We start from the raw sequence: 57,671 nt of genomic DNA, 5'->3' as shown, positions 1-57,671 counted from the left end.
AGTAGGTTTTTAAAATCGGAATAAGGTAAGGTAAGCAAAAAAGTGAACATTAAATAGGCTGGGAAAATCGTTGCGAAGAATGCCAACCCTGTCACGGTCCTGAACCCTCCAAAAACAACGTAGATGGCTAAACCACAAAAAGCCAGGGCATACCAAAAGGTACTAATATCCTGAAATATCCATACTTGAATAACCTCAATATAAGTTCTAAGTGTGGCGATCATGATAAGGATAAAATAGACAACGAATGGGAGAGTCATCAGTTTGCCTATTTTCTTTCCAAATACGAGAGTATGGGCTGCCATAATATCTCCATTAGCCATTTCAGCAATTTTGTATATTACCCAAACCATGACATGGATACTTAAACCGGCAATAAGAACAGCGATCCATCCATCATATCCTGCAGATTGAGCGATTATGCGCTGAAAACCAAGGACGCCTACACCAAACTGCATTTGGTGAATGATAAAAAAAGCTAAAAAGGGCGATACTTTTGCTTTTTCAGGTACAGTGTGTTCCATAGCGCTTCCTCCGGTTTCCTATTCGTCTATGCTTTTCTTTCTTGGTTTACTACGAATAGGGGGCGTGTCCCTATAGCTTCGTAATTTATTTTTTCCTTGTATGGAAGAATTATCAATAAAGATTAAATGTGCAGAAGTGAAAAAGGAAAAAGGAGAAATGCTTATCAGAAAAGTGTACTTAAACTAAAGAGGGATTTAATAAAAAATTCTGCCAAAGAAATCGGGCAGATTTTTATTATTTGCGGTTTTCTTTTGGGCACACCTTTGACATATAGTGAGATAATGGTCTAATTCCTCGTTGGTTGCGATACCCAAAGCACCCGTTCGTAAGAACTTATCTTTTAGTTTTGCTTCTTAATTGTTTTAGCAGTTCAATTACCACAAAAACAAAAATAATTACTCCAAATGTACCGTATACATATCTGTGGTCTGTAAAATTTAATATTGATACTACCAAAGATATTATTGCTGCAATCATTAACCTTATTTGCCCCATACTTTTACCTCTTTGTACTGCATTTGTTAAATTTCTCATTAAGGTTCCCAACTTCTTCTTCAGCTATCCTGATCCGTTAGCTGAAGAAGATTCAATAATATTGGTACTTAGAACGGCACTGAAGTCAACACCCTACATAATTGTGCACCAATTGTCGGAAGGATCCATTCAGTTTCTGCTATTCTTTGGAAGAAGGGAGGTCAGATGATGGATTTATTGAAGAACATGAATGAAGCATTACAGTATATTGAAGAAAACCTTACTCAAGATATTGACTTTAAAGAAGTGGCAAAATTAGCTTTCTGTTCCGAATATCATTTTAAAAGAATGTTTTCTTTTCTTGCGGGGATTACGCTATCCGAATACGTTCGAAGAAGACGACTTACTCTTGCAGCGTTTGAACTGAATAATAGTAACTCAAGGATTATTGATGTTGCTATTAAATACGGGTATTGTTCATCAGATTCTTTTGCCAGAGCTTTTCAAGTTTTGCATGGTGTAACACCATCAGAAGCTAGAAATAATGGCCAGTTATTAAAAGCCTATCCAAGAATGACCTTCCAATTATCCATTAAGGGAGGAAATGTAATGAATTACCGTATTGAAGAAAAAGCGGCATTTAACATAGTGGGTATCATGAAAAGGGTACCGATTGTTTTCCAAGGCGAGAACCCGGATATCACTTCTATGTGGAAGACATTGAATACAGAGATTATTAATAAACTTAAGGAATTATCTAATGTTGAACCGAAAGGGATCATTCAGGCATCTACTAACTTTTCAGAGGGTCGTATGGAGGAAAAAGGTGGTCTGGATCATTATATAGGGGTTGCGACAACGAAAGAGTGTCCAGATAATCTTTCTAAACTAAAAGTTCCTGCCTTAACTTGGGCTGTATTCGAGTCAATAGGTCCTTTTCCCGCTACACTGCAGGAAACATGGGGACGTATTTATTCTGAATGGTTTCCGTCTTCAAACTATCAACAAACAGAAGGACCAGAAATTTTGTCGGTTAAAGACAAAGATTTAACTTCCCCAACTGTAAAAAGCGAAATATGGATTCCAGTTTTGAAAAAATTCGAAGCCAAAAAATAAAAAACCACTTAAAGTGGTTTTTTTTAATCACGCATGGCTCCTGCCTCTCGGGAAGTCATGGCACCTTGCCCTTGGCTTACATCTGTTTGAATTTCTTGTTTTACCTTTTGCGCATCAGTTCCAGCAGATGCTGTTGCTGGCTTCATATTAGAACCCATATTGCTTGCTTGTTGATTCTGTTGCATACTAGTCCCCCTCAATTTATGATTTAACAATCTTAGTATTTACAAAAAGACACGAGGTATATGCCGAGAATTTGAGCGAGACCGGATGACATAAGAATTATATTCCTATTCAAAGGCAAAACTAAGGGCTAGTATGTGCATTTTTAATAGGGGAATGTAAGTATGGTCGTATTTTCTTTTTCAATTGTACTTTTTAATTGCGTTGTCTATAAAATGAAAAAACATATATTCAGCTATTCTTGATCCCATTTTGCTAATCATTTTACTGGGTTACTACAAATGGATCTGTAGAATTGAAAAAGGTTAATGACGACAAAAAGGACTGCCCCATTATAGGCAGTCCTTCAATTGGTATCTGTTAAGCTCTTTTCGTAAAGCGTCCTACTAGAGGTACTACAATGATACCTGCTACTGCGACCTGCAAAATGTTGCCGGGGACGGAACCGAATGGCTGTACCCAGTTACCGTAAAGGATTACTTCGGCAAAATAGTAGCCAACAACTTTAATGATCAGTGCAGTTGCAACAGCTAGCGTGTGAACAACGACTCTTTTGCCAGGTACTTTTTCGGAAATAAGTCCGACTACGAAGCCCATTGCACCTACGATGACAAACGTAAAAGGTGACCAGATGGCCCAACCCGAGATAATATCAAATAAGCCCATCCCGAAGGCGCCTGCGATGGCTCCTGTTTTTTTGCCGTAAACCATGGCTGCTATAAAAAGAGGCACGTTACCCAAATGGATTAAACCCCCGTTACCCATTATTGGAAGCCTTATATTGATGAACATCGTGGCTACCAAGGTTAACGCGATGAAAAGTGCATTGATGACAATGGCTCTAGTTTTAGATGATTGTGTTGGTGATAATGTAGTATTCATATGATGACCCCTCTTTTTTTAAAAATAATATCATACAAACAGACATTTAATAAATAGAATATTTTTTATTACAGAAGGAGCTAAGCGAATGAAAGTATCTTATATCCTTGATGTTCTCATTGGAATCACACACCCTTTGTATGAATGGAGAAGCATTGATACAAGGAGAATTGATACCCATATCCATGAATTGAAAAAAATGCCTTGGTTTCAAGCATTATATCAGGAAGAAAAGTATCGAAAATTAATTGTGATGAACTATAGAACACGACGATATTTAGATAGCCCGTTTCGGGTTAAGAGATTAATGAACAGCTCCAAAGCGCAGTTACATTTTCTAAAGTTGCTTAACAAACAAATAGAGAAAAAAGCTAAACAGCCTAAAGATAATTTCTTATTTTAAACGGGTGCAGGAGGTGGGGAGTGTCCTTGAGGACATTTTTACTTGCTCCGAAGCGAGTTTTGTCCTTAAGAGGAGTTCTTAAGGACATTTTGTTTGCTCCTGAAGTAAGTTTTGTCCTTAAGAACCGTTATTAAGGAATTGAGTTTATTGGAAATTTTTCAATTTGCGATGGAGGAGAGGGGTAGTGTAAGAAGGACTTTTCCAACTTTTAAAGAACTACCTATAATAATCTTTATAAAGATTGGGTGGTAATTATAGGAAGACAGCTGAAAGCAGACATTGATGACCAAATTAAAAAAAGTATAACCGAGAGACTTCGTGCCGCAGGTTGTGTTTTTGCAGAAGAAGAGGCTCGGCTTCTTATATCTGAGGCACAAACATTGGATGCCCTCACTACAATGGTCAGTCTTCGAACCACAGGTACCCCGCTTGAACATGTCCTCGGTTGGGCGGAGTTCTGTAGCAATAGGATAGCAGTTGGCCCAGGAGTTTTCGTACCCCGACGCCGTACTGAGTTTCTCGTCCAAAAGGCAGTAGCCCTTTCTGAACCTGATGCCATCGTCGTTGACCTTTGCTGTGGTTCTGGAGCAGTGGGTGTCGCGATTGCAAAAGCCCTGGGGGCGATTGAGTTGTATTCAGTCGACATCGATCCAACCGCTGTAAGCTGTGCCCTTCGCAATGTTACAAACGTAGGTGGCCTTGTTTATGAAGGCGATCTCTATGAACCGCTACCTGCCGAACTACGCGGAAAAGTTAATATCCTAGTAGCAAATGCCCCTTACGTTCCTACCGAGGCAATTCAGCTGCTTCCCCAGGATGCGCGTCTATATGAACCAAGGGCAGCGCTTGACGGAGGAAATGACGGACTTGATATTCAGCGAAGAGTAACGAAAGAAGCATCCCTCTGGCTGGCTCCTGGAGGTCATCTTTTAGTAGAGACGAGCGAAAGGCAGGCGCCTCAGACCGTTGAAATCTTCATCCAAAACGGGCTATTACCACAATTGGCTCACTATGTTGAAATGGACGCTACTATTGTAATTGGAACCAAACCAGCCAATTTAGAATAACTGAGTAATCCCCGTGACAATGTCAGGGGATTTTATTTGGAAAAAGAGCTGCCCAAAAAAGGACAGCTCTCAAACGAAATAATACTAGTACTTGCATAGGAGTTTAGCAAGTTACATTAATAGTAACGACAAACGACCAATAATAGTTTAGCCTTTTTTGTAAAAAAGATTATATTTTTTTCGTGTTTCGTGTCATTAACAATCAGGCCCAAACGCTTCATTCCTTCGACATTTTTCTATCGTATTTTGATGGAAAAAACCAGTAGTGATACGGGTGGAAGCCATATTTAATTAAACGTTTGATTAAAGGCGAAAAATTGGGAATCTTAATGAATTCTGTTAGAATTTAAGAAATTAGTCATTTTTACTAGGATGTTGTTGGTTTTACTGGTATTCCTTCAAACAAAATTCGCAAGCCTTTCATCACATAAAACTATAAATAGCTCTGTTATTAGCAAATTTAATCAAACGATTGTTTAGTATAGCACATACCAAATTTCATCGAATATGCTCGATGGGTGAAGAAAAACCAATGCTTTACTATTTTAAGTTTATTTTTCAACAAATTTTTTGCTAGTTCAGACACAGAAAGCTTCATTTAACCGTGTTCTCAGCAATTTTAATCAATCGTCTGATTAAAATCGAATCCGGTAGAAATGAATCGGATTATGTCAGTTTTAGGAAGTTTTAACAGTTCAGAAAGGATAGTTAATATGCTAAAAGAAGTTTGTGTAGAGAATTTTACATGGGTTCCTCAAGCTATTGAAAAAGGGGGCCAGCGGATTGAGCTTTGTGACAACCTTGCTGTAGGAGGAACTACCGTCAGTCACGGGATAGCAGCCAAAACGATTTCCTACTGTCACTCGAAAAATATACAGGTAATGTCCATAGTCAGACCCAGAGGCGGAAACTTTATTTATTCGAAAGAAGAAATAGAGATCATGCAAAATGATATCGTCCATTTGAAACAGTTAGGGACTGATGGGGTGGTGATAGGCTGTTTAAATGATGCAGGCTGGATTGATGAGGATGCCATGCTCAAGCTGCTAGAATCTGCGGAAGGACTGGATGTCACCTTTCATATGGCGTTTGATCAGATTAAACATGAATACCAGTATAAAGCGATTGATTGGCTTGTGAACCATCGGGTGAACCGAATTTTAACACATGGAGGGCCAAGCTCAACACCAATTGAAGATAACCTAAGCCGTTTGAAGGAATTCGTGGATTATGCGGCTGACAGAATCATTATTCTGCCTGGCGGGGGAATTACCGACAAAAACCTAGATCATATTGCAGGCGTGTTAAATGTAAGTGAAGTACACGGAACAAAAATTGTGGGGGAGCTTTGATTGATGGAAAAACCCGACCTTCCTCTAAAGGGAAATCGGGTTTATTCTTCATACGGATTAAAGCTACTTTCCCCCAATTCGAAAAAGCATACTCAACTGCTTGGCAAGATATTGCGGTGTATAAGGCATATCGTTACGCAGCCAAGACACAATTGTACCGATAAGGGCGGAGGAACCATACCAGATGGCCACATCCCTTTGAATTCCGGTAGCATCGCGAAAGGAACTGCTCTCTGTTCTCTTTGTTATGGCTTCCGTAAGAATTTTTAATAACCTCTCTGTAAAAATGGGTGTCCTTCTGGTACCAAGAACCACTTTATAGAATTTAGCATTCTCGGCTATATGCTCAAGCAGGCTTTCGAGCATCAACGAATCGGTTTCACGGCTGGATTCCTTATTAGTTGAACTCCTCATAATTTCTTCAATATCCTCGGCCATTTCCTGCGCCATTTTCTCCAGCATGTCTTGAATGTCACGATAATGCAGATAAAACGTAACACGGTTGATCGTTGCACGTTCCGCAATCCGATTAACCGTTATTTTATTTAGCTCCATCTTCTGAAGCAAATCGATTAAAGCCTCCTTAATTAATTGGCGCGTCCGAAGTATCCGAGGATCGACGCGTGTATTTTCATCCGTCATGTCTAATCACCTTTCCCTCTAATTGGAAATTTACAATTATTCCAGTTGTGTCTATTATCTTCCGTATTAACAACATAACTCACAAAAGTGATAACTAATATACACTTCGTCAGGAATTGTCTGTTGTCATTACCAACTATCTAACTATAATATAATTTATACAATGTTAATTATTCAACACGTTGTAAAAAAGTTCACATAAATGTTAGAAAGGAAGGAAAATGGATTGAGCAAAAATTCTATTACAGACACCAATTCCATAAAAAAAGGTCCTATCATGTTTATCTTGATTTTGGGGGCTTTCATAGCAACATTAAACCAAACACTCATGAGCGTCGCCGTTCCTGAACTGATGGTCGACTTTAACATAACCGCCGCAACTGCCCAATGGTTAACAACAGGTTACATGCTGGTAAATGGTATCTTAATTCCGATTACGGCCTATTTAATGCAGCGATTTACTACCCGTGAGCTTTTTCAAGCTTCCATGTTTATATTTTTAGCAGGAACAATCGTTTCGGCCCTAGCAACCGGATTTCCGGTCTTGTTAACCGGACGTTTGATTCAGGCTGCAGGTGCTGGAATCATTATGCCGCTGCTTACGAATGTCATTCTGACACTCTTCCCTGCTGAAAAAAGAGGAGCAGCCATGGGGATGGTCGGACTTGCGATCATATTTGCCCCAGCAATTGGGCCGACACTTGCCGGCTACATTATGGAAAATTACAAATGGGAAACGATGTTTTACGGGATGATTCCCTTTGCTGTCCTTGTCATAATATTGGGCTTCATTTATCTGCGAAATGTATCAGATCGAATTAAGACAAAATTTAATATTCTGGCTGTAACACTCTCAACGATCGGTTTCGGGTCATTGCTTTATGGTTTCAGCCGGGCCGGAAGCCTTGGTTGGTCCAACTCGGAGGTGCTGATTACCATTGCAGTTGGCGTCTTGGCCCTTGTCCTTTTTTCATGGAGGGAGCTGAAGTCAAAAAATCCACTGCTGGATTTGCGGGCGTTTAAGTACAATATGTTCACTTTAACAACCATCATCAATGTCGCCGTGACAATGGTGATGTATGCCGATATGATGCTGCTGCCGCTATACCTTCAGAATGTCCGTGGATACACACCGATCGAATCAGGTCTTCTCCTTCTTCCTGGAGCATTAATCATGGGATTCCTGATGCCGGTTACCGGCAAGCTGTTCGATCGCTTTGGCGCGAAATGGCTGGCCGTTATCGGAATGATCATTACTATTGCTACAACACTTGGCTTTACAAACTTGACTGACTCAACAAGTTTTACCTATTTAGTTCTCATGTCAACAGGGCGCCGAATTGGGATGGCCTTAATGATGATGCCTATACAGACCGCTGGTTTAAATCAACTGCCACAGCAGTTAAATGCACACGGAACGGCCATATCCAATACCATTCGGCAGGTTGCCGGTGCAGTAGGTACTTCACTTCTGGTTACGGTTATGACGGACCGTACGAAATCACATCTGCAGGATATGATTCCAACTGCAGCAGCGAAAGGCTTGACCCAAGTGCAGATGATTAAGGAAGCCTCTATACAAGGTATTAATGATGCCTATCTTGTCATTGTCGGGATCGGCATCATCGGATTACTTCTTTCCTTCTTTATCAAGAAAGTTAAACAGGCATCCAAAGTGGAGTCCAAGGCTCAGTTAAAAAAAGCAATAGCAAACGAAGCTTAGGGAAAAAATGATTTTAATGGGAGGAATAGATATGAGACTTGAAAATAAGGTAGCGATAGTAACGGGTGCTGCATCTGGGATGGGTAAAGCGATTGCTATTCTTTATGCGAAAGAAGGAGCGAAAGTAGTCGTTTCTGATATAAACATAGAAGCAGCCAATCAAACAGTGGAAGAAATTAAGTTAAATGGCGGGGAAGCCATAGCGGTGATGGCCAATGTTGGGAAAGAAGAAGATATTCAAAACCTGATTGACACTGCCGTTGATACTTTCGGAACCTTAGACATCTTAGTCAATAATGCTGGCATCATGGATAACTTTGAACCTGCCGGTGATATAGAAGATGAGAAATGGGAGCGTATTTTTGCGATAAATACGACAAGTGTTATGCGTGCAACTCGCAAAGCTTTGCCGGTCTTTTTAGAAAAACAATCCGGCGTGATTATTAATGTTGCTTCGGCTGGTGGACTTCAAGGTGCGAGAGCTGGGGCCGCCTATACAGCTTCCAAGCATGCCGTGGTTGGTTTTACAAAAAATACAGGATTCATGTACGCAACACAAGGTGTACGTTGTAACGCGATTGCTCCAGGCGGAGTGGAAACAAACATAGGTGCTTCCATGACGGGTATTAACGAGTTCGGCATGGGACGCATTCAGGCTGGATTAGGAATAAATCCACGTGTAGGTAAACCAGTAGAAATTGCCAATATCGCTCTTTTTCTTGCTTCTGATGAATCAAGCTTTGTGAATGGAACCGTTATTACCGGGGATGCAGGCTGGACAGCTTATTAATTTTTATAAAGACCGTCGGGGATTTTGGATTTTGCCCTGACGGTTTTTTCATGTAGGGGATTCGGGTTTCCATTTTTTGTCTAATTGTCCAAAAGGTTCGAGAAAATGTCCAAAGAGGCCCCAAAAAAGTCCAATGTACTTAAAAAAATGTCCAAAGTGCCCTCAAAAATGTCCAATACATCACAAAAAATGTCCAAAGCATATGTGTAGGGATTAAACTTGTGGATTCATTTCCCCTTTTTTTCCTGTAGAAGTCAAGTGCCGTCCGCTACAATCAACTCAGATTTTTTAAGTTAAATTACGCTAAAAAAGCAAAAACTTTATGAAAACAGCCAAATAAAAAATGAGCTTGAGACAATCTAGCTCATTTTGATATCCGTTTAATTTTCGTAAAGTTGAATTTTATATATTGCTGTATATGTCAACCGTAATTATAAAGCAGTCATGATAGCGAAGGCCTCTTAAATTCACATTTACTATCCTAAAGATTTTCTAGTCAATTATTTTTGTAAGAATTAAATTTAAGAAAATAATGCGTTTGTTCCCGAAAATGAACGAGGAAAGTGTCACGATTCGGGGATTTATGTCTCTTCGTTTACTTAATTGGATAGTAATTTTGCTCTTAATCTTGACATTTCCTTATCCATTAAGGAAGAAGCTTTAGCAAGCTCTATGAGCTGCTTTTTAGCATCCTCAGGTATAGTCTCGCCTTGATATTTATAGTTTAGTTTATGTTCCGTGGATGCCCAAAAATCCATAGCGGATGTACGAATTTGTATTTCTGCAGGAACCCATAATATTTCGTTGGACAGGATGACTTGAGTTTCTACAATCAGGTGCAGACTTTTATATCCACTCATTTTTGGGTCCTGAATATAATCCTTTACGCGTATCATTCGAATGTCTTCACGTTGCTCAATATGCTCCTTCAGCATATACACGTCTTCAATAAAACTTGTAACAATTCTAACACCCGCAATATCTCTTATTTCATTCTTTACTGCTTCTTGTGATAAGCGAATTTCTTTTTTTTGAATTTTCTCCACCAAAGATTTTATTGTTTTCATACGTGTTTTCATATGTTCAATAGGGGAATATCCATGTCGTGTTTTCCACTCTAAGTCAATAATCTTGAAATCACTTTCTAATTCGTATAATGCCATTTGGTAGGGCAGAAAGAATCCCCTCCAATTGTCTATTACTTTTTGAATAACCTCGATCTTAATCTTTTCTTTCAGCATGTCCACAACCCTCCAGTTATTATTCTGTTATAATAACACAGATGATTCGAAGTAAAAAAATATGTTCGGATAGGAAATTTTTTACTTTCTTTTGTTATTTTGATCCTACGTCTGAAACCCCAAAACCATTGTACCTAAAGGCTCTTTTCACATGTTTATTTCCGGTCCAGGCACTTGCTTTCCGCGGGGAGGGATGAAGCTCCACGCGTTACCGCCTGTGGGGTCTCCCACTTCCCTCTTTTTCCCGCAGGAGTCAAGTGCCCTCAAAGATGAACAAAACACCCCAAAAAATAGACAAAGCCCCCAAAAAAGTAGACAAAGCTTCGGCAAAGGGTCAGTAGATTAATCATTTGCCTCAACTAATGCCAGTCGGAGGCTATTCATATGAGTTTTTGATCCCATGGCGGCTATCTAAGTAATTAACCATTAAAAAAATCGCCAATACTCTAGTGATTTTAGAAGAAAGATATGACTACGGTTTGAATTATTCTTGATGCTAAATCTATAATAAAAAGGAAATCACCTTGCTTACCATATTAAAGTTGTTGAAGCTACATACTTTCTGAAAAATGAATTTAAAAGAAATGGTGAACCATGAACATTCTAACTAAGAAAAAGAAGAAAAAACTAAGACCTGCCCAAATCATCGTGATGTATTACCTACTAGCAGTGGGTGTCTCGACCATATTATTAATGCTGCCCATAACCCTACAGCCCAATGCTAAAATAACGTTTATTGATGCCCTATTTACTGCGGTAAGTGCCGTTAGTGTAACAGGGTTATCTACCATTCCAATCAATGAGGTTCTCAGTGTACCAGGAACCATTATTTTTGCACTCATTTTGCAATTTGGCGGAATCGGCCTTATGTTTCTTGGAACCATGATTTGGCTTTTAATGGGGAGAAGAATAGGAATAAGAGACAGAATGCTAATTATGACGGATCAAAACCTTTCAACGTTTTCTGGAATCATTAAACTTATCAGAAACATTCTGTTCCTATTTATCATCATGGAAGTAACAGGGGGCATTATTTTTGGCATTTATTTTTTAAAATACTTTCCTACCTGGCAGGAAGCTTTTTTACAAGGTTTCTTTGCAGCAGTGAGTGCGGCAACGAATGCAGGATTTGATATTACAGGAGAATCATTGATTCCATTTGCCAACGATTATTTTGTGTTAATGCTGACGATGGTACTGCTAATCGTAGGAGCGATTGGTTTCCCTGTGCTAATGGAAGTGATTCATTTCTTTAAACATAGAGGGAAAACGCCATATAAGTTTTCCTTATTTACAAAAATCACGACCCTGACATTTTTTGTATTGATCGTAATAGGCGCTATTCTGATCTATCTATGTGAATATAATCATTACTTTGCCGATAAAACTTGGCATGAAGCTTTTTTCCATTCCCTCTTTTATTCTGTGTCTTCTCGAAATGGCGGGCTAAGTACAATGGAAATTAGTGAATACTCCACCTCTACCCTTTTTATTTTGAGCATTCTTATGTTTATCGGGACCTCTCCAAGCAGTGCAGGAGGAGGAATAAGAACGACTACTTTTGCGATTATGTTATTGAGTATCTATTATTTCGCAAATGGAACGACGACGATAAAAATTTTTAAAAGAGAAATTGCCACGGAGGACATCATCAAGTCTTATATCGTCATTGCTACAGCTATGATGCTCTGTTGTGTCAGCACCGTCATCCTTACGATCCTAGAACCGAAGTTTTCATTAATGGAAATCATCTTTGAAGTGGCATCTGCTTTTGGAACTGTCGGACTTTCCATGGGAATCACAGCAAAATTAAGCATTTTTAGTAAAATTATCATTATGATGTTAATGTTCATTGGGAGAATCGGGATCTTTACATTTTTATTAATCATGGGAGGTAAACCGCTTAAAGCGAATTATCAATATCCAAAAGAGCGAATCATTATTGGATAATAGTTGCCTTCGACATTTTTCTACCCCATTTTAAAAGAAGAAGCCAGTATTGATGAGGGTAGGAGACCACTTTAATTAAACGTTTGATTAAAGGCGAAGATTTGGGAAGCCTATTGAATTCTGACGGATTAGTGAAAAATAGTCATTTTTACTAGGTTGTTGTTGATTTTTCTGGTAATCCTTCAAGCAATTTTCGATAGGCTTTCATCACATAAAGCCTTTAATAGCGCGGTTATTAAGAGTTTTAATCAAACGTTTGAATAGTAAAACACATAAAGAATTTCCCCGAAAATAATCGATTGGTGTAGAAAAATAAATTCTTAAATTGGATTTATGGTAAAATATGTTATAAAGAAGAAGGCCTATTTATTTAAAAGGAGGAGGGGCTTTTGAAAAAGGGATTTTTTTTATGGAATGTAATACCTTCGATAATTATGATCCTCGTATGCTTATTCTTTCAAAAGGAGCCGCTAAGTTTCACAGAAATATTAAGTGTTGTGTTGTTAGGATTTTTAGTCGGTTCCATTATTGCAGTAATTCATAAATACCTTTATGTAAGAAATAAAAAACAGTATTTGTAAACATGATATGACGAGGGAGCATCCGTACCGCATCCCTTTTTTTGTTTGTACGGTTATAGTCCTGAAGTGGCTAAATTTCAGTCTTGGGAGAATTATCAGCATCATGAGGCGGAAGTTTTTGTTGAAAAGCAATCGAAGTGCGTGCCAAATCAACCTGGCACGTGGTTTCAGTTTGCGATTGCCTTAGCGGAGACGAATCAATTAATTGGAGATTGTGCGCTTCACACACTCTTGGCTGAGCCGCGGATGGTCGAAATTGGCTACACCCTTGCCGAAGAGCATCAGGGAAAGGGCTATGCCAGTGAAGCGGTAAGAACGTTATTGAGATATGTTTTCAATGATCTTGGAAAGCACAAGGTCATAGCCTTTACAGATGTTAGAAACGAAACCTCCATCAAGTTGCTTGAACGTGTAGGGATGAGAAGAGAAGGACATTTGTTGGAAAACTACATGTCAAAGGGACAGTGGGTGGACGAGTATCAATATGCAATGCTGCGGTCAGAGTGGGAGCAACAGTTTAAAGGCCTTCCTAATTAAAGTTCCGGGTGCAAGTTGAAACCTAAATATGAAAATTTCAATACTGCCTACGGGCAAAACGAAACCCCACTTTACCGGATAGAAAAGAGGGGCAAGGTTAGCCGCGGAGCGTGAAGCTTGAGCGGTTTTTTTGTATCGAAAATAATGACTTACTTTAGGATTGGGAAAACACCGAAATATTCTTCTAATGTCAAATTCTTTCTTTTCATTTCCTTCGCAACGGCGGTGCCGACGTAGCGGATGTGCCAAGGTTCGTATTTGTAGCCAGTCACGTACTCTTTTCCTTTTGGATAACGGATGATGTAGCCGAAATTGGCGCTGTTCTTATCCAGCCATTTCGCTTCTTTTGTAGTGGCGAAACAAGAGGCCGCCGCACATTTGCCGCTGCTTCCGCTAACGTCGATGGCGAGCCCCGTCTGGTGTTCACTGGTACCGGGAATGGCGCTGTAAGTTCTGGCCTTTTCATACCCGTCTTTTTTGACGTAACGGTCAAAGACGGCTGCCTGCGTGGCATAAGAACGGTATGCCGAGACCCCGCTTAAATAAACCTTGTCTTTTTTTGCCGCTGCAAACATCTTTTCGAGTGCCGCCGCGGCCTCCTTGCGCAACTTCCGTTTCTCTATTTTTTCTTTAAAAAGAAAGGAGGTCGAAGGATAAACTAGATTCTTCGGCACATATGTTTTAGGCAGATAAACTTTCTTGTTCACGATAACTCCCAGGGATGCGGGGTATTTCGTGGTATAGATTACCTTTCCATCAATACTCTTTGTCTGATTCACATACGACACGTTTGTCCCTATGTTGTTTGGGTTCGAATGGGACCGGTTGATCTTTGGGGTCAAGGACTGACTTGTGCCGTTTTCGGTATTTTTGGGTGAAGTGGAATGATCCGAATCTCGGTTACAGCCCATGAGGGTGAAGAAGGTGATGAGAGCTACCCATGCACTGACCCATTTTTTTGCCATATTATCTGACTCCTCTATATCAAAATTGAATCTATCCACCGTTTTTTTAGACCGATGTTACAAATAGGGTTTGAAATCCCATTACAATGTATGCGCAAAATGTTCCTCGACCGAGCGTTGCTTTTTCATACACAGACGTGCCGTTTGACCAGAACGTGGACAAAATTGAATCATGTAAAATATGAATTATTTTAAGTTTTACTTAATTGATCGTTAAGATTTCTGGAATTATCTAAACCAAAAAGCCATGATAAAATTTTTCTTGGAAATTTAAGATCCAGATGGAATTTTTATTGTGGATGTGTTCAATTTGGATAAATTATTAATCAGAGACTGCATCATCATATTTGCAGTGATCATAACTGGTTATACAGAAATTTTTCACGATACCCAAAGCAAACCTGGAGCAACAGCGCTTCATGCAAAAAATCATGATAATACGATCCATGCAGACACTGACCCAGAGAGCATTTCAGTTCTCGTAAATAATCGATATAAACTGCCAGAAGGTTATACTCCCCCTGATCTTATTAATGCTGATATTCCCTTTATTTTCAAAGAGAAAACTGAAAAGCGAGAGATGCGTGCAGAGGCCGCAGATGCGATTCATGAATTATTTGCGGATGCAAAAGCACAGGGTATTTCATTCTTAGGTGTTTCGGCTTATCGAGCATATTCAACTCAAACGACATTATTTAACTCTTATGTAAGTAGAGATGGATATGAAGAGGCTAGTAGATACAGTGCTTTGCCTGGCACGAGTGAACATGAAACAGGTCTTGCCATTGATGTTACTGGTGGAGATGGCAGGTGTGCTGCAGAAGACTGCTTCGGAGGATCAAAAGAGGCGATTTGGCTTGAGGGGAATGCAGCAAGGTATGGCTTTATTATTCGATATCCGAAAGGCAAAGAGGCCGTTACCGGTTATCAATATGAGCCTTGGCACCTTCGTTATGTTGGCAAATCGATTGCTCTTAAAATTATGAACAAAGGAATTACTCTGGAAGAATATTTTAATGCAGAACCAGTTAATAAGAAACAAAAGCCGTCAAGCTCCAAAGGGAATTGACGGCTTTTGTTGTTATGGTAAATATTAGAGAAAATGAAGTGAAGCTTAATAACTCGTTCCGACATCAGAAATACATTAATAACATCGAACAAACTAAAATAAAAGTGTTGTTAGGTAGATAATAAATTTATTGGATGTGATATTAATGGAAAGAATTCCTGTTATATATCAAGGTGAAAATTATCTATTGCTTTATCAATTCGCATAAGAAGCGGTCATTTTTTTTGAAACAGTATTGGAGACTCATCTATGGTCTTTTTTCGATAGCAAGTTTTATACGTAGATACTTTTGCTTGACTAAGATTGGTTATGACTTCAAGTAATTCCAATATTTTTCAAAATATAGGTTGACAATTTCTCTACCGGGCATTATATTTGTGTTTATAAAGAAAAAAACCGAGTAAACTAGTAGGTTAAGTAAGGATAATAGATTTCGAGAAGCATATTATTCTGCACTTCACTATTAGTCTATATTTTTTTCATAGAATACCTGTAAAAACAAATTATTTAGCCGGTCGGACTACCGAAGGCTCCTATCTCAATTAAATGAGATTAGGAGCCTTTTTTGTTAGTTTTTCCAGAATAGAAAGAAAAAAATGATGAAATATGCTGATTGGACCGCCAAAGGCTTTTCAAACAAATAGGCGCCTTTTTTTATTAAAATCACGTCCAGTGATGTGGAAAGTATTTGACTCATTGGTGGGAGGTGACATGTAGAGAACATATTTACATTAGGAGGACTTGCAGTTTTTATTGGTCATTTTTTCAAGAGGGTATTAAACAACTCTATTTAGCCAGTCATTCAAGGAGAATGACTGACTAAAAGGTTGTTTAAAAGACAAAAACAGGGGTGAAATAAGTGAAAAAGAGTTTTAAAAGTTTCCTAAGTATCATTTTTCTAGCGATGATTCTTTCAGCTTGTGCTTTAGACTCATCAAGTTCAAAACAATCTGCTGTACCAGAAAAGAAAGTAAATACGCCTGCAAAGGACACAGGAGTGAAAGAATTTAAGGCAACAAATCTTTCTGCATTACCAGAAAAGGCCAAATCCCGAAAGGATTTATTTATTGCAGGAATATCAGCCCCCGGCGGTGTTTTTTTACCGTATTTCTATGAAAATGGGTGGGATGGGAATGCCACGGATCCCATTTTTGCCCCATTGGTTAACCTGGATAAAGAAGGCAAGCCTGTTGGAATTCTAGCTGATAAGTGGGACGTATCCAGTGACCAGCTTACATATTCATTTCATTTAAGAAAAGGATTAACATTTAGTGATGGCTCTCCTTTAACAGCGGATGATGTTGCCTTTACCTTGACATTGCTCCATGACCCAGCATATGAAGGATACCAAGATATATCTCTTGCTGCGATTAAAGGCGGTAAGGAATACAAAGAAGGAAAAGCGAAAACAATTGAAGGTATCAAAGTAAAAGATAAGCAGACGATTGAAATCACAACCACGGAAGTAAACGCGAAGGCGCTGCTCCTATTAGGCGGTCAAGTGTTATCAAAAGCCTATTATGGCAAAGACTATGAATATGGAAAACTTGATTATTTAAAGGATCTTTATTCAAAACCGCTTGGAGCAGGTCCATACAAATTTATCAAATATGTCCCAGGTCAAGAAATCCGTTATGAAGGAAACGAACATTATTATGCAGGGAAACCAAAGACAAAAAATTTAATCTTTAAAGTCATCGATACTTCGACCTCACTTCAATTATTTGAAACAGGAGAGCTTGATTATGCTAGCTTCTCTGCAGATGACGATACAGTAGGACAATTGCAAAGCTTAGGATTTGCTAATGTCCGAGTAGGTCCAGTTAACGACTTCGGCCTTATTTATGTAAATAATTCTCGACCACAATTTAAGGATAAGGAAGTTCGGCAGGCGCTTATTTATGGTTTGGACCGTCAAAAGATTGTAGATGTCAAATTTAAAAGTTATGGTGAAGTAGCTAATGTACCAGTTTCAAAGGTTTCATGGGCTTATAACGATGAGGGTATTAATAAATATGAGTTTAATGCTAGCAAAGCAAAAGAATTACTAGATCAAGCAGGTTGGAAGGTAGGAAAAGATGGAATTCGTGAAAAAGACGGAAAACCATTTGTTATTCACTACCTAACGAGAACGGCGGAAGACCCTATCATCCCAATTGCTAAGGAAAACTATGAAGATATTGGTATTAAATTTGAACCTGAGATTATGGACTTTAATGCATTAATAGCAAAATTAAACAAAAAAGATTATGACTTTGCGTCCGTATCGACTTCACAAATTTTAGATCCAAGTGACCCTGTAGAAGAATTTGCTACGGATAACCCGAATAATGCTGCCGGTTATTCGAATCCAAAGGTAGATGAGCTAATCAAAAAAGGGCTAAATACATTAGATATAGAAAAACGTAAAGAAATCTACCATGAGTTATATAAAGAATTGAATGAAGATCCGCCTGTCATTTTGGTTCATTACCGTCAAAGTGCAAGAGCCATTAGTGGCCAAATACAAGGTTTAATTCCTGATAATTACACAGGTATCGGTGCTAGCTTACCAAACATTTCGATTAAAAAGTAATGATGGAGTGCCTGGCCAAAAGCTAGGCACTTTCAATGTTAGGAGAGTTCAAATGAAACAGTATGTATTACAGCGATTTTTACAAATGATCGTGATATTATTTGGAACATCTTTTATTATCTTCTTCTTGTTTGCTATTCTTCCAGGCGACTTCATTGATTCTAATATTAGTTTGACACCGCAAAGGGCTCAAGAATTAAAGTCTCTTTACGGCCTGGACCAACCTATTTTACACAGGTATTTAAACTGGCTTGGAAATGCTCTTCATGGTGATTTCGGCTACTCTTTGAAACATCAGGAAAAAGTCCTATCACTTTTAAATAAATATGTCTGGAATTCTTTTTTTGTTGCCATTTTTGCTCTCATATTAACGTGGTCCATTGCTTTATTAACGGGTGTATTATCTGCGATCAAGCAATACTCTTGGTTTGATGGTGCCGTAACATTTTTGGTGTTTGCAGCGATGTCGTTTCCATCCTTCTTCATTAGTTTGCTCTTTATTAAATGGTTTGGAGTGGACCTTCAGATATTGCCAATTGGAGGAATGATTGATACGGGCAGTGATAATACAGGATTTTCCTATTTAGTTGAAGTGGGAAAACATATGATTCTTCCAGTAACCATCTTAACCCTTTTAAGTGTCGGATCTTTGACTCGATATTTTAGAACAGGAATGCTTGAAGTGATTCGCCTGGATTATATTAGGACAGCTAGGGCAAAAGGCTTGAAAGAACGTGTCGTTATTTTTAAACATGCTTTAAAAAATGCGATACTTCCAGCGATTACACTACTTGCATTTGAACTACCCGGTCTTTTTTCTGGAGCGATTATCATGGAGCAAATCTTCAATTGGCCGGGGGTTGGAAGAATTCAACTAGAATCTGTTAGTTTCCGCGACTATCCCGTTTTAATGGCATTTACAATGTTTTTATCTTGTCTGACTATCATTGGAAACTTTTTGGCAGATGTTACCTATGCAGCGGTTGATCCAAGAATTCGGTTGAGATAGGAGGAAATGAAATGGAAACACAAAGCTTACTTGTAAAACAACAAGTTTCGAAGTCAAAAGTTAAATCGCCATCTTTATGGAAGCAGACTTATCATCGCTTAAAGAAGAATAAAATGGCGATGGTCAGCCTTTTTTTTCTGGTATTTATGTTTTTGCTTAGCTTTATCGGGCCGTACTTCTCTCCATACATACTTGACAGAACCGACGTCGCCAATATGAACCAGCCGCCTAGTGCATCACATTGGCTAGGGACGGATAGTTATGGGAGGGATGTTCTGACAAGATTAATGATGGCAGGACAAATATCGTTAACGATTGGGATTGCCGCCATGTTCTTATCTATTATAATTGGCAGTTTTTTAGGTGCCATTTCAGGTTTTTATCGTGGAATTGTCGATCTAGTGATTATGAGATTAGCTGATATATTGATGTCCATTCCTGGTTTACCACTCCTGTTGATGATGGGAGCCATACTATCTGAATGGAAGGTACCGGCTGAATATCGACTTTATCTCATCATGATTATGCTCAGCTTCGTTGGGTGGCCAGGTCTAGCCCGCCTAGTGAGGGGGCAAATTTTATCTTTAAAGGAGCAGCCTTTTATGCAAGCAACAGAGGTACTCGGTTTAAGTGACCGTCGTAAAATATTCCATCATCTTATACCAAACACGGTCCCTATCCTCCTAGTGGTAGCGACCTTAAATGTTGCAGGTTCGATACTAAGCGAATCGGTTCTTAGTTATCTCGGGCTAGGTGTTGTTCCCCCCACACCGTCTTGGGGAAATATGATGGATGCAGCCAATAATTTTATGGATTTCAGAAAACGGCCTTGGCTTTGGATTCCACCAGGGACAGCCATATTCCTAACAGTGGTTTCGATCAATCTGCTTGGAGACGGACTAAGAGACGCTCTTGATCCAAAATTAAGAAGGTAGGTGAGGAGTTATGAATGAAATCTTGTTAGAAGTAAATCATCTTGTCACGAACTTTCACACAGAAAACGGCATTGTTCAAGCAGTGAATGACGTTAGCTTCTCCATCCGTGAAGGTGAAACCGTTTGTATCGTTGGCGAGTCGGGCTGTGGTAAGAGTATAACCGCATTATCTTTGATGCAGCTCATTACTGAGAATGGAAATGTAGAAGGTGGAGAAATTCATTTTGCTGGTAATAATTTATTGCAATTAACGAAAAAGGAGATCCGCCGTCTCAGAGGGAATGAAATTGGCATGATTTTTCAAGAGCCAATGACTTCTTTAAATCCCGTTTTTACGATTGGGGAACAAATGATTGAGCCGATTATGGAACATCTATTACTCAGTAAAAAGGATGCATATAAAAAAGCAAAAGAGCTAATTACGATGTTGGGAATTCCCAATGCAGAAAAAATCATTCAGCTTTATCCTCATGAATTAAGTGGGGGGATGCTGCAGCGGATTATGATTGCTATTGCCCTTAGTTGTAACCCGAAACTAATTATTGCGGATGAACCAACAACTGCATTGGATGTTACGATTCAAGCTCAAATTTTGGATTTACTAAGAGACGTTAAAAAAGAGTTTAACACATCTATATTATTAATAACTCATGATTTAGGGGTCGTGGCCGAAATGGCAGATTATGTGATTGTTATGTATGCAGGAAAAGTAGTCGAAGAAGGTCCTGTTCTTGAACTTTTCGCCAACCCGAAGCACCCTTACACAAAAGGTTTACTCAAAGCTAAACCTGTCATAGGCGAACGAAAGGAACGACTATATACAATAGCAGGTCAAGTACCTAATTTAACAGATTTAAAAGATGAATGCTATTTCGCTGATCGATGTGAGCATGTCAAGGAAATTTGCCGTAGGAAACAGCCAGTTTTAACGGATGTAGGTCAATATCAAAAGACGGCGTGCTGGCTGTATAAGGAAGGTGCAAGATGAGTGATACATTACTAGAGGTTAATAATCTAAAAAAATATTATACTTCTTCAAAGGGTCTGTTTAAAAAATTTAGCGATTCAGTTAAAGCAGTTGATGGAGTAAGTTTTACGATTAAAAAAGGGGAAGTCTTCGGCCTGGTCGGTGAATCAGGAAGCGGTAAGTCTACCATAGGCAAAACCATATTACGCATTCAAGATAAAACAGCAGGAGAAGTAAAATATAAGGGAAAGGACATTTTTGAGCTTTCAAAAAAAGAACTACGCCATTTACGTGTCCAAACACAACTGGTTTTCCAAGATCCATTTAGTTCCTTAAATCCAAGAATTAGGGTAGGTGATGCCATTGGTGAAGCCGTAGTGGAACACGGGATTGTTTCAAAACAAGAGGTCCGCGAGCATGTGTTAGAGGTTATGGAAAAGTGTGGTTTATCCCCTTTCCATATTGATCGGTACCCACATGAATTTTCTGGAGGTCAAAGGCAGCGAATTGTCATTGCTCGTGCTATGGCCTTAAATCCCGAATTCATTGTGATGGATGAACCTGTTGCATCCCTTGATGTATCTATTCAAGCTCAAATCATTAATCTTTTTAGTGACCTCCAAAGGGAAAATAGGCTTTCATACTTGTTTATTTCCCATGATTTAAGTGTGGTCGAACATTTATGTACGAAAATTGCCATTATGTATTTGGGTAATATTGTGGAATTAGCATCAAAAGAAGACCTATTTAATCACCCACTACACCCTTATACTAAAGCACTCCTTTCAGCTGTTCCAATTCCAGATCCATCGGCTAAAAGAGAACGTATTCTATTAAAAGGGGATATTCCAAGTCCCATTAATCCGCCTTCCGGTTGTAAATTTCGAACAAGATGTCCAGCAGCAACTAATTTGTGTTCAGAAAAAATACCTGAATATCGTGAAGTCAACAGAGACCATTTTGTTGCATGTCATTATGTATAACGATGTTTAAAACGGAAGAATTGAGACATGGAAGGGGCTGAGATTCTGAAGTGTTGATGATTAAATCGAATTGGATTAGTTGGAACGCCGTATGAGGTGAAAGTCTTATGTACGGTGTGAACGGGGGGAAAAGGGAGCGATAACTTCAAACCCTTACCTATCTGTATCAAGAAAATTTTATGTAAGTTACTTGTATAATAGTTAGAAATTATTAATTTTTTGGAGGTGAAAAATTTGAAATATAAGTCAAAGAAAGACTGGTGGTTAACCATAATCGTTTGGGGGGCAATGCTTTTTATAGGGAATCACTATTTCCATTACGACAGCAGTATAAGATATTAATCAAGCTCTTCCAAGAAATGACCGCTGTGGCGGTCATTTCTTTTGTTTGACTAACGAGGCATTTTTAGACAATATGATTTTTCACCGTATTCATAGTAAATAACGAAACAAAAGCAGCCTCTTTTCTAACTTTGTTAACATATTATCTCCTTTCAGTTTTGTTTGGAATGATGTGGTATTCATTTAAATATGGTTTGACTTTTATTTAAGTATGTTTTATATTTAATCACGAAATATATTTAAGTCGCATTAAATATTAATGCATATAATAATTTTATGTATATTGAATATTAAGGGGGATTAGATAATGAAAGGGGTAAATTCATATTTTGATCGGATACAAGCATCTCTTCAAATCGTTATCCATAAAATGCAGCCCAAATTATTGGAAAGCATGAATGCACTTGGAGTGACACCAACGCAGCTTTTTGTTCTTGGTTTTTTAAAAAAACAAGGAAGCTGCAAGGTTACCCAAATGGCGGAAATGATGGATGTGAAACCAAGTGCTGTTACACTTTTAGTGGATAGGCTTGAGCAAAATGGCTTTGTTAAGCGTGAACATGATAAAAAAGATAGAAGGGTTGTTAATATCAGTCTCACCGAACATGGAGATGAACAATTGAAGAAAGTTATGGAAGAAAGAAAAGCGATCCTAGAACGATATCTTTCTCATCTGACCGAAGAAGAACTTTCGGTTATGGCAACACTTACTGAAAAACTCGCACAGGGTGTAAATGTGGAAAATTAAAAAGCATATTGAAGCGAATAATATAAATAACTCTTGGCAAACTCTATTCGAATGTTTGTTAAAAGTAAATAGAAGGAGAATACGATATGAATACAACAACGAATACAAACAATAATCGTACGATCATATTGATTGGGCTTATCATTGCCATGTTCTTTTCAGCACTTGACGGTACGATTGTAGGAACAGCGATGCCCAAAATAGTAGGAGATCTTGGCGGATTAAGCATGATGACATGGCTGACTACAGCGTATTTGCTCACATCGACTGCAGTTGTTCCGATTGCTGGAAAGTTGGCTGACTTATTAGGCCGCAAATCTGTTTATGTTACTGGACTTATTATTTTTATGGCTGCTTCTGCACTATGCGGAATGGCAAATAATATGACAGAGTTAATTATTTATCGTGGTATACAAGGAATTGGCGGCGGTATAATGATGCCGATGACGATGATTGTTATCGGGGATTTATTTACTGGTAAGGAACGTGCCAAATTCCAAGGTGTATTCGGAGCCATTTACGGGCTTGCTTCAGTAATTGGTCCACAAATTGGCGGCTGGATTGTAGACACCTTGAACTGGAAATGGGTATTTTACATTAACCTTCCTGTTGGTATTTTGGCTACCATCTTCATTGCAATTGGGCTACAAGGCCGTAAGAATGCAGGACCTATTTATTTTGATATTGCAGGAATGTTTACGATGATTGTAGGAGTAGTAAGCTTACTTCTTGGTCTTAGCTTTGGCGGTAAAGACTATGCTTGGGATTCATGGCAAATTCTTGGATTATTCGCGCTAGCTGTTATTGGTTTAGTGAGTTTCGTAATTGTCGAAACCAAAGCAAAAGAGCCGATTTTGCCGATGTATTTATTTAAAAATAGAACCTTCTTGTTCTTGAATTTAGTTGGATTCTTCATGACCATTGGAATGTTTGGTGCCATTACATTTGTTCCATTCTTTATGCAAGGGATTTTAGGGGTTAGTGCAACCCAATCAGGAACCATAATGACACCCATGATGATTGCCATGATTATCACCAGCATTATTGGAGGTCAGGTTGTCTACAAAGTTGGGATCAAACCGCAAATTATGACAGGAATGTTAATCATGGCTGGCGGGCTCTTTTTATTAACAACCCTAGATATGCATTCGAGTAAATTAGTCGCCACATCTTTTATGGCCGTTATTGGGGTAGGATTAGGATTGGTTATGCCAACAGTTACATTAGCTCTACAAGAAAGCTTTTCAAAACAAGAACTAAGTGTCGTTACCTCTTCGAACCAATTCTTCCGTTCGATTGGGGGAACATTGGGGATTACGATTTTAGGTGCTGTAATGAACAGCAAATCAGGAACGCTTCTAACTGACAAACTTGTTCCATTCTTGAATACATTGCCGGCACAAGCTGGAACTATGGTAACACAACTTAAAGATATGATTGCAACCAATCCTCAAGGTCTGTATCAAATGCTGTTTAGCGCTGAAACAATGAAAAAAATGCCATCTTTTTTAACAGACAAAATGGTACCTATTTTAAAAACGTCTTTAATGGATTCTTTACACAGTGTATTTTTCGTTGGATTAGGATTTGCGGTGACTGGAGCTGTTTGTACATTGTTCATAAAGCAAATCAAATTATCCGGCAAAAAAGCAGCTGGAAAGCCAGATGAAGGCGAACAAGGAAATATAAAAATGGTTGCCTCCCCGTCCAAATAGCCTGCAATGAAGAGTAAAATAAATAACCCAATTTCTCCTTTTAATTGTGAGAAATTGGGTTATTAAATAAAGAAAAAATTTACTTTGTAAATTTACACTAATTATAAGCTACGCAATCTGAGAACTACATCTTGTACCAACTTGTTCTGATTTTAATAAATCATTTAAGGCTTGCTGATTAATCACTTCATATAAATCAGAAGGTTGGTCTAAGAAAATTCCTCTCCGATTAGCAACAGAAATAATTATACCTATTTCATAATACATATTTTTCGTAAGAATACCTTTTTCAATATTATTAATAATTTCATTGTAAAAACGAATTAATAACTCATCAGGTAACTTTTCATAGAAAACCATGTTTTATTCACCTCAAACTCCAGCAATTGTATGCCTTTTCAATAAGTATACTATTATTCGTATATAATTTATGTTAAAGTTATGTAAAAATTAAAAACATTATGATTTTGTTATAATTAAATATGGAATGCTTGATAATCGACTTCACCCTATAACCTAACAGTCCACATAAAAAAGAGCTAGCAAAAATTCCGCTAACTCTCAATAAATGGCCTAATTACAATCTTTGAATCAACCAATAAAATGCTAAAACAAAAATAAGGCAAGACGTTGTGATCATCATTTTACGATACCATGGGAACCTTCGCAGCCATATCAAGAGGGGCAGTAATAGGCATAAGATCAATAGTTGGCCTGTTTCCACACCTAAATTAAACGTCAGGAGTGAGCCAAGCAGATTTCCTTTTGGAAGTCCTGTTTCAGCCAAAGCTCCGGCGAAGCCCATACCGTGAATCAGGCCAAATATGGCTGTCAATATCCACCGCCATTTCGCCTTTTGAACAAACATATTTTCCACTGCCACATAACAGATCGTCAGGGCAATCAAGACTTCGACCCAATGCGAACTGACCTGAATACGGTCGGTGGCCACCAAGAATAGTGTTATGCTGTGGGCGATTGTAAAAGCAGTAACAATTTTCAACGCATCCTTGAAGCGAGATGCGATTAATACTAAGGATAACAAAAACAGCAAATGATCATAACCTGTCAAAATGTGTTCGATTCCAAGCTTAAAGTATTTCCAAAAAACAGCGCCAATCTTAGGCTGGGGAACGTTGCTCAGATTATCACTATTAGTGCTATCAATATGGGGAAGGTTGATTAGAATATCTCTATTAGTGCTATCAATCATATCCTGTTTAAAATATTCCCCTGCATGGACCATGAGTACGCTGGTATGAGCAGGCGCATCGTCAAACACCAGATCATAATGAAGATTAAATTGTTCGATTTCTTCATCGGCGATAAACTTCAGTTGAAATTCCACGCCTCTTGCGGCACCCTTTTGCGCCATGTTCATCGAAACCAATTCCATCGTTAAGGGCTTCGAATCCGTATCTATGCGAAGACCTTTCTGTAGATAGGATTCGATTTTTTGCGTGGCCAGTTCATCGTTCACCAGATTATCCAAGTCAGTACCGAATTGTGGAAACAAGTCTGTTTGTTCAATAAAAAGATCATAGAGAACCTCGTTTCCTTCAATGTTTAAATCCGAGTAACTCATATCTATGGAATGCGCAAGTGAAGTTGTGGCAGTCCCAAAAAATAATAAAATCATGATGATGAACATGGACAGAAATGAACGCTGCTTCATAGCGGAACCTCTTTTCATGAAATGTTAGTATTACAATTTGGAATATAGTTTTCCGGTTACGAACGTTCATTTTGCAACCTGAACATGTTGCTCGACTTATTTCATTAATCGTCCAAATAGATGAGGGGGAGAAAATTGATCTCCCCCGTTACATTACCGATCCATCCTAAAATTCGTAAATGTGATGGCATCTGTGTTTATTCTCTTGGGTCAAGCTTTGAATTACTTTACTTTTGTTTCAATACATATTGAGCGTCTTTACCGTGAAGGTCTGTTCTATCTTTAGAGCTGGATCATAGTTTGCAGCATCTACATTCCATGTCACATTGGCATTCTTACTTCCTGCATCGGTAACCAGTTCCACGTGGAAGGCAAGCCAAGGGCTGCTGCCGTCTTTGCTGTTTCGTTGGCCAATCCTTGGATGGCTGCGGGCACTGTTATGCTCTTTAACGTCAAGGTTGAACGACTTGGAATGTCTTGCGATCCACTACCGTATAACCGTCATTGAGCATAAAGAGTACATCATAAGTGCCAGGGGCCAGTCCATTGTTTAAACTAACTCTTCCAGATCCAGAATTTAAATAACTCCATCGCAAAGATGCACCGGCACCTGGAGGAACATCTCCGGTTCTGTAGACGCCGACCCAATCTTTCCCGTTTAACGCTGCCCCAGTATATGATAGGGTAATAGCTTCCCCTTGGATGTACTGGGATTTGTCTAGTGTTATTGGGCCTGTAGCTGCTCCAACTGCTTGAACAGTTACGTTAATGCTTGTTGTCAATGGAACGCTGTTCGGGTTTTCAACTCCGGAATGCAGGGTTACGGTCCCTGGCACCGAGAAGGTCTGCACCGTCTTGATAGCCGGATCGTAGCTAACGCCGCTTAAATCCCAAGTCACACTTGCGTCCACATTTCCTCCATCGGTTGCAAGAATTACTTCTGTGGGCAATCCAAGAGCTTCCGCTGTCTTGGCCGTTCCGTTGTTCGCAGATACCGATGCAGGCGTAGTGATGCTGTTTAAATTAACATTTTGAGCCTCAATGTCAATGTCCTGCGACGAACGGTTATACATGGAATCGTCGGCGAATACTCTGAGAATATATGGAGTAGTCGGCGACAAACCTGTAAACTTATAGTGCCTGTATTCATCGAATGGCTTGTCTAGCGGCAGCGAAAGGCTGTTAAACGATTTGTCCACTTTCCCCGTAAGCTTGTTGATAAGCTGAATATTATATTCCAAAACGCGCACATTGTCATTTGCTTGCTTTATTGTAAAAGCAAGTTCGTTATTTTTGTAGGAATCGACCTTAATATCCTCTTCAAACTGCGGAGCTATGAGTTCTCTTATATCGCTCTTACTATAGGTAAAGGCCTCTTTCCCTTCACCAACGACTTTTACAGAAGGTATGCCTACATATTCATCTGTACTTAAATTATACTGTTTGATGATAATTTTTGAGCCGTAAACCTCTATGAAATTCGTGATACGAGGTGTGGTATGGTAGTTGATATACGAGCCTTCTATATATCCGCCGTACGGACCGTTGTCAATATAGCTGGAATATGAACTCGCACCGCTGTCAAGATACGTAGCCGCACCTTGATAGTGAGAACGTTCGTCGGTCGGGTCGTATTGCGTATGACCTGACATATATACCACCTGCGAAAAATTATTGTCGGCAATATATTTACCTACATTATTACTTGCCGCGCTGCTCCATCTCTCGGACCACACGGTTCCACTTATAGGGTAGTGAGAAGATACAAATATGGGTTTGGTTGGATCGTAATCCGGTTCTTTTGTAATTTGATCAAGGAAATTTTTGGCTTTTCCAGACGTATTGTTATTGTTATAATTCCCGTCAAAACCCACAAAATTATATCCTTTTACCTTTACCCGATAAGCATCGTTAAAGAAATTGTTATCGTATGAATTCGTTGAGGCGTTCCACGCGCCCGCCGAACCGACAGGTATAAATTGTTCGGCGCCGCCCATATCATGGTTGCCTCTAACCATATAAAGCTTCGTATTGTCAAACAGACCCTCATCTTTAAGTTTATTGTATATGCCTGTCAGATTTTTCATCCACACATATTCATTGGCGTTGTTACCGCCGGTAACGTCGCCAGGAATAAAGAGTACGTCGGCCTGTGGGAATAGTCTCAGTTCTGTTCTGTAATCTTTTTCAATGCGCGCGATTGTTGCGGGATTCGCACTTACTTCCGGGTCGCTGTCCACAATCATATTTAAACCGGCGGGAGTTAATGTTTTATTGCTTTTTTGATAGATGAATATGGCGTTGTTTAGTTCACGTTCGTAATAATTGATGGTTTCCTTTGTAAATAATTTTTCTTTTTGTGTTGTTGCAACCGTATTTGCCGTATTCAAAACCTTTTTCAAATAATCAAAATCGGTTTGGCTGAAGCCGTTGCCCAGACCGCCTGCTATTATTTTATTTGCTTCTGATATTTTGTCGTTAAGTGCCTTCATATCTACTTTATTTACAGCGTAACTATTATAGTTGGCTTGAACTACATCACTGCTAAATGCACCTTTCCAAACATTCAGATCAGCTATATCGAATGAATTACCGCCATGTTGGCCCAATCCGTCGCTACCTATATTTAATGGGTTCGATGTATCTAAAGCTCCGGTCCCCAGTGAAGTTTCAGTCATTTTGTAACCATCAATATACAACGATCCGAGCATTTTATCTCTGTCTACAACAAATGTCACGTAACGCCAATCGGAAGCATTAAACGTGTCGCGCCCAAATTTTACTGATGTGGTCGGGAATCCTAAATTCATATTGACCGAATTGGCTGATGTATAAATCGCCCAGCCTTCGTTAGAGCTCTTAGTAAAATCCTTGTTTGATAATATTACCTGATTATTGTTAGTGTCACCCTTATACCAGAAGGAGGTGGTAAAACTGTCATTACCAAAATTCAAGCTATGCTTCGTACCGACATAATTGCCGTCTCCGCTTTCTAAGTGCAGCGCTTTGGTCCCTGGTAATACACCGTTTACATAACTATAATTTCCGTTCCCTTCCAAGTTCTCTTGATTTGCATCGTCCTTTAAATTATTGTCGAAATTCATCGATGCCATAAGGGGGTTGGCATTTAATACTGCGTTCGTGGGTAATGAAGTTTTTCTGTCACCATTTGCTGGTAAACCAACTACCACGCGCAATTTTTTACCAATATCATTTAACGTTACGGTGTAGCTTTTGGATGTACCACCCGATTTTACATTAATATATTGATCGCTTTTACGTGATTCCTGTACTTGCCATTGAAATGTTAGATTTTTGCCCTCTGAACCATGACCTATGATTACATCGGCAGTGATCGTTTGACCGACAACCGGCTGCATATTGTCGATTTTGACGAGTTTGGCGTCCGATTCGTTTGCAAGTACTTCTGCGGTGGTCGAAAACATAACGAATATCATCGTTAATACGAGAGAAATGGATAAAATTCTTTTCATTACAGAAAGCCTCCATATTTTTAGTATTTTAAGAGCCTTTTCCAAAAGCTCGTAAAATTGAGTAAAAAACAAAACCGTAGCGAAACTCCTCGGGAAGCACCTGGGCTTTTCTTTGTTACTGCCCAATCCTTATTATGTAAATCTTGATGTGTATGAAATGTAAATATAATGACCTGAGGATAATCCTTTAAAATATTAAATAGATCGTTTGCTTGTATATATTCATTGTTGCAGTGGCAGCGTATGATGAGCGGACATAAAAATTAGCTTGTTTGAATGTTTTATGTTTTGCGAATGTACGTCCCAAAGCTGTTTTTAATTTGATTTCCACCCCCTTTATCAACTTGTAAAACACACATAAAAACAACTTTTCCCACAAAACAACTCCTTTCAACACAAATAATACACAAAAAATATTGAGATAACGTTAATTTAGTGTAAAAAATTCTTGATTTTAATATTAATTGCACAAAATATCATATTTTCACAACTTCAACCAAATAAAAAGAGGAAAAGCAAACATTCACTTTTCCTCAACGTAACATATTATGTTGTCTATTTATTTACGATCTCGATTCCCTCTTTTTCATACTTCTGCAATACTTTTTCCGACAGCTTTGAATCGGAAATAATACGGTCAATCCGATCAAACTGAGAAACCTTTAATAAGGATGCAACATCAAATTTGCTGCTGTCTGCTAAAACAGTACAATTCCGAGAATTCTCCAGCATTTTCATTTTTATTTGGCATTCACCTAGTCCGTAATCTGTCAGTCCTTCCGTCAACGAAATACCGCTAATGCTCATAAAAAATGTATCGATATGAAATCCTTTGAAAAACTCCTCCGCGGTATGACCTACGATGCACAACTCTTCATTCCGCAGCATTCCCCCTGGAATCAAAATCGTATAATGCGGCATTTCTGCAAGTTCATTCGCAATAATTAAAGAATTTGTTAATATGGTAAGTCGCTGAAATTTCTTTTTTAAAGCTTTGGCAAATTCCGTATTCGTTGTACTTACATCCAATGCAATGGATTGTCCTTCTGTGACATAGCGCGTGGCGATCTCTGCTATTTCTTTCTTTTCCTCAATATGTTTTGTTTCTCGCAATGTGAAGTTGATTTCGTTACTATTCACATCATCCAATACCGCTCCTCCCCGCACACGCCGCAAATATCCCTCTTTTTCAAGATGTTCTAAATCCCTGCGGACTGTTTCGGTGGAAACGCCAAATAGTTTTGTAACAGAAGACACTTTGATCGATTTATTTTTTCGCAGTAATTCTACTATTTTTTCATAGCGCACATGAGCTAACAATATTTTCACCTGCTTCTACAATAAGTGTTACTTATTTATAAATAACACAAATCCACATAAATTCACAACAAAATGCATATAAATTTGAAATAGGTAGTATAAACCATTTTTTACTAAAAGAAACTTACATCTTATGTAACAGAGTGCTTTAATGCTAGAAGGGGTGCTACGGCGATCCTTTTTTCTGATTATTTTCATGGTGGAGTATAGTTAACAAAAAGAAGAAATAGAACCATTTATAGAGGTACAGTTCATCAAGTTAATTTGGAGAGGACGTTTGATGGAGATTGAAAAAATATATGGTGATTTACCGATATTAGAATAGCATAAAAAGCAACGGAATTGATCCGCTGCTTATTTCTTTGCTCCAGAGTCTAAAAATATTTTCTATAAAACTATCTTCCAAGATTTCCGTAATTGAGCATAACTCTGGTGGTTTCGCACTTTTCGCGGCCAAGTAAACTTTGAATAACATCAATAGGAGCTCTTTTAAAATTATGCTAGTGTATCTATGGTCTTCTTTCTATAGCAAGTTTTATTCCAAAGCCCAAAACAACAAATCCTGAAATTCTTTCAATGGCTCGCTGAGTAGAAGGTTTTTTCATCCAAGAACTGATGTAATTAATTAAATTCACATACACGATGGACCACAAAATAGTTAAAACTGTATAAGTAAGTCCCATCATGAGAAATTGCAAAAATGGTTTCATGCCGGTAGTTAAAAATTGTGGAAAAAATGTAAGGAATAAGACCGCTACTTTCGGATTAAGAAGGTTCGTCAAAAAACCTTGGCGAAATGGAGACTTGTTCTTATATTTCGTTTGATGGTCGTCACCAGATGAGCCTTTATTTTTCCTTGAAGACCATATTGATGTTACACCAATATAAATGAGGTATACCGCACCAACGTATTTAAAAATAGAAAATAACAAGGCAGATTTTACAAAAATAGCAGAAAGACCAAAAACCGCTGCTGAAGTATGAATAATAAGTCCCGATGAAATCCCAATAACCGTTGCCATTCCACCTTTTTTTCCAGAGGTAATGGTGTTTTGGGTGATTAATCCAATATCAGGACCAGGAAGAATAACAAATAAGATCGACATTAGAACAAACAGATAAAAGTTCTCCATAACTAGCCCCCAACTTTCATAATTTCTTCTAAGATACCATACACGGGCAGCATTTGAAATATCCAATTTCTAAGTCCTTTTATAGTTTTTAAAGTTGTAATTATAGTTTATTTATAAGCGGCAAATACTACTGTGGTAATCAAAATTTAAGGAGGAATAAGTATGACGATTGTACGTGATATCATGTCAAGTAACGTTAAGGTGTGCGCACCGCACGCACCAGTTACCGAAGCAGCTAAAATTATGCGTGATGTTAACTGTGGTTCTGTTCCGGTTTGTGAGGGCAAAAAAGTTGTTGGAATGATCACTGACCGGGATATTGTCATAACTTGCGTAGCTGAAGAAAAAGATTGCAAATCAGTTCATTGTCATGATTGTATGACCAGTGATGTAATCACTTGCTCACCTGATTTGGATATCCATGAATGTGCTCGCATGATGTCTGAGCATCAAATTCGACGGATTCCAGTTGTTGAAAATGGGGAGATGGTAGGGATTTGTTCAATAGGAGATCTGGCAACAGTAAATATTCATGTTAATGAAGCAGGGGAAGCATTAAGTCATATTTCTGAACAAATCCATTAATTGTATTTTAAATGCCCTCAAGAAATAAAGGGCATTTTTTTATTCCGATAATAGAGTTTGCATTTTGATGATTGGAGGGTGCTATCCGCCAATTGACTCGCCGTAAGCTGCTGATTTTCAGCAGCTTTATTTTTAAAAATAAATATTTCTAGGTGGGATGTTAATGGAGCAGCATGTGGATTATCTTATCGAACATTTTGGCTATTTCGGAATCATTATCATGTTAATCGGAGGAATAGTCGGACTCCCTATTCCCGATGAAGTTCTTTTAACCTATGTTGGTTATAATGTGTTTCAAGGTAAATTATCTTACATACCGTCTTTGTTAAGCGCATTTGCTGGTGCAGCAGGAGGTATTTCACTTAGTTACTTTATAGGTTATAAATTTGGTTTGCCATTGTTAAAAAGGTTTGGTCCTAAAATCCACATTACCGAAGATAAAATCAATAGAACAAGGAACTTATTTAATAAAGTCGGACCCACTCTTATCTTAATAGGCTATTTTATTCCCGGGGTACGCCATCTTGCTGCTTATGTTGCAGCTATAAATAGCTTTCCTTTTAAAAAATTTGTTGTGTATGCTTATGCCGGCGCAATCCTTTGGAGTTTTGCTTTCATCACATTAGGAAGAGCGTTAGGAGAAAAATGGGGCTTGGTGGAAGTTTATATTTCAAAATATAGTATCTATTTCATTATGTTATTTGTGGTCCTTGCAATCGCCTTTTATCTATATTGGAGGAGGAGAAACCAATTAAGAAGTGGGTGAAAAAATGGTGTTAATAGAAATAACATCACTAACTAAGGGGTTGCGGCGGCGATCCTTTTTTTTGTTATTCAATTAACGTAAGCAGGGTGAGCAACAGCATATTTGTTTACAATACAGCAATACATGAATATAATTAAAATTACAAAAACGTTTGTATATACAAATGAATTCGGATCTAGCTTTTCGAATATCTATCAAAAAAGAAGAAAGGGGCAACTCGTTGAAAGAAAAAACTGTAGAGCAAATTCGAATAATGAAGGAAAAAATTCAGACTAGACAGGTTGAGGTAATGCAGACGCCCAATTCCGATTATTTGCTAAGTAACTGCCTTTATTTTACCGCTGCCCGGTTCGCAAGGCAGATGGAAAAGCTGGCTGCTGAAGCATTTTCATCATTGGATATACCCCCTTCTTACGCTTATTTGATTATTACAATCAATGATTATCCAGGTATTTCTCAAAAAGAACTATGTAAAAAGCTTTCGATTGCTCCTTCAACAAGTACAAGGTTCATTGATAAACTAGTAAAAAACAAATATGTGGAGCGAAAGCCTGAGGGTAAACATATTTTGATTTATTTAACAGAAGAGGGAACATCTTTGTGTCACGAAATATATGAGAGTTTGAATAAAATTTATTTACGACACTTAGAAATTTTGGATGAAAATCATAGCCAACAGTTGATTCACTTGCTTCATGAAGGAAGTGAATTGATGGAAAAAAATAATAGATAAGGAGCTTTAAACATGGGATTACTGACGAATCAAGTTGCTTTAGTGACTGGTGCAGGTACAGGATTAGGTCGAGCAACAGCCATTCAATTGGCGGCCGAAGGAGCAAAGGTTATATTAACAGGAAGACGTAAGGAAAAATTGGAGGACATAGCACAGGTTATTGAACAGGCAGGTGGACAATCCATTGTATTCCCACTGGATGTAACCGATTCGGAAGAGGTTAAAAGGCTGCGTGAACAATTAATCTCTCAAGTAGGTCAGATTGACGTATTAATCAATAACGTTGGTGGAACAGGAGAGTACCGCTCAGTGCATGACATGACGGTTTCGATTTGGGATCATACAATTCGTCTTAACCTATATAGCTCCTTCTTAGTAACAAATGCATTTCTCCCAATAATGAGAAAACACCAATATGGTCGAATTGTATCAATTACCTCGGCGATGGCTAACTTTGAGTACGAAGGCTTAGGAGCATATTCCGCTGCTAAAGCAGGTTTGGAAGGATTAATGCGAACAGTGGCAATCGAAGAAAAAAAACATGGTATATTAGTAAACATGTTCGATCCAGGGAATTTGAAAACGGAACAAAACCCTTATGGAGAAGGGGATCCAGTTACGGTTGTTGATGGAATTGTGAAGCTAGCAACTTTACCAGCAGATGGATTTAGCGGACAGGTTATCAGAGCGAACCAATAGAACTACATAGTATTCGTACATTACGAAAGATATTATATTATTGTCTAAAAAACTAAGGGTTGAAAAAAACAGAAAATTCTTTTTTATTTAATTCAAGGAAAGGGTGTTTATATATGGGCCGTTTAAGCGGAAAAGTGGCAATCATTACTGGAGCTGCGATGGGAATGGGTGCTTCTGAAGCAAAACTATTTGCAAAAGAAGGAGCAAAAGTGATCGCAACAGATGTTCAAGTAGAATCCTTAAATCAAGTTGTAAAGGAAATTAAAGAAAATGGCGGCGAGGCTGTCGCGATTAAACATAATGTTACATCTGAAGAGGAATGGAAATCTGTCATTGAGGAAGCAGTGAAATTGTACGGAAAAGTCGATGTTCTTGTTAATAATGCTGGCGTTTCATCTCCAAAAACAATTGCAAACATGGAGATGGATGAATGGAATAAAATTTTGGATATTAACTTAAATGGCTGCGTAATCGGAATGAAATATGTCATCCCTGAAATGAAAAAAGCAGGTGGTGGTTCGATCATCAATATTTCTTCAATCGGCGGCATTGTCGGTATGGCTGGTACCAGCCCATATACAGCAGCAAAAGGCGCACTTCGTGTCTTATCAAAATCAGCAGCTGTTGAATATGGAAAGGATAAAATTCGCGTCAATTCTTTACACCCAGGCATCGTTGTCACACCGATGACAGAATCAACGATGAAAGATGCGCTCCCTTACTATAAAACATATACACAGCTTCCATATTTCGGTGAACCAGAAGATATTGCTTATGGTTCACTTTTCCTAGCCTCTGACGAATCTCGCTTTATGACAGGATCAGAATTGGTCATTGACGGCGGCTGGACTGCTCTTTAATCTCTATTCAGGGTTCACGGTATCATTCCGGGAACCCTGAAGTTTATTTCAATGAGTGGAAAGAAATATTTGTTGAAAAAGAAATAGGTCCACATATCATCGAGAAAATAATTGAAAAAATAAATAGTTGATCAAAAAAGGTCTGCATTCGAATGACAATGCAGACCCATTTTGTCGTTTATTTTCCATGATAAATCGCTAAAATTTTTGGTTTCTAAGCTGTTGCTTGTTCTTGACCAACATCTGCTTAAAGTCCACTTCCATAAGAATAATAGATAGCATAATGAGCATTCCTCCAACAACTAACTGAACTGTAAATGATTCGAAGCCAAACATTACTGAAAAAATACTTCCAAAAGCTCCTTCAAGCATCATAATTAATCCAGCAGTTGTTGCGGAAGTATGCTTTTGAGCTACAACCTGAACAGTTTGACCAACAAACGAACAAATTATCCCCATATATAACAATGGCACTATTGCAACAGACCAATTGATATTAGTAAGCTGTCCTTCCTCTACGAAGAAGAAAAAAGCCAGACCCCCTACTGCTTGTACAACCCCAAGCATAAAAGCTACAATGCTGAAATCAGTGGTTCTGGCTCCGTAACCGAGATATACAATAGAGCCTGCATAAAACAGCGCACAAATAAAAGAATAAATGTCACCGATATTTATGGTTATTGCTTTGTTTAATATTCCAGTTAATATCGTCATTCCAAGTAAACAAAAGGCAATGGAAACAAAGCTTTTTACTGGGAGTTTCTTTTGATATATAACCCAAGCTAAGAAAGGGATAATTACTACATATGTTGAGGAAATAAAGGCGTTATTGGATGGAGTCGTATACTGAACACCAATAGTCTGTGTAATAAATCCGCCAAAATTAAGCAATCCCGCAATGAGCCCAATTTTAAAGTCCTTAAGGGTCATTTTAAATATCTTTTTATAAAAAAATATAAGTACTAAAACAACAAAGAGAAAGCCCCTGGAAAAATTTACGAATCCCGGAGACACATTTGCATCTAGAGCTATTTTTGTTACAACAAACCCAGAACCCCAAAGTGCCGCAGCAATCAATAGTAGCACGTTTGCCATTGATTTTGTCATTTTCATATGTTAATTCTCCTTTTCATAAAAAATCCCGCCTCTTAAAGTAAAGAGGCGGGAACTACTACTCTTATACAGTTTTCATTGAAAATCCAACGATAATTAGTAACGGAATTGATTTTCCGACGCACCCCAAATGGAATTTGGGGGTCTTTAAGAAGCTTTGTTCATTAATGATAAAATTAACTTTCGTCTTTCCCAAACAATTCTTCTTTATACATTTTTGATTCATCTTTAATTTACTAAATTATCCTAATGTAATCAACCCCATAGTTATCTTCAAAGGAGATTGTAAAGGTTCACACTTATCTAACAGGTGCAATAGTTACGTCCGAAATTATAAGAATTGACCATGTTTAATTACATCTTTAAGTAAAAGACCGATCCTATTGTACTGCTGATTGTAATGGGACAGCAAATTCAGGACCTCCTAGAGGAACTAATGTAGTTCCAATTGTTGTATATCCAATAGGAACGGCTCTCTTAGCTTTAGCAGCAGCCCCAGTACCAATTTGCAGAGCGCCAGCATTGACCATCGCACCAATTTTCAAATAGCGGATATCAAATGTTTGTTGAAGATGTTCATCCATTTCGATCACCTCTTATTAATATATGATCGAGAGTTTGGTCTAGTACCGATAAAAATAATGCCTAAAAGTAAACGAATTAACTCTTATTGCAAAGTGGGATCATGAAAATTCTTGTTTGTGGTTATTGTGGAGCAGAAAAATTCATAGAAATGACATAACGATATTAATATAACAATAACTTAGTTCATCTGCTAGTAAGTTTCTTGCGATGTCTTTGTTGTTCAGTGAATTTCCACTCTAAGACTTGAACCATCCAAAACTTTTTTTCATATAATTTAATTATATAAATTATTTTAAGATAACAATGTTAATAAGCAAATCCAGAAGGGAGAATTGAGATGACTAAGGATCAACTGATTTCAATAATCAGTAAAGAATTAACAAACAATCCCCAGCTAAATAGTTCAGATATTGCACAAATGTACAATATTCCAATACTTATTGTTCAAATTTATAGAACATGGATAACAAAAGAATAAGCATAGGTCAAAGCTGTCATTTTGGCAGCTTTTCTTGTTCGACTAAAGGGGCAGTTTAGTGGAAGAAGGAATTAGAATTTTATGGTAAAATATATGTTTAGATGGTTACAATACGCGCTAAGGAGGATTTGGAATGAACAGAACGGAATCGTTACTTCGAAACTGGGACTTTTGCTACGATAAAGAAGATTGGTATCCGCCTCTCGCTGACGCACTCAAAGCGCTTACGGCGGAGCAAGCAGATTGGCGCCCGGCTGGCGAGCATGCGAACACGATTTGGGAGACAGTTGAGCATTTGATTTTTTACAAGGAACGGTTGCTCAAAAGAATTACCGGTGAAGAATCGCAGTATCCGGAAGGGGTGACGAATGACGATACGTTCGCAGTCGCTTCGAAAACGGAGAGCGATTGGGAAGCCACGCAAAAAAGGCTAAAAAGCGTCCATCTTGGTATCCGTGAGCGTATTACGAAATTAAACGTTGACCAATTGCAAGCTCTTGTTACTAATCGTCCATTAGACGAGTGGCTGAACAGCCTCATTCTCCATGACGCTTATCATACGGGCCAAATTATCCTGATCCGTAAGTTGCAAGGTTCTTGGCCATCGCACCGCTCTTTTGAATAGGGCAAAAAATTAACTGCACAAAGGAGAAACAATTCCAATTTTGGCAGATTGAAAGCAATTCTCTATAAGGAGAATTGCTTTATTTTGATATAATCCTATCCAATACCCATTTCATTTTCTCTTCTCAGGATTCTCTCTAAATTCATCCCAATATAAAAAGACATACTCTGGTTCATGCTCTTTTTTCATCTCATCAATACTAGCGATTATATCTGAAGTTTTCTGTTTATTCGTACGTAAAGTATCACTAGCGTTCTGTTTTAAGCCCTTTTCATCCATGATGTACACTCTCCTTTTTAGAGTAGTTTGTACCCTGCCCCTCTTCTTATTCTTGTTTTTACAAGGAATGTATTCAGGTGAAATATCCAAAATAAAAGAAGAAAAATGAGAATAAATTATGAAAAATCAGCTTACCAAGTTCACGCTAATATATGTCTTTAAGTATGGCTATTCTATACTTCTCCGCCATATTCCCAATTATGTATAAACGAACACGATAAAATATAATGAATTAGAAGATTTAAATAAAAATATGGAACCTTTAAGTATGGTGGGAAGGAATTATTTTAGTACCGGGGAGTTTTAAAATGGATATTCAACATCTTAAATATTTTGTAGAAGTAGCCAAACAAAAGAATTTTACCAAGGCATCTGAGAGCCTGCATGTATCTCAGCCTTCCATCAGTAAGATGATAAAAAGCCTGGAAGTGGAGCTTCAAGTGACGTTGCTAGATCGTTCGGAGAGAAAAGTGGAGATGACAGATGCGGGGAAGATTGTTTATGATCAAGCATTGAAAATTTTGCAGATGATAGAAGATATCCATTCTTCTGTAAACGAAGTCGTTCATGTAAAAAAGGGAACTATCAAAATGGGATTAATGCCGACTTTGGGAGTGATGTTATTTCCGAACGTTCTTGCTGATTTTAAAAAGGGTTATCCGCAAATTGATATGCAAATGGTCGAATTTAGCGGGAAACAACTAGAACGAAAGGTAATACAAGGGGAAGTGGATGTGGGTATTACCGTATTACCAGTTGACTCTGAAGTGTTTGGATCCATCCCCTTATTAAAAGAAGAACTAGTTGTCATTGTTGACAGGGATCATTGGCTGTCGGAAAGAAAATCAGCATTTTTATCCGATTTAAAGGAAGAAGCCTTTATTCTTTTTACCGAGGAATATATTCTGCATGATGTGGTAATGAAGGCCTGTTTGCAATCGGGATTTGAACCTAATTTAGTCTACAAAAGTTCCTTATGGGATATCGTTGGAGAGATGGTAGCGGCACAATTTGGGATATCTATCATTCCTAAGTCGGTAGCTAACCGATTTAAGGATCAGGTTTCTATTGTTGCTATTACTTCACCTCAGGTTGATTGGGAAGTGGCATTGATTTATAAAAAGAATAAGTATCTTTCCTATGCAGTTCGGGAGTTCATTACTTATATTCAGGAAGGAAAATCCTAACTATAACTTCATGGAATAGTTTTGATGACTTTTATATATTTTATGAATCGTGATTCTCCAAGTAGAATGATCTATGTACATATTGTTCTATTTCGGAGGTGTTGCTCTTGAAAAAGGGCTTAATGATTATATTTCAAATTGGGGTTATTATTGTGTTTACCTGGATTGGTAAATATATTGTCTCTCTTCTTCATGTACCTATTCCAGGAAGTATTATTGGGATGATTTTATTATTCTGCGGTCTTCATTCAGGCTTGATTAAATTAAATTGGGTGCAAGCGGGGGCTACGCTTATTATTTCCGAGATGATGTTATTTTTCATACCGGCAGTCGTTGGATTTATGCAATATTCATGGATATTTGGCATCAAGGGCCTAAGTATTTTATTCATTGTTGTTAGTGGTACAGCACTTATGATGATAGTAACAGGTGTCATCTCCGAAAGGATCCTAGAAAGAAAAGGCGGTGTAGCAAGGAGATGGTTACCAAGATTTTTTATGTAATTATTACTGTCCTTTTTTATTTTTTTGCGAAAAAGGTCAATCGGAAAAAGCCAGGATTGTTATTTTCACCAATCATTCTCACTCCTGTTATGCTCATTGTTCTCCTTTTGATAATGGATATACCATACAAAGAATATGCAAATGGCACTTTTCCACTAAATGAATTGTTGGATGTAGTAACCGTTGCATTAGCTATTCCATTGTATCGAAACTGGTCGTTTCTGGCGAAAAATTGGCGCGTGATTGTATGTAGTCTTGCCGCCGGCTCCTTGATTGCTGTTGTTTCGGGCATTTTATGTACTTACCTGCTTGCAATGGGGAAGGATTATATGCTCAGTATTATTCCTCGCATTGTCACCATTCCAATTGCTGTCAGTTTGTCTGAATCCATTGGAGGGACTCCTGCCATAACTGTTCTTTTTAGTATGTTGACATGCTTTGTAGGTGTATTCATAGGACCAGCTATAATGAAGCACTTTTCCATTAAGCATCCATTGTCCATCGGCATGATGTATGGTTTGGGTGCTCAGGCACTTGGGACGGCAAAAGCGTTTCAAATCGGGGAAAAAGAGGGAACAACTTCCAGTGTATCCTACATTCTGACTGCCATCCTTACAGTCATGTGGGCATTAATCCTAACACCTTTTATCCATACTTTGAACGTGTAGGAAAATGGGGTGCCCCCTGCATTAATATAATGGGTGCTTGAATTTAAGAAAGGGATTGCCGCGGCGGTCCCCTTTTCTTGTTTAACGAACGGGGCAGGTTTGTTTAAGTACATTTCTTCACAAAGTTATAGAAAGCCGATCTTCCCAATTAGGTTAATCGGCAATTTTATTATTAATTTTATTGGATTGGTTGTCATTTAGCCTCAATTGCTAAACCTCGCAGTGCAATTGACTACTCAATTTTAATGCCTAAATCAAACACATAGGGCTGCCGTGGAGCAGTAATTTTTGAAAGTTGGTCAATTTTTATAACGGGAATTGTCTCCCCATTGAATTGGGCTTGATCAATTTTTCCTGTTACTTGAACCCATTTATCCTTCGGCAATGCAGCTACCTCTCCTTTTGCCATCATTCCATATACCGTGGCATCGGCTACACAACATGTGATTCCAAATCGAGCAACAATAATCTGGTTTTGCATAAATTCTTTTTCCCGATACACAAATCCTTTTGTGGTTACCGTTTTTCCAATCATTGCATTTAGATTATCTTGAATAATGTTCATTATGTTTACATACTGGTTATCGTCTATATTAATGTTATTAGCCCTTAATATTTTATTCTTTAATGCATCATATTCTTTTTGAGTTAAAGGCTCCGGTTGATTATCAAGTACACTTTGTGTGTTAGTTGAAGTATTAGATTTATTGGTATTAGATGATGATTGTAAATTTGAACTGTTATTTATAGTTTTATTTTGTTCAGTCGGTTGAGAGTTAGCTCCCAATTTAATTGTTCTATTCATTGCAATAGAGCTGCCTAGAACATTGTTCGAGAAAAGAAATCCTGTGGTTATAGGAATAATAAACAATAAATAAAGAAAGACACTTTTCCCGAAAGAGGAAGGATAGGCATGATCCCTGTCGCAATCACAATGATAAGAATGATCTTTCCCTGAAGTTCCTCTTATAATCAGAAGAACTCCAAGAATAAGGCATATAAAGAGAGTAAAGTAAATAAATCGAATCATTTTTGGTGCGATTAAGAGAGATATATTATTCGTTAGAAGTAATTTAAATAACAGTAGCATAAATCCAATCAAAATGATTCCCCTGATAAGATGATGAAAAGAAAAATCTTGGATTTTATTAGGTCTCATTATTGGACGCCCCTTTTATAAAAAAATTTGCTGAAAAATATATACCGAAAAATAGACGACAAGAGGAGTTACCAATAGCAGATAAAGGACAAACTTTTTCTTAAAATAACCGAATAACATTAAGGTGTTTTTTATATCAATCATAGGACCGAAAACAAGAAATGCAAGGATGGAACCTTCTGTAAAAGTGGAACTAAATGACGAAGCTACAAAGGCGTCGGCTGAAGAGCATACAGAAAGGACGTATCCTAATCCCATCATAGCCATTGGTGCAAAGGTTGTGCTTGTCCCTATTGATAAGAGAACATTTCGGTCTAAGAAAGCTTGAAATAAACTGGCAAGAAATGCACCTATGAATAAATACTTCCCTGTATCAAATAATTCATCACTTGCATGATAGAGGGTTTCTAATAGTTTATTTCCTCTTTGGTGATGGTGGTGATGATGGTCTTCCTTCTGCACTTTAAGAATATTTTCACCTTTAAAACGTCTGTAAATGATTAATCCGATAATAATGGAACTTATAAATCCGACAAACATCCTTGCATTGGCTACATAAGGCGTGCTTTTAAATGCAAAATAAGTAGATGCATAAACGACAGGGTTTAAAATCGGAGCACTAAGCATAAATACAACACCTACATGTGAAGGCATGCCTTTTTTTATTAACCTGCGGACGACAGGAACGATGGCACACTCACATATAGGAAAAATTATTCCAAGTAAAGCAGCAGGTATAAGGGCTAAATAGGCATTACGGGGCAAAACCCTTTGGATTACATTTTCAGAAACAAATGATTGGATAATAGCTGATACAAATACACCAAGTAAAATAAATGGAATGGCTTCTAAAATAATACTAAGAAAAATGGTATTTACATTAAAAAACGTACTAGGGATTCTATTAAAAAAAGAAATGTTTTTTAGTTCCTCCGCAAAAAGAAATAGAAAAAGGAATAAACAAAATAATAGTAAAACCACGCTATCTTTTACCATCTTATTAATAAAGCTCACAACCATTCTACCTCCTAAAATCTATCATTCCTATCATATGGATATGCAGTTCTAGTTAATTCATTTCATTAAAATTTGATGATTGACATAAATAAATAATCGTTATAAGATTTAATTCGTAATAATTACGATTTATATATATTGCTATTAATCTTAAATAATACAAAATAATTATACGAATTAAATCGTAATGATTCCTAATTAAAGGGAACTTGGGAGGGAAATGAACATGAAAAGGCTTTTAGTCCCATTAATTATTTTTCTATTAATGGTAAGTGGTTGCTCAAACGCAGCTTCAACGAAAACTGAACAAACAAGTGAAGGATCTAAAAAACTGCAAATTGTCACAACTTTTTATCCAATGTACTATTTTGCAAAAAAGGTGGCAGGCGACTCAGCAAACGTGGAACTTTTAATACCAAATGGTGTAGAACCACATGATTGGGAACCGACTGCAAAGGATATGGCAAAAATTCAAGATGCTGATGTTTTTATTTACAATAGCCAATACTTTGAACTTTGGACTGAAAAGGTATTGAAAAGTATTAATGATTCCAAATTAAAGGTTGTTGAAGCTTCCAGTGGGATTAAATTGATGGATGCACTGGAATCCGAGGCAGGGGAGGAGCATACTGCTTCTAAAGATCCACATGTCTGGCTTTCTCCAGTGTTAGCTCAGCAAGAAGTTAACACAATTGCTAAGGCTTTAGAACAGGCAGATCCTAGTAATAAAGACCAGTTTCAAAAAAATGCAACGGCTTTAAATTCTGAGTTAGCAGATTTGGACCACTTATATAAAGAGACTATTGATAAAGCCAAGAAGAAAGAATTTGTTACACAACATGCTGCATTTGGATACTTGGCAAAACAATATGGACTGACTCAAATTCCTATCGCAGGATTATCACCCGACGTTGAACCAACATTAGGAAAATTAACTGAGTTGACGGAATTAACAAAGAAGAAAAATACAAAGGTTGTTTATTTTGAGGAGATGGCATCTTCAAAAGTGGCGGAAACGTTAGCTAAAGAAATTGGTGCTAAAACCGAAGTATTAAATCCATTAGAAGGATTAACGAAAGAAGAGCAACAACAAGGATTAGACTATATTGGTGTTATGAAAAAAAATCTGGATTCGTTGAAATTATCGATTTTTGATTAGTTATCTAATCTGGAGTTAATTAATAATTTTAATAAAGTTTATGATTTTATTAATTGATCTAATGGTTTACGCTGCCTTTTTCTGCTTTTCTTATTGTTCTAAAAGGGCAGCGTTTAGTTGAATTTCATTAAAAGGAATTTTCTAAAAATAAATAATTCAAATAACAAGAATTTTATATTGAGCTTGACATGATAAAAAGAACTCATGTAAAATTCAAATCGTAATGATTTCGATTTACAGAAAGGAGGAAGTTATTATGCGAGTAAAAATAACTCTTCAATGTACAGAATCCGGTGACAGAAATTACATCACTACTAAGAACAAAAGAAATAATCCTGAAAGACTGGAATTGAGAAAATATTCTCCTAGATTGAAATGCTATACAATACATAGAGAAACGAAGTAGATGTTTTGCAAAGTTATTTGTTAAGTCTATGGACATTAAGAATGTTCCGATGATTCATGGATAAGTATAAAGTTTAAATCGTAATGATTTTGATTTAAGTAAAATGGAAGGAAGGATAAAATGAAAGATATTAAAATTCCAGTAACCGTTTTAAGTGGCTATTTAGGTGCAGGTAAAACAACGTTATTAAATTATATTCTTCAAAACCGTGAGGGATTAAGAGTTGCGGTTATCGTCAATGATATGAGCGAAATTAACGTAGATGCCGAATTGGTTAAACAAGGAGGCGGGCTTAATAGGACGGAAGAAAAACTGGTAGAATTAACTAATGGGTGTATATGTTGTACTTTAAGAGAAGATCTTTTAAAGGAAGTGGAACGGCTCGTCCAAAAAGGAAACATTGATTACATTGTGATTGAATCAACAGGTATTAGCGAACCAGTACCAGTTGCTCAAACATTTTCTTATATTGATGAAGAATTGGGGATTGACCTGACCAAGTATTGTCGGCTCGATACCATGGTCACGGTGGTAGATGCAAAGAGGTTTTGGCACGATTTTGCCTCTGGCGACCTGCTATTAGAAAGAAATCAGGCATTAGGCGAAGATGACGGTCGATCTGTTGCGGACTTATTAATAGACCAAATTGAGTTTTGTGATGTTTTAGTCCTAAATAAATGTGATTTATTAGAAGAGGAGCAATTAAGACAACTGGAGGTATTTTTAAGAAAGCTCCAGCCTGAAGCAAAATTCCACCATACCGTAAACGGAAAACTTCCACTTAAAGAGGTATTGAATACAGGGTTATTTAATTTTGAAACTGCAAGCCAATCGGCAGGATGGTTAAAAGAATTAGAAGCACCTGAGCATAACCCTGAAACGGAAGAGTATGGGATTAGCTCCTTTGTTTATAGAAGTTCGGTTCCATTTCATTCTGAAAGATTTAATCGTTGGGTAGAGGAAATGCCTGAAGTGATAGTGAGGGCAAAGGGAATTGCATGGTGTGCAACTAGAAATGACGTAGCTTTATTATTTTCGCAAGCTGGTCCATCGATACAATTAGAGCCCGTTTCTTACTGGATAGCCTCTTTACCTTCTGAACAGCAAGCTCAGTATTTTGAAGAAAATCCTGAATTAAGAGATGATTGGGATGAAAAGTATGGAGATCGGAAAAATGAACTTGTCCTAATTGGAATCGGCATGGATAAAAACCTTGTAAAAGCCTCTTTAGACAGATGTTTGTTGACTAATGAGGAGATGACACAAAATTGGAATGAAATGAATGATCCTTTTGTATGGACCATTACGACGGCAGTATAAGATATAAATTAAGCTCTTTCAACAAATGACTTGTGTATGAGTCATCTTCAACTAACCGGTGCTTGAGTTTAAGATCAGAGCTGTCATTGAGGCAGCTTTTTCTTGTTGAGCTCCCATGAAAATAAAAAATGAAAAAAGGCATGAAAAAATAGACCCAGGAAAACCAGTTTTTAAAAAAAAGGCTGAGCCTCTTGAAGATAGAGTATAAGGTTAACTGGTAAAACGAAATAGAAATACCTTTCTATTTAAAATAAAATCAGGAAAGCTGGCGCAACAACCAGAAAAAGGATTAATCTCCCATAAGTGCTACCCCAAATATAAGGAAAATTTAATTTAATAAGTATATTTACTATTGTCGGAATGTTTGTTATAATTCTACCTAACTAAATTAGTTAGGTGGAATGTTGATGACGAAAAATAAAATTAAAGAAGTTGCTTACAGGCATTTAGTTGAGAAGGGGTATGAGAAAGCGACCCTTTCCAGCATCGCTAAAGAGGTTGGGATTAAAACTCCGTCCATTTATGCTTTTTATAAAAGTAAGGAAGATCTATTTATTGCTGTATATAAAGACCTGTTACAAGATAATCACCGTCACATTAAAAGTTCAATTGATAACTTATCAAATGGAACGGTCAAAGAAAAGCTTTATCAAATATTAAAAGCGATATGTGATTATCACTTAAGTGAACCTGAGAAAACGGCAGCCTATATGAAATTTACCTTTTTCCTTCCTCCAACTTTGACTGATGAAGTAAGAAATACGTTTAGCGAGATAGAAGATTTTCTTGGTCAAATGCTTAAAGGTATCTTTTCAGAGGGAATTAAACAGGGAGTGTTAAAAAATCAACCTATTGATGATTTAATTGTCTCCTTTCTATGCTTAATGGACGGGATCTTTTTGGAGTTACTCTATCATCAGGAAGAGAAATTTAAAAGACGGGTAGAGCAAACTTGGAGCATTTATTGGAACGGAATTTATAACGATCATGAAAACGCAGTTTACTCTGATGAAAGTAAAAGCTCATTGGTAAAAACAAATTAATACTATAAATAGGGGGCTGCGTCTATGAAAGAGGAACAGGTTATTTCTGATTTTGCACGGGAGGCCGTACCAAAGGAATTACGAAGATCATGGTTTTCGATGTTTTTCGTTTCGTGCGCCATTGGCGTGGATTTATCTTCGGTAATTTTAGGAGCGGAATTAGCGAATGGAATGCAGTTAAATCAAGCGATCTTATCTGTTTTTATCGGATCGCTTCTTCTTGCCATTATCTGCACGATTTGTGGAATTGTCGGTTCTTACACCAATCTTTCTACATCAATGATCACAAGGTATGTATTTGGTGAATATGGTACTAAAGTGTTTTCTCTGATCCTTGGAACATCCTTACTTGGGTGGTTTGGGGTGCAAGTGGGTTTTTTTGCCACTAACGCACACGCGGTTTTACAAGATGCCTTTCACCTATCCATTAATGTTAAGATCCTTTCTTTAATTGGTGGTTTGCTGATGATGACTACGGCAATTTTTGGGTACCGGGCTATTGAGAAATTAAGTGTATGGTCTGTACCACTAATACTAGGATTAATGCTACTTGCCTTATTTTTAACACTGAAAAGCCACTCATTGCCGGAGAGTGTTCCGAAAGCTGGAGAATTTACATTTGGTAGTGCAATTTCGCTTGTCATAAGTATTTTTATCGTAGGCGCAACGACGCAACCGGATATTACCCGATGGTCAAAAAGCAGGAAGGATGCCATCATTGCCACTTTTTTCGGTATTTTCATCGGGAATAGCATCATGATTGTCCTTGCCATTCTAATGTTGGAGGCAATGGGAACAAACAATATAATGAAAATTTTTATCGCGCTTGGACTAGCAATTCCGGGAGTACTCGTATTAACACTTGCACAATGGACGTCGAATACAACGAATTTATATTCTTCTTCGCTAGGTTTTTCGTTGATTTTTATGAAAGTTCGTAAAGAATGGTTAACGATTATTTTAGGCATCATTTCAACGATGCTAGCTGTCCTCGGTATTTACGAAAAATTTATTTCATTTTTAGATATTTTGGCGATCGTGATCGCACCGATTGGTGGCATTTATGTAGCTGAATTCTTTTTAGTTAAAAAAGAGTTCAAGCGTTATGAACAAAAAATGAAAGCGCAACCAGTAGTAACTCGATCGATCATTTCATGGGTAGTAGGAATGCTTATTACATATTTGACATCCGCACAGCCGTTAGGATTATCCTTAATTTCGCTTACTAGTATCTCTTCCCTTGATGGCTTTTTAACCGGGTTCATTGTACAAGCAGTGTTAGGAAAACTTTTGAAACAAAAAATGGATTCATTTCAACAAGTGAATATCAATACTGGAAAGAGCGAGGAGTTTGGAAAATGAGATATATAGATGAACAGACAATTGAAAAAATCGCATTAGGTGCAGCCGTTTTAGGAACAGGCGGTGGCGGAGATCCCTATATTGGGAAATTGATGGCTAAAGAAGCTATTCGAAAATATGGACCTGTGAAATTAATTTCATTAGATGAATTAGAGGACGACCAATTGGTAGTAACTGTATCTGGGATGGGTGCCCCAACTGTCGTAATTGAAAAAATACCGTCAGAACATGAAATGACAGCACCATTTGAAATGTTAGAAAAAGTGCTGGGAAGAAAAATTGATGTGGTAATGCCAATTGAAGTAGGAGGGATCAACTCTTTATTTCCAATTATCGCAGCTGCTAAAAAAGGTTTGCCAATGTTAGATGCGGATGCGATGGGACGTGCGTTTCCAGAAGCTCAAATGGTGACCTTCTACTTGAGCGGTTTTGACCCATCACCTGTTACGATGGCTGATGAGAAAGGAAACACGGTTGTGCTGTATCCACAAGATGGAATGTGGACAGAACGATTATCACGTGCTCTCACGATTGAAATGGGAGGAAGCTCATCTGTTTGTGAGTATAGTCTGTTTGGAAAGGATGTCAAGATGTCGGTTATTCCTGATACACTTTCTTTGGTTGAACGAATTGGTGAATATTTGTTAGATAATCAAGTGAAAGAACAAGTAAGAATCAATAAAATGTTAGAGGAATTAAATGGATATCGTTTGTTTGAAGGGAAAATTGCGGACATTGAACGGAGGCTTAGTGGAGGCTTTACAATAGGTAGTGCAACGTTGGACGGTAGTCGTAATGACCAAGGGAAAACTTTTACTATCTATTTTCAAAACGAGTATTTAGTTGCGAAAGAAGACGAGCATCTAGTATGTTCTACACCAGATTTAATAGCTGTATTAGATGTAGAAACGGGTTTTCCGATTACGACAGAACGTATGAAATATGGTGCACGTGTTGTAGTCGTTGCATTTCCTTGCCATGATAAATGGAGAACTCAAAAAGGAATTGAAACAGCAGGACCTCGTTATTTTGGGTACGATTTTGACTATCAACCAGTAGAAGTTCTACAGAAGGAGAGAAGATAATGTATCGCTTAGGAGTAGATGTTGGAGGAACTAATACAGATGCAGCTTTACTAGACGAGCATTTACAAGTCATTCATACGGTTAAAGTACCAACTACAAAAGATGTAGAAAGTGGGATCTTTGAAGCCATCGCAAAAGTGGTACAAGAAAGCAGAATAGAGCGTAGTGATATTAGGTATGCCATGCTCGGAACAACTCATTGTACAAATGCGGTTGTTGAGCGGAAGCGTCTAAATAAAGTAGGTGTCATACGGATTGGGTGGCCTGCAACGACTTCTATCCCCCCATTCACCGACTGGCCAAAGGATCTGAGAGAAAACGTCGAAGTTGCATCTACGATTATTTCAGGCGGGTACGAGTTTGACGGAAGGCTAATCAGTGAGTTGAAAAAAGAAGAAGTCGTTCAATTCTGCAGAGAAATAAAGGGAAATGCGGAAAGCATTGCGATATCGGGTGTATTTTCCCCGGTTAATAAAGAACAAGAACAAGTCGTTGCAAAATGGGCAAAAGAAGAGCTTGGTGATATTCCTGTTTCGCTTTCGCATGAAATTGGAAGCATTGGTTTATTAGAACGCGAAAATGCGACCATTTTAAATGCAGCATTAATGACAACGGGCAAAATGATTGTGATTGGATTTGCTAAGGCGTTAAAAGAACTCGATATTGAAGCAGAAATGTTCTTCAGTCAAAACGACGGAACGCTCATGAATGAGTCCTATGCTCTTCGTTATCCTATTTTAACGATGGGATGTGGCCCTACTAACTCGATTCGAGGATCGGCTCATTTATCAGGTTTAAGAGATGCGATGGTACTTGATGTTGGTGGAACGACAAGTGATATTGGTGTTTTATCAAACGGGTTTCCGAGGCAGTCGTCTTTATCCGTTAACATTGGTGGGGTAAACACAAATTTTCGGATGCCTGATATTTTATCTATCGCTTTAGGTGGAGGTACCCGTATTTGTACAACAAACGGTAGTTTTACAATTGGACCAGATAGTGTTGGCTATGAAATAACGCAAAAAGCGATTCTTTTTGGCGGTGAAGAACTTACTACCTCAGATATTGTCACTCGTTTAGGACGTGCATTTGAAGGTCATAAGGAACAAGTCGAATTTCTGTCAATGGGGTTCTGTAAGCAAGTATTTGCCAAAATGACAGAGATGCTGGAAGAAGCGATCGATCAGATGAAAACAAGCTCTAAAGATATCCCTCTTATTTTATCAGGTGGTGGAAGTATTATTGTAACTGATTCATTAAAAGGAATATCGAATGTTATTTGTCCTGATCATTATGATGCAGCAAATGCGATTGGTGCAGCTCTCGGCCATGTGAGTGGAGAAATAGAAAGAATTTATAGTTTGGAACGAATGAGACGAGAAGAAGCGATCGAAGACGCTAAAAGACTTGCTGCTAAAGAAGCAATGAGAGCAGGAGCGGATGAAAGCACCGTGTCCATTGTTTCGGTCGAAGATATTCCGCTCGCTTATCTGCCGGGGAACGCGTTGTTTATTCGCGTCAAGGCGGTTGGGGATCTCGCTAGTTCCCTTTGAAGTGTGGTTTATGGGTAGTTAAAACATTATAGTATAACCTGTTGACATGTTTTCGCATACCACACATGTGGATTACTGTACGTTGATTAAAAGAATCAAAGAGTAAGCAGATGGGTTTTAAGAATCCATAAAAAAGTTGATTCATTTGAGTACAATATATTTCAAAGTAACGAATGATGTTTTGTAGTGTAAGGAGGAAGAAAAATATGATTCAAAGTATAGATACTCAATTACTAATTAATACTTATTTGAAAGCAAAAGCATTAAATCTGGATATCCATTTTATTATTTTGTTAGAAAGGGAAATAAGCAGAAGAGATTTACATTTTTAAAGTTGGGTAAAAATGATATTAGAAAAGATGTGACTTTATTTATTTCAATTCATAAATGATTTTGTTGCAAAAGACTATGAGTATCTTAAAAAGTCCTATTAGGGTTTCCTTATTGGGACTTTCTATTTTAGGAGAATGCTAATAAAAAGGAATTGAGTAGTCCAATTTTTTGTTATAGCTTATTAGTTGTGGGATGGTTTCTTAGCATTTCAATATTATTGTCAATTTTTTTGGTATCCAAAGCACCAGTTCATACACCGACCATACCTGATAAAAAATCGGCTAAAAAATCAATCATTAATAATATCCATTTGTGTAGTCCTATGGAAACAAACGATGTAAGCTTAAGACCTTGCCCCCTCGGGCAATCTCCCGCGTTAAGGGAACCGATCCCTTAACAATCTGCGCCAAGGGCAACGCCCCTGGACGGTGCCCCCAAAACATGTTTTTAGGGGATTCAAAAGCTTGTGGTCCATTATCATGTGATAAGATCAAGCTGCCATTTTTGGCGGCTTTCTTCTTGTGCTAACGGGCATGATAGCTGAAAATAGGATTAAAAAACAGAAGGACAGTTTAAACGAACCAAGCTGTCCTTTACTGTACATTTTTATACATGAAAGAAGCTCAGCGATGGATGGAAGAATCAGCGATTTACATACGAATGCAAAGAATTAACTGCATTAGCAGAAAACGACTTGCTGACAGCTTTATTTAAAAGAAACAGAAGAAGGGGTCAAAAAAGAAACACCTAAATGGACAGAAGAATGGACTAAAAAACGGAAAAGCATATCCATCACTTTTATTTGAGTAGGAAGAATCCAATCCCTCAATTTCCAGACCATCTTTTTTAACATTTACGACTTTACCTACGACCCATTCTCCATTTTCATGTCGAAAGCGTATGATCCTACCTTTTAAATGCTTTGCGCGTTCATAATTTAACTTCACTTCAAAAGACCTCCTTTCTTTATTGGACTTGCTATATAATATGATAGGAGGTATTAAGTTGCTAGTGTATTCTACCATTTCTAGTTACTTATAAATCTTTAATTTTGAGAATCCCTTAAATTTAAACAAACAATTGAAATAATATACTTTTTCTTGTTGAACGGGTGCTTTAGTTTCAAAACAAATGGACTGTTTCCGCCAACCTCTCATTACCCCAAAGAAAAACTATCTACTTTTGGTGCCTGTCACCACTCTAGTTTTGTCGAAGATTGATAGGCTTTTAGGTGTGAAGAAAATGGTAGAAAGGAGTAGCAACTGAATAGTTGTGAGGGTAGCCGATGGGTGATCTTCTTTTCTTTTTAAGGAAAGGGTGTGATCGGCCTGGAAAATATTCTTGATATTTTAAGAGAAATTCTAAAAGGAATTATATTCCCCCAGTGTAATCGTAAGCAATAAAAAAGCCGAACTCCTTTACAAAAAAAAGGAGACGGCTTTTTCTTATCTGTTTATTTCATTTCAGGGATAGAGTCGGAACCTTTGACTAACTTGCTGCCAATCCCATAGAAAATTGCTGCAGATACAAGGCCAACAAAAGCTACTGAAAGATGTGGTGCGTAGAAGTTACAATATAATGCGATGGCAGAAGACAAAATCCAGACAATGAATGCCATTGGTCTCCAGTTTACTAAATTTGCCGAATTATTTTTTCGTAAAACCAAGCGGTCCATAATCATAATTGCTCCGATAGGCGGAATGATTACCCCAAGAAGAACGAGCCAGTTGAAAAAGTGATTATAAATGCCAGAAACTGCGACGATTAAACCGACTATACCAATAATAATCGTGATAGGTCTCATTTTTTTACCAGTCATATGTGACCAGCCAACAGCGCCATTATATAAGCAATGTGTACCGACGGAACCCAAATTGATAAAGACAAAAAGGATAGACAAGATGGTAAGCAATGGACCATGTCCTGCTAATACTGACATGAAGTCCCCACCAGTTGAAGTTGGATTTGGGATAACTCCAGTCGCTACAATAATTCCTCCAACAAGCTCGGCAATAAAGTTCCCGATTGGAAAGGCGAAAATGGTTGATAACATCCCTTCACGGCCATTTTTTGCCCAACGGGTAAAGTCCGCTGTCATTGTACCTGAATCAGCAAATCCGGCGAATACTAACGTTACAGCAGCTCCAAATGACATTGCGTTTGAAACATGAGGATGATAGTTTAAAATATCAGAGTTACCGGTTTTCATTGCCATAACAATCGCAATAATGGCAATTAGAAAATAAAATGGTGCTGCGATCCACCCTAAGATAGATAAAGCCTTAATACCGATATAAGTTACTGCAACATAGAGAATCCCGCCGATGACGGTCATTATTAACAGACTAGCACCAAATGACCCATGCATCGTAGCACCAGTAAGTCCGACTTGAAGAGCAAACCAGCCGATTACAACTGTAGAAAGTAATCCGGAAATAATATAATAACCCGATTGTCCGAATGTCCTTTGTGCAGTCAGGGAAAAGTTCAATCCCGAACGTCCGGCATCATAGCTTAGTAAGCCTACCATGACGAAAAGGAGCAAATTACCAAGCAGCATCGCTAAGGCGCCGGCTTTAAAGCCAAGCTGTGCAGTGATTAGTCCGCCGATGACTGCACTGGTTAATACCATTGGGAAACCAAACCAAACAGCTGCAACGGACGATAATTTTTTGCGGTATTCTTTGGGAACAGGAGTGTGTTCAAATTCTGGATCCAATAACTTCTTTTCATCAACGCTAGTTGACATGAATGTTTCCTCCTAGTGAAACAATTTTTAGGTGAGTGACTGCATTTGACACACTTCTTTGTTCACTGGTGAGCAAAGAAGCGAAAAATGATGGATCAATGTATGATTTGTCGTTTGTGATCCTCCCTTTTTATTTTGCGAGATGTATCATTAATAAAGCGGTTTCATTTGACCTTGCAAGATTATTGTATGAGGTATTCCATTTAGTGTAATTGTATAAAAAAAACAAAAATGTGGGCTATCAATTAGGCAGTTTGAATAAAAATAAAGGGTTTATTTGGTAAAAGGGGTTTTTTTGCATGTAAATACTTTTTTTGAAAATATGAAACTATTTTCTCGAAGAAGAGAGAATCGTTGACCAAGTGTAGAATATTTCCCTTGGAGATCGTGGATTAGAAATAAAAGAAGTTTAAATCACATACTTTTATGTAATTCCGTAATGAAACACCTCTTAAACTAACCCGATACATCTTAACTTTGTAAAGGCTTACACTTAAAGTAACGGGTACAAGAGTGAAATAAAGCAACGCTATCATAAGATGCGTTGCTTATTTATTCTAAAAAACTTCCTATATAATTCCTGCCTGATGCTTCCGCTTAACCTGCCATTGGAGCCTGTATAATTGGATATTTTATTTTTAATATTTCTGTCATTTCATTAATTAACATTTGTATCCCTCATCTTTTACGTAAGATTTCCTCTCAAACTGAATACCATTTAAAAGCATTCCCGCCCCAATTAAAACGACACTAGATGCTCCAATCAAAGCAGTATTAAAATTATGAGTGAATGATGATAAGACCCCAGAAAGGATGGGTCCTATCAACTGTCCAATAGCAAAAATAGCAGTTAGTATGCCAATCGTTCGACTGCCATTAGATGGATTTATTTGTCGTCCCAATGTTGTAGCAAGTGTAGTGATACCCATAAACGTTGCTCCAAATAATAAAGCACTTATGATAAAACTAGTTTTCGAAATCCAAAAGGCTGGCATCGCCATCCCCAAGGATTGTAATGTCATTGCAAGAACTAAGGATTTAACGAAGCCCCATTTTTTTGCTAGTATAGACCAGATGAGACAGGATGGAATCGCAGCCAAACCAACCATCATCCAAACTAGGGTTGCCCCATTATGAAAGGATGGGGTCTTTTCAGCGATAGATACGATAAATGTCCCTGTAACAATGTAACCCAATCCTTCTAAACCATAGGCAATGGTCAACCATAGGAGCCATTTCGTTGGGGGGACAACTGCAAAATTATCTTCTTTATTTTTTAACTCAACAACGTTGGTGGCTTCATCTAGCCATATCCATACGAAGATAGATAGGATTGCACTGACAACAGCTAATCCAATCCATGTACCTTCCCACTGATTTAAATGGTTTAAACTCGGAATAAAAAGACTGGATAAACAGATTCCCAAACCTACCCCTCCATAAAATAAACCAGACCAACTTGTTTTGTTTATAGTAGCAAGTTTATCTAACACGATACCAGAGGCTAGGACCAACACATAAGCACTGGAAACCCCTGATAGAAATCGTAGTACATACCAAAGGAAATGAGAGTATGTTAGACCCATTATGGCAGTGGTTAATATACTGATGATTAGACTTATTTTTAAGATAATCACTCGATACTTTTTCAAAGGTACCGCTCCTGCTAAAATTGCTCCAAGCAAATATCCAGCGTAATTACTTGATGCTATATATCCAGCAACTGCATTCGAAAAAGATAGATCCTTTTGCATAAGTGGAAGAATGGGAGTATAGGCAAACCTTCCAATCCCCATAGCAATGATTAGTGACAGTATTCCCCCTATTAAAAAAAGAAAAGATTGCTTCTTCAACTAAAAACCTCCAATAAAGTGATTATATTTAAATCATATCTCTTATCTGATATATTGAATAATACATAATATTGATATTAGCTATCAGTTAATCAGATGGCAAAAAAAGAGGTGAGGATTTTGATGGATTTGCAAACATTAAAAGTTTTCCAGACTGTTGCAAAGCTGGGGAGTATTTCACAGGCAGCAAGAGAACTTCAATATGCACAATCTAATATCACGATGAAAATACAGAAATTGGAAGCGGAACTTCAAACGACCTTATTTTATAGACATAATCGTGGGGCTGCTTTAACAGCCAAAGGAAGCATGTTATTAACATACACGGAAAAAATATTTGATCTTATAGAAGAAACAAGAAACGTGATGAATGATGATCAAACACCAAAAGGTCCTTTAATTATTGGTTCTATGGAAACAACTGCCGCAGTGCGCTTACCTGCCATATTTTCAAAGTATCTTAAAGATTATCCCGACGTTGACCTAACTCTAAAAACAGGTTCTACGGAAGAAAATATTCGTGGTGTTCTTCAGTATGAAATTGATGGAGCATTTGTGGCTGGACCTATTGAACACCCCGATCTCATTCAAAAGGAAGTATTTGAAGAGGAAATGATACTTGTAACTGATACAATTCATCCAGCCATATCTTCTATCAAAGATATTCAAACGAGGACACTACTTGTATTCCGTACAGGATGTTCTTATCGGGAAAAGCTTGAAGAATGGTTTCATCAAGAGAGGGTGATTCCTAAAAAGATAATGGAATTTGGAACCCTGGATGCAATCATTGGGTGTGTATCTGCTGGCCTAGGTATAAGTATGGTTCCACAAAGTGTTGTTGAACAACAAATACAAGAAGGAACTCTTAGAAAGCATTCACTCCCGAAACCATTTGGAAAAGTCAAAACAGTATTCATTTATAGAAAAGATAAGTATGTACCTGCGCCTTTATTAAAATTTCTATATATGTTAAGTGATTAGATGAGGGTTAGAAATCTACTTAAACTATCAGATGCAAGAGTTTAAAAATGAGGTGCAGCGGCAGCTCATTTTCTTTTTGTGCTAAAGGGGCAAATTAGCATTCCTGTAGATCGTTAAATATCAGGTTTGAAAAAAATAGAGCCCCTCAGTAAGATACGAGTATAGAGACCA

The 57,671-nt window shown here is 37.8% G+C and carries 57 protein-coding genes and 1 pseudogene (1 of these 58 running past the window's edge); 38 read left to right on the top strand and 20 right to left on the bottom strand.

Going from position 1 to position 57,671, the window contains the following annotated elements:
- Both AC59HZ_RS19675 and AC59HZ_RS19670 read right to left on the bottom strand, forming a co-directional pair.
- A protein-coding gene (locus tag AC59HZ_RS19675; protein ID WP_496547500.1) for a GerAB/ArcD/ProY family transporter crosses the window boundary here: on the bottom strand, positions 1 to 524 show its start. The gene continues 565 nt to the left of window position 1, outside the view; the window shows 524 of its 1,089 coding nt (coding positions 1-524); its start codon is at positions 522 to 524; its stop codon lies beyond the left edge, outside the window.
- Between the two features lie 334 nt (positions 525 to 858).
- Positions 859 to 1,059 carry a hypothetical protein gene (locus AC59HZ_RS19670; protein WP_496547499.1) on the bottom strand — a complete coding sequence of 67 codons (201 nt, stop codon included), beginning with the start codon at positions 1,057 to 1,059 and terminating at the stop codon, positions 859 to 861.
- A gap of 168 nt (positions 1,060 to 1,227) precedes the next feature.
- Here AC59HZ_RS19670 and AC59HZ_RS19665 point away from each other — a divergent pair, with 168 nt between their 5' ends.
- On the top strand, positions 1,228 to 2,115 hold the full coding sequence (locus AC59HZ_RS19665) for an AraC family transcriptional regulator (protein WP_496547732.1): 888 nt from the start codon (positions 1,228 to 1,230) through the stop codon (positions 2,113 to 2,115).
- A 23-nt stretch (positions 2,116 to 2,138) separates the two neighbouring features.
- On the opposite strand, the gene AC59HZ_RS19660 is transcribed toward AC59HZ_RS19665, so the two are convergent.
- Both AC59HZ_RS19660 and AC59HZ_RS19655 read right to left on the bottom strand, forming a co-directional pair.
- Positions 2,139 to 2,300, bottom strand: a complete 162-nt coding sequence (locus tag AC59HZ_RS19660) for a hypothetical protein (protein ID WP_496547498.1) — start codon at positions 2,298 to 2,300, stop codon at positions 2,139 to 2,141.
- A gap of 358 nt (positions 2,301 to 2,658) precedes the next feature.
- Complete coding sequence (locus AC59HZ_RS19655; RefSeq protein ID WP_496547497.1) at positions 2,659 to 3,180, bottom strand: ECF transporter S component; 522 nt, start codon at positions 3,178 to 3,180, stop codon at positions 2,659 to 2,661.
- A gap of 88 nt (positions 3,181 to 3,268) precedes the next feature.
- Between AC59HZ_RS19655 and AC59HZ_RS19650 the strand changes: the two genes are divergently transcribed.
- The 3 genes from AC59HZ_RS19650 (at position 3,269) to AC59HZ_RS19640 (ending at position 6,002) form a co-directional block, all read left to right on the top strand.
- Positions 3,269 to 3,583 (top strand): hypothetical protein, encoded by a 315-nt coding sequence (locus AC59HZ_RS19650; protein ID WP_496547496.1) that lies wholly within the window; start codon positions 3,269 to 3,271, stop codon positions 3,581 to 3,583.
- A 278-nt stretch (positions 3,584 to 3,861) separates the two neighbouring features.
- Positions 3,862 to 4,650: a putative protein N(5)-glutamine methyltransferase gene (locus AC59HZ_RS19645; RefSeq protein ID WP_496547731.1), complete on the top strand. Its 789-nt coding sequence runs from the start codon at positions 3,862 to 3,864 to the stop codon at positions 4,648 to 4,650.
- 713 nt (positions 4,651 to 5,363) lie between these two features.
- Entirely contained in the window at positions 5,364 to 6,002 is a 639-nt protein-coding gene (locus AC59HZ_RS19640; RefSeq protein ID WP_496547495.1) for a copper homeostasis protein CutC, read from the top strand.
- A 63-nt stretch (positions 6,003 to 6,065) separates the two neighbouring features.
- Here the strand turns inward: AC59HZ_RS19640 and AC59HZ_RS19635 are convergent, their stop codons facing one another.
- Positions 6,066 to 6,644 carry a TetR/AcrR family transcriptional regulator gene (locus AC59HZ_RS19635; RefSeq protein WP_496547494.1) on the bottom strand — a complete coding sequence of 193 codons (579 nt, stop codon included), beginning with the start codon at positions 6,642 to 6,644 and terminating at the stop codon, positions 6,066 to 6,068.
- 277 nt (positions 6,645 to 6,921) lie between these two features.
- Between AC59HZ_RS19635 and AC59HZ_RS19630 the strand changes: the two genes are divergently transcribed.
- Both AC59HZ_RS19630 and AC59HZ_RS19625 read left to right on the top strand, forming a co-directional pair.
- A complete protein-coding gene (locus AC59HZ_RS19630; RefSeq protein ID WP_496547730.1) occupies positions 6,922 to 8,367 on the top strand; it encodes a DHA2 family efflux MFS transporter permease subunit in 1,446 nt (481 codons plus the stop codon).
- 31 nt (positions 8,368 to 8,398) lie between these two features.
- Positions 8,399 to 9,157: an SDR family oxidoreductase gene (locus tag AC59HZ_RS19625; protein WP_496547493.1), complete on the top strand. Its 759-nt coding sequence runs from the start codon at positions 8,399 to 8,401 to the stop codon at positions 9,155 to 9,157.
- A gap of 599 nt (positions 9,158 to 9,756) precedes the next feature.
- On the opposite strand, the gene AC59HZ_RS19620 is transcribed toward AC59HZ_RS19625, so the two are convergent.
- Positions 9,757 to 10,320 (bottom strand): GTP pyrophosphokinase, encoded by a 564-nt coding sequence (locus tag AC59HZ_RS19620; RefSeq protein WP_496547492.1) that lies wholly within the window; start codon positions 10,318 to 10,320, stop codon positions 9,757 to 9,759.
- 672 nt (positions 10,321 to 10,992) lie between these two features.
- Here AC59HZ_RS19620 and AC59HZ_RS19615 point away from each other — a divergent pair.
- From AC59HZ_RS19615 to AC59HZ_RS19605, 3 genes and pseudogenes are all read left to right on the top strand, one after another.
- Entirely contained in the window at positions 10,993 to 12,348 is a 1,356-nt protein-coding gene (locus tag AC59HZ_RS19615) for a TrkH family potassium uptake protein (protein ID WP_496547491.1), read from the top strand.
- A gap of 389 nt (positions 12,349 to 12,737) precedes the next feature.
- Positions 12,738 to 12,929, top strand: a complete 192-nt coding sequence (locus AC59HZ_RS19610) for a hypothetical protein (RefSeq protein ID WP_496547490.1) — start codon at positions 12,738 to 12,740, stop codon at positions 12,927 to 12,929.
- 54 nt (positions 12,930 to 12,983) lie between these two features.
- Positions 12,984 to 13,466: pseudogene (locus AC59HZ_RS19605) on the top strand (GNAT family N-acetyltransferase); the annotation flags it as partial.
- Positions 13,467 to 13,615: 149 nt separating this feature from the next.
- Here the strand turns inward: AC59HZ_RS19605 and AC59HZ_RS19600 are convergent.
- Positions 13,616 to 14,431, bottom strand: a complete 816-nt coding sequence (locus AC59HZ_RS19600; RefSeq protein WP_496547489.1) for a M15 family metallopeptidase — start codon at positions 14,429 to 14,431, stop codon at positions 13,616 to 13,618.
- A gap of 310 nt (positions 14,432 to 14,741) precedes the next feature.
- Between AC59HZ_RS19600 and AC59HZ_RS19595 the strand changes: the two genes are divergently transcribed.
- The 8 genes from AC59HZ_RS19595 to AC59HZ_RS19560 all read left to right on the top strand — a co-directional run bounded on the left by AC59HZ_RS19595 (position 14,742) and on the right by AC59HZ_RS19560 (position 24,774).
- Complete coding sequence (locus AC59HZ_RS19595) at positions 14,742 to 15,500, top strand: M15 family metallopeptidase (RefSeq protein ID WP_496547488.1); 759 nt, start codon at positions 14,742 to 14,744, stop codon at positions 15,498 to 15,500.
- 904 nt (positions 15,501 to 16,404) lie between these two features.
- On the top strand, positions 16,405 to 18,075 hold the full coding sequence (locus AC59HZ_RS19590; protein WP_496547729.1) for an ABC transporter substrate-binding protein: 1,671 nt from the start codon (positions 16,405 to 16,407) through the stop codon (positions 18,073 to 18,075).
- Positions 18,076 to 18,127: 52 nt separating this feature from the next.
- Positions 18,128 to 19,084 carry an ABC transporter permease gene (locus tag AC59HZ_RS19585; RefSeq protein ID WP_496547487.1) on the top strand — a complete coding sequence of 319 codons (957 nt, stop codon included), beginning with the start codon at positions 18,128 to 18,130 and terminating at the stop codon, positions 19,082 to 19,084.
- Positions 19,085 to 19,095: 11 nt separating this feature from the next.
- Entirely contained in the window at positions 19,096 to 20,019 is a 924-nt protein-coding gene (gene opp4C / locus AC59HZ_RS19580; RefSeq protein ID WP_496547486.1) for an oligopeptide ABC transporter permease, read from the top strand.
- A 10-nt stretch (positions 20,020 to 20,029) separates the two neighbouring features.
- Entirely contained in the window at positions 20,030 to 21,007 is a 978-nt protein-coding gene (locus AC59HZ_RS19575; protein WP_496547485.1) for an ABC transporter ATP-binding protein, read from the top strand.
- Positions 21,004 to 21,969 carry an ABC transporter ATP-binding protein gene (locus AC59HZ_RS19570; protein ID WP_496547484.1) on the top strand — a complete coding sequence of 322 codons (966 nt, stop codon included), beginning with the start codon at positions 21,004 to 21,006 and terminating at the stop codon, positions 21,967 to 21,969. The genes AC59HZ_RS19575 and AC59HZ_RS19570 overlap by 4 nt, the downstream gene beginning before the upstream one ends.
- A 649-nt stretch (positions 21,970 to 22,618) precedes the next feature.
- Positions 22,619 to 23,059: a MarR family winged helix-turn-helix transcriptional regulator gene (locus tag AC59HZ_RS19565; protein WP_496547483.1), complete on the top strand. Its 441-nt coding sequence runs from the start codon at positions 22,619 to 22,621 to the stop codon at positions 23,057 to 23,059.
- Between the two features lie 86 nt (positions 23,060 to 23,145).
- A complete protein-coding gene (locus tag AC59HZ_RS19560; RefSeq protein WP_496547482.1) occupies positions 23,146 to 24,774 on the top strand; it encodes an MDR family MFS transporter in 1,629 nt (542 codons plus the stop codon).
- Between the two features lie 108 nt (positions 24,775 to 24,882).
- Here the strand turns inward: AC59HZ_RS19560 and AC59HZ_RS19555 are convergent, their stop codons facing one another.
- The 6 genes from AC59HZ_RS19555 to AC59HZ_RS19530 form a co-directional block, all read right to left on the bottom strand.
- Positions 24,883 to 25,134 (bottom strand): hypothetical protein, encoded by a 252-nt coding sequence (locus tag AC59HZ_RS19555; protein WP_496547481.1) that lies wholly within the window; start codon positions 25,132 to 25,134, stop codon positions 24,883 to 24,885.
- Positions 25,135 to 25,351: 217 nt separating this feature from the next.
- Complete coding sequence (locus tag AC59HZ_RS19550; RefSeq protein WP_496547480.1) at positions 25,352 to 26,449, bottom strand: HupE/UreJ family protein; 1,098 nt, start codon at positions 26,447 to 26,449, stop codon at positions 25,352 to 25,354.
- Positions 26,450 to 26,770: 321 nt separating this feature from the next.
- Positions 26,771 to 26,905, bottom strand: coding sequence for a hypothetical protein (locus AC59HZ_RS19545; RefSeq protein ID WP_496547479.1), 135 nt, complete (start codon positions 26,903 to 26,905; stop codon positions 26,771 to 26,773).
- On the bottom strand, positions 26,902 to 29,943 hold the full coding sequence (locus tag AC59HZ_RS19540) for a LamG-like jellyroll fold domain-containing protein (RefSeq protein WP_496547478.1): 3,042 nt from the start codon (positions 29,941 to 29,943) through the stop codon (positions 26,902 to 26,904). Before AC59HZ_RS19540 ends, AC59HZ_RS19545 begins: the two co-directional genes overlap by 4 nt.
- A gap of 555 nt (positions 29,944 to 30,498) precedes the next feature.
- Positions 30,499 to 31,272, bottom strand: a complete 774-nt coding sequence (locus tag AC59HZ_RS19535) for a DeoR/GlpR family DNA-binding transcription regulator (RefSeq protein ID WP_496547477.1) — start codon at positions 31,270 to 31,272, stop codon at positions 30,499 to 30,501.
- 500 nt (positions 31,273 to 31,772) lie between these two features.
- Positions 31,773 to 32,396, bottom strand: a complete 624-nt coding sequence (locus AC59HZ_RS19530; protein WP_496547476.1) for a LysE family translocator — start codon at positions 32,394 to 32,396, stop codon at positions 31,773 to 31,775.
- Positions 32,397 to 32,558: 162 nt separating this feature from the next.
- On the opposite strand from AC59HZ_RS19530, the gene AC59HZ_RS19525 reads away from it, so the two are divergent.
- The 5 genes from AC59HZ_RS19525 to AC59HZ_RS19505 all read left to right on the top strand — a co-directional run bounded on the left by AC59HZ_RS19525 (position 32,559) and on the right by AC59HZ_RS19505 (position 36,039).
- Positions 32,559 to 32,981, top strand: coding sequence for a CBS domain-containing protein (locus AC59HZ_RS19525; protein WP_496547475.1), 423 nt, complete (start codon positions 32,559 to 32,561; stop codon positions 32,979 to 32,981).
- A gap of 163 nt (positions 32,982 to 33,144) precedes the next feature.
- Entirely contained in the window at positions 33,145 to 33,747 is a 603-nt protein-coding gene (locus tag AC59HZ_RS19520; protein WP_496547474.1) for a DedA family protein, read from the top strand.
- Between the two features lie 220 nt (positions 33,748 to 33,967).
- Complete coding sequence (locus tag AC59HZ_RS19515; RefSeq protein ID WP_496547473.1) at positions 33,968 to 34,480, top strand: MarR family winged helix-turn-helix transcriptional regulator; 513 nt, start codon at positions 33,968 to 33,970, stop codon at positions 34,478 to 34,480.
- A 12-nt stretch (positions 34,481 to 34,492) separates the two neighbouring features.
- Positions 34,493 to 35,179 carry an SDR family NAD(P)-dependent oxidoreductase gene (locus tag AC59HZ_RS19510; RefSeq protein ID WP_496547472.1) on the top strand — a complete coding sequence of 229 codons (687 nt, stop codon included), beginning with the start codon at positions 34,493 to 34,495 and terminating at the stop codon, positions 35,177 to 35,179.
- A gap of 113 nt (positions 35,180 to 35,292) precedes the next feature.
- Positions 35,293 to 36,039 (top strand): glucose 1-dehydrogenase, encoded by a 747-nt coding sequence (locus tag AC59HZ_RS19505; RefSeq protein WP_496547471.1) that lies wholly within the window; start codon positions 35,293 to 35,295, stop codon positions 36,037 to 36,039.
- 198 nt (positions 36,040 to 36,237) lie between these two features.
- Here AC59HZ_RS19505 and AC59HZ_RS19500 read toward each other — a convergent pair whose 3' ends face one another.
- A complete protein-coding gene (locus AC59HZ_RS19500) occupies positions 36,238 to 37,146 on the bottom strand; it encodes a DMT family transporter (protein ID WP_496547470.1) in 909 nt (302 codons plus the stop codon).
- A gap of 386 nt (positions 37,147 to 37,532) precedes the next feature.
- Positions 37,533 to 37,736 (bottom strand): hypothetical protein, encoded by a 204-nt coding sequence (locus AC59HZ_RS19495; RefSeq protein ID WP_496547469.1) that lies wholly within the window; start codon positions 37,734 to 37,736, stop codon positions 37,533 to 37,535.
- Positions 37,737 to 38,074: 338 nt separating this feature from the next.
- Between AC59HZ_RS19495 and AC59HZ_RS19490 the strand changes: the two genes are divergently transcribed.
- On the top strand, positions 38,075 to 38,215 hold the full coding sequence (locus tag AC59HZ_RS19490; RefSeq protein ID WP_496547468.1) for a hypothetical protein: 141 nt from the start codon (positions 38,075 to 38,077) through the stop codon (positions 38,213 to 38,215).
- A gap of 133 nt (positions 38,216 to 38,348) precedes the next feature.
- A complete protein-coding gene (locus tag AC59HZ_RS19485) occupies positions 38,349 to 38,840 on the top strand; it encodes a DinB family protein (protein WP_496547467.1) in 492 nt (163 codons plus the stop codon).
- Between the two features lie 111 nt (positions 38,841 to 38,951).
- Here AC59HZ_RS19485 and AC59HZ_RS19480 read toward each other — a convergent pair whose 3' ends face one another.
- Positions 38,952 to 39,119 (bottom strand): hypothetical protein, encoded by a 168-nt coding sequence (locus AC59HZ_RS19480; RefSeq protein WP_496547466.1) that lies wholly within the window; start codon positions 39,117 to 39,119, stop codon positions 38,952 to 38,954.
- 308 nt (positions 39,120 to 39,427) lie between these two features.
- Here AC59HZ_RS19480 and AC59HZ_RS19475 point away from each other — a divergent pair, with 308 nt between their 5' ends.
- The 3 genes from AC59HZ_RS19475 (at position 39,428) to AC59HZ_RS19465 (ending at position 41,477) form a co-directional block, all read left to right on the top strand.
- Positions 39,428 to 40,306, top strand: coding sequence for a LysR family transcriptional regulator (locus AC59HZ_RS19475; RefSeq protein ID WP_496547465.1), 879 nt, complete (start codon positions 39,428 to 39,430; stop codon positions 40,304 to 40,306).
- Positions 40,307 to 40,428: 122 nt separating this feature from the next.
- Positions 40,429 to 40,809: a CidA/LrgA family protein gene (locus AC59HZ_RS19470; RefSeq protein WP_496547464.1), complete on the top strand. Its 381-nt coding sequence runs from the start codon at positions 40,429 to 40,431 to the stop codon at positions 40,807 to 40,809.
- On the top strand, positions 40,785 to 41,477 hold the full coding sequence (locus AC59HZ_RS19465; protein ID WP_496547463.1) for an LrgB family protein: 693 nt from the start codon (positions 40,785 to 40,787) through the stop codon (positions 41,475 to 41,477). The genes AC59HZ_RS19470 and AC59HZ_RS19465 overlap by 25 nt, the downstream gene beginning before the upstream one ends.
- Positions 41,478 to 41,709: 232 nt before the next feature.
- On the opposite strand, the gene AC59HZ_RS19460 is transcribed toward AC59HZ_RS19465, so the two are convergent.
- Together AC59HZ_RS19460 and AC59HZ_RS19455 are read right to left on the bottom strand one after the other, a co-directional pair.
- On the bottom strand, positions 41,710 to 42,636 hold the full coding sequence (locus tag AC59HZ_RS19460) for a TIGR03943 family putative permease subunit (protein ID WP_496547462.1): 927 nt from the start codon (positions 42,634 to 42,636) through the stop codon (positions 41,710 to 41,712).
- Positions 42,637 to 42,651: 15 nt separating this feature from the next.
- Positions 42,652 to 43,656 (bottom strand): permease, encoded by a 1,005-nt coding sequence (locus tag AC59HZ_RS19455; protein ID WP_496547461.1) that lies wholly within the window; start codon positions 43,654 to 43,656, stop codon positions 42,652 to 42,654.
- Positions 43,657 to 43,879: 223 nt separating this feature from the next.
- Here AC59HZ_RS19455 and AC59HZ_RS19450 point away from each other — a divergent pair, with 223 nt between their 5' ends.
- The 9 genes from AC59HZ_RS19450 (at position 43,880) to AC59HZ_RS19410 (ending at position 52,588) form a co-directional block, all read left to right on the top strand.
- Positions 43,880 to 44,812 (top strand): metal ABC transporter substrate-binding protein, encoded by a 933-nt coding sequence (locus AC59HZ_RS19450; RefSeq protein ID WP_496547460.1) that lies wholly within the window; start codon positions 43,880 to 43,882, stop codon positions 44,810 to 44,812.
- 256 nt (positions 44,813 to 45,068) lie between these two features.
- Entirely contained in the window at positions 45,069 to 45,218 is a 150-nt protein-coding gene (gene rpmG / locus AC59HZ_RS19445; protein WP_496547459.1) for a 50S ribosomal protein L33, read from the top strand.
- Positions 45,219 to 45,338: 120 nt separating this feature from the next.
- A complete protein-coding gene (locus AC59HZ_RS19440; RefSeq protein ID WP_496547458.1) occupies positions 45,339 to 46,538 on the top strand; it encodes a GTP-binding protein in 1,200 nt (399 codons plus the stop codon).
- A gap of 407 nt (positions 46,539 to 46,945) precedes the next feature.
- Positions 46,946 to 47,581: a TetR/AcrR family transcriptional regulator gene (locus AC59HZ_RS19435; RefSeq protein WP_496547457.1), complete on the top strand. Its 636-nt coding sequence runs from the start codon at positions 46,946 to 46,948 to the stop codon at positions 47,579 to 47,581.
- A gap of 24 nt (positions 47,582 to 47,605) precedes the next feature.
- Positions 47,606 to 48,943 (top strand): cytosine permease, encoded by a 1,338-nt coding sequence (locus AC59HZ_RS19430; RefSeq protein ID WP_496547456.1) that lies wholly within the window; start codon positions 47,606 to 47,608, stop codon positions 48,941 to 48,943.
- Positions 48,940 to 50,028, top strand: coding sequence for an S-methyl thiohydantoin desulfurase family protein (locus tag AC59HZ_RS19425; protein WP_496547455.1), 1,089 nt, complete (start codon positions 48,940 to 48,942; stop codon positions 50,026 to 50,028). Before AC59HZ_RS19430 ends, AC59HZ_RS19425 begins: the two co-directional genes overlap by 4 nt.
- Positions 50,028 to 51,581, top strand: a complete 1,554-nt coding sequence (locus AC59HZ_RS19420) for an ROK family protein (protein WP_496547454.1) — start codon at positions 50,028 to 50,030, stop codon at positions 51,579 to 51,581. The genes AC59HZ_RS19425 and AC59HZ_RS19420 overlap by 1 nt, the downstream gene beginning before the upstream one ends.
- 173 nt (positions 51,582 to 51,754) lie before the next feature.
- A complete protein-coding gene (gene sda / locus AC59HZ_RS19415) occupies positions 51,755 to 51,913 on the top strand; it encodes a sporulation histidine kinase inhibitor Sda (RefSeq protein WP_496547453.1) in 159 nt (52 codons plus the stop codon).
- A gap of 534 nt (positions 51,914 to 52,447) precedes the next feature.
- Positions 52,448 to 52,588: a hypothetical protein gene (locus AC59HZ_RS19410; RefSeq protein WP_496547452.1), complete on the top strand. Its 141-nt coding sequence runs from the start codon at positions 52,448 to 52,450 to the stop codon at positions 52,586 to 52,588.
- A 779-nt stretch (positions 52,589 to 53,367) separates the two neighbouring features.
- Here AC59HZ_RS19410 and AC59HZ_RS19405 read toward each other — a convergent pair.
- Complete coding sequence (locus AC59HZ_RS19405) at positions 53,368 to 54,663, bottom strand: purine-cytosine permease family protein (RefSeq protein WP_496547451.1); 1,296 nt, start codon at positions 54,661 to 54,663, stop codon at positions 53,368 to 53,370.
- Between the two features lie 35 nt (positions 54,664 to 54,698).
- Here AC59HZ_RS19405 and AC59HZ_RS19400 point away from each other — a divergent pair, with 35 nt between their 5' ends.
- The gene (locus tag AC59HZ_RS19400) at positions 54,699 to 54,875 is read left to right on the top strand and encodes a hypothetical protein (protein ID WP_496547450.1); all 177 of its coding nucleotides are present in this window, start codon (positions 54,699 to 54,701) and stop codon (positions 54,873 to 54,875) included.
- Between the two features lie 450 nt (positions 54,876 to 55,325).
- Here the strand turns inward: AC59HZ_RS19400 and AC59HZ_RS19395 are convergent, their stop codons facing one another.
- A complete protein-coding gene (locus tag AC59HZ_RS19395; protein ID WP_496547449.1) occupies positions 55,326 to 56,516 on the bottom strand; it encodes a YbfB/YjiJ family MFS transporter in 1,191 nt (396 codons plus the stop codon).
- Positions 56,517 to 56,639: 123 nt separating this feature from the next.
- Here AC59HZ_RS19395 and AC59HZ_RS19390 point away from each other — a divergent pair, with 123 nt between their 5' ends.
- Positions 56,640 to 57,500, top strand: coding sequence for a LysR family transcriptional regulator (locus tag AC59HZ_RS19390; protein WP_496547448.1), 861 nt, complete (start codon positions 56,640 to 56,642; stop codon positions 57,498 to 57,500).
- Positions 57,501 to 57,671 lie beyond the last annotated feature (171 nt).

The organism is Neobacillus sp. DZ-9, assembly GCF_059587065.1.
The sequence above is the reverse complement of the archived record's forward strand: the minus strand, read 5'-3'. Positions and strand labels throughout refer to the sequence as shown.

Excerpts from the sequence above, each read along its gene's own strand:
- AC59HZ_RS19500 (WP_496547470.1), bottom strand. The coding sequence starts at position 37,146 with ATGACAAAATCAATGGCAAACGTGCTACTATTGATTGCTGCGGCACTT.
- AC59HZ_RS19530 (WP_496547476.1), bottom strand. The coding sequence starts at position 32,396 with ATGGAGAACTTTTATCTGTTTGTTCTAATGTCGATCTTATTTGTTATT.
- AC59HZ_RS19655 (WP_496547497.1), bottom strand. The coding sequence starts at position 3,180 with ATGAATACTACATTATCACCAACACAATCATCTAAAACTAGAGCCATT.
- AC59HZ_RS19455 (WP_496547461.1), bottom strand. The coding sequence starts at position 43,656 with ATGGTTGTGAGCTTTATTAATAAGATGGTAAAAGATAGCGTGGTTTTA.
- AC59HZ_RS19490 (WP_496547468.1), top strand. The coding sequence starts at position 38,075 with ATGACTAAGGATCAACTGATTTCAATAATCAGTAAAGAATTAACAAAC.
- AC59HZ_RS19550 (WP_496547480.1), bottom strand. The coding sequence starts at position 26,449 with ATGAAGCAGCGTTCATTTCTGTCCATGTTCATCATCATGATTTTATTA.
- AC59HZ_RS19460 (WP_496547462.1), bottom strand. The coding sequence starts at position 42,636 with ATGAGACCTAATAAAATCCAAGATTTTTCTTTTCATCATCTTATCAGG.
- AC59HZ_RS19510 (WP_496547472.1), top strand. The coding sequence starts at position 34,493 with ATGGGATTACTGACGAATCAAGTTGCTTTAGTGACTGGTGCAGGTACA.
- AC59HZ_RS19525 (WP_496547475.1), top strand. The coding sequence starts at position 32,559 with ATGACGATTGTACGTGATATCATGTCAAGTAACGTTAAGGTGTGCGCA.
- AC59HZ_RS19620 (WP_496547492.1), bottom strand. The coding sequence starts at position 10,320 with ATGGCATTATACGAATTAGAAAGTGATTTCAAGATTATTGACTTAGAG.
- AC59HZ_RS19585 (WP_496547487.1), top strand. The coding sequence starts at position 18,128 with ATGAAACAGTATGTATTACAGCGATTTTTACAAATGATCGTGATATTA.
- AC59HZ_RS19625 (WP_496547493.1), top strand. The coding sequence starts at position 8,399 with ATGAGACTTGAAAATAAGGTAGCGATAGTAACGGGTGCTGCATCTGGG.
- AC59HZ_RS19480 (WP_496547466.1), bottom strand. The coding sequence starts at position 39,119 with ATGGATGAAAAGGGCTTAAAACAGAACGCTAGTGATACTTTACGTACG.
- AC59HZ_RS19665 (WP_496547732.1), top strand. The coding sequence starts at position 1,228 with ATGGATTTATTGAAGAACATGAATGAAGCATTACAGTATATTGAAGAA.
- AC59HZ_RS19520 (WP_496547474.1), top strand. The coding sequence starts at position 33,145 with ATGGAGCAGCATGTGGATTATCTTATCGAACATTTTGGCTATTTCGGA.
- AC59HZ_RS19575 (WP_496547485.1), top strand. The coding sequence starts at position 20,030 with ATGAATGAAATCTTGTTAGAAGTAAATCATCTTGTCACGAACTTTCAC.
- AC59HZ_RS19660 (WP_496547498.1), bottom strand. The coding sequence starts at position 2,300 with ATGCAACAGAATCAACAAGCAAGCAATATGGGTTCTAATATGAAGCCA.
- AC59HZ_RS19565 (WP_496547483.1), top strand. The coding sequence starts at position 22,619 with ATGAAAGGGGTAAATTCATATTTTGATCGGATACAAGCATCTCTTCAA.
- AC59HZ_RS19470 (WP_496547464.1), top strand. The coding sequence starts at position 40,429 with ATGATTATATTTCAAATTGGGGTTATTATTGTGTTTACCTGGATTGGT.
- AC59HZ_RS19390 (WP_496547448.1), top strand. The coding sequence starts at position 56,640 with ATGGATTTGCAAACATTAAAAGTTTTCCAGACTGTTGCAAAGCTGGGG.
- opp4C (WP_496547486.1), top strand. The coding sequence starts at position 19,096 with ATGGAAACACAAAGCTTACTTGTAAAACAACAAGTTTCGAAGTCAAAA.
- AC59HZ_RS19410 (WP_496547452.1), top strand. The coding sequence starts at position 52,448 with ATGATAGCTGAAAATAGGATTAAAAAACAGAAGGACAGTTTAAACGAA.
- AC59HZ_RS19630 (WP_496547730.1), top strand. The coding sequence starts at position 6,922 with ATGTTTATCTTGATTTTGGGGGCTTTCATAGCAACATTAAACCAAACA.
- AC59HZ_RS19560 (WP_496547482.1), top strand. The coding sequence starts at position 23,146 with ATGAATACAACAACGAATACAAACAATAATCGTACGATCATATTGATT.
- AC59HZ_RS19430 (WP_496547456.1), top strand. The coding sequence starts at position 47,606 with ATGAAAGAGGAACAGGTTATTTCTGATTTTGCACGGGAGGCCGTACCA.
- AC59HZ_RS19600 (WP_496547489.1), bottom strand. The coding sequence starts at position 14,431 with ATGGCAAAAAAATGGGTCAGTGCATGGGTAGCTCTCATCACCTTCTTC.
- AC59HZ_RS19435 (WP_496547457.1), top strand. The coding sequence starts at position 46,946 with ATGACGAAAAATAAAATTAAAGAAGTTGCTTACAGGCATTTAGTTGAG.
- AC59HZ_RS19570 (WP_496547484.1), top strand. The coding sequence starts at position 21,004 with ATGAGTGATACATTACTAGAGGTTAATAATCTAAAAAAATATTATACT.
- rpmG (WP_496547459.1), top strand. The coding sequence starts at position 45,069 with ATGCGAGTAAAAATAACTCTTCAATGTACAGAATCCGGTGACAGAAAT.
- AC59HZ_RS19475 (WP_496547465.1), top strand. The coding sequence starts at position 39,428 with ATGGATATTCAACATCTTAAATATTTTGTAGAAGTAGCCAAACAAAAG.
- AC59HZ_RS19590 (WP_496547729.1), top strand. The coding sequence starts at position 16,405 with ATGATTCTTTCAGCTTGTGCTTTAGACTCATCAAGTTCAAAACAATCT.
- AC59HZ_RS19635 (WP_496547494.1), bottom strand. The coding sequence starts at position 6,644 with ATGACGGATGAAAATACACGCGTCGATCCTCGGATACTTCGGACGCGC.
- AC59HZ_RS19640 (WP_496547495.1), top strand. The coding sequence starts at position 5,364 with ATGCTAAAAGAAGTTTGTGTAGAGAATTTTACATGGGTTCCTCAAGCT.
- AC59HZ_RS19505 (WP_496547471.1), top strand. The coding sequence starts at position 35,293 with ATGGGCCGTTTAAGCGGAAAAGTGGCAATCATTACTGGAGCTGCGATG.
- AC59HZ_RS19495 (WP_496547469.1), bottom strand. The coding sequence starts at position 37,736 with ATGGATGAACATCTTCAACAAACATTTGATATCCGCTATTTGAAAATT.
- AC59HZ_RS19555 (WP_496547481.1), bottom strand. The coding sequence starts at position 25,134 with ATGGTTTTCTATGAAAAGTTACCTGATGAGTTATTAATTCGTTTTTAC.
- AC59HZ_RS19540 (WP_496547478.1), bottom strand. The coding sequence starts at position 29,943 with ATGAAAAGAATTTTATCCATTTCTCTCGTATTAACGATGATATTCGTT.
- AC59HZ_RS19440 (WP_496547458.1), top strand. The coding sequence starts at position 45,339 with ATGAAAGATATTAAAATTCCAGTAACCGTTTTAAGTGGCTATTTAGGT.
- sda (WP_496547453.1), top strand. The coding sequence starts at position 51,755 with ATGATGTTTTGTAGTGTAAGGAGGAAGAAAAATATGATTCAAAGTATA.
- AC59HZ_RS19450 (WP_496547460.1), top strand. The coding sequence starts at position 43,880 with ATGAAAAGGCTTTTAGTCCCATTAATTATTTTTCTATTAATGGTAAGT.
- AC59HZ_RS19405 (WP_496547451.1), bottom strand. The coding sequence starts at position 54,663 with ATGTCAACTAGCGTTGATGAAAAGAAGTTATTGGATCCAGAATTTGAA.
- AC59HZ_RS19485 (WP_496547467.1), top strand. The coding sequence starts at position 38,349 with ATGAACAGAACGGAATCGTTACTTCGAAACTGGGACTTTTGCTACGAT.
- AC59HZ_RS19650 (WP_496547496.1), top strand. The coding sequence starts at position 3,269 with ATGAAAGTATCTTATATCCTTGATGTTCTCATTGGAATCACACACCCT.
- AC59HZ_RS19425 (WP_496547455.1), top strand. The coding sequence starts at position 48,940 with ATGAGATATATAGATGAACAGACAATTGAAAAAATCGCATTAGGTGCA.
- AC59HZ_RS19670 (WP_496547499.1), bottom strand. The coding sequence starts at position 1,059 with ATGAGAAATTTAACAAATGCAGTACAAAGAGGTAAAAGTATGGGGCAA.
- AC59HZ_RS19420 (WP_496547454.1), top strand. The coding sequence starts at position 50,028 with ATGTATCGCTTAGGAGTAGATGTTGGAGGAACTAATACAGATGCAGCT.
- AC59HZ_RS19615 (WP_496547491.1), top strand. The coding sequence starts at position 10,993 with ATGAACATTCTAACTAAGAAAAAGAAGAAAAAACTAAGACCTGCCCAA.
- AC59HZ_RS19465 (WP_496547463.1), top strand. The coding sequence starts at position 40,785 with ATGGTTACCAAGATTTTTTATGTAATTATTACTGTCCTTTTTTATTTT.